The 57,045-nt window shown below is 64.6% G+C and carries 50 protein-coding genes and 3 pseudogenes (2 of these 53 only partly in view); 11 read left to right on the top strand and 42 right to left on the bottom strand.

The window, feature by feature from the left end; genetic code table 11:
• The 13 genes from HD883_RS18430 to HD883_RS18370 all read right to left on the bottom strand — a co-directional run.
• A protein-coding gene (locus tag HD883_RS18430) for a xanthine dehydrogenase family protein molybdopterin-binding subunit (RefSeq protein ID WP_179582793.1) crosses the window boundary here: on the bottom strand, positions 1-1,858 show its 5' portion. 542 nt of this gene lie to the left of the window's left edge; the window shows 1,858 of its 2,400 coding nt (coding positions 1-1,858); its start codon is at positions 1,856-1,858; its stop codon lies off the left edge, out of view.
• The gene (locus HD883_RS18425) at positions 1,855-2,847 is read right to left on the bottom strand and encodes an FAD binding domain-containing protein (protein ID WP_179582795.1); all 993 of its coding nucleotides are present in this window, start codon (positions 2,845-2,847) and stop codon (positions 1,855-1,857) included. Before HD883_RS18425 ends, HD883_RS18430 begins: the two co-directional genes overlap by 4 nt.
• A complete protein-coding gene (locus HD883_RS18420) occupies positions 2,844-3,335 on the bottom strand; it encodes a (2Fe-2S)-binding protein (protein ID WP_179582797.1) in 492 nt (163 codons plus the stop codon). Before HD883_RS18420 ends, HD883_RS18425 begins: the two co-directional genes overlap by 4 nt.
• A gap of 23 nt (positions 3,336-3,358) precedes the next feature.
• Positions 3,359-4,489 carry an NADH-dependent flavin oxidoreductase gene (locus HD883_RS18415; RefSeq protein WP_179582799.1) on the bottom strand — a complete coding sequence of 377 codons (1,131 nt, stop codon included), beginning with the start codon at positions 4,487-4,489 and terminating at the stop codon, positions 3,359-3,361.
• 130 nt (positions 4,490-4,619) lie between these two features.
• A complete protein-coding gene (locus HD883_RS18410) occupies positions 4,620-5,513 on the bottom strand; it encodes a LysR family transcriptional regulator (RefSeq protein ID WP_179582801.1) in 894 nt (297 codons plus the stop codon).
• 100 nt (positions 5,514-5,613) lie between these two features.
• A complete protein-coding gene (locus HD883_RS18405) occupies positions 5,614-6,330 on the bottom strand; it encodes an MgtC/SapB family protein (RefSeq protein ID WP_179582803.1) in 717 nt (238 codons plus the stop codon).
• A 63-nt stretch (positions 6,331-6,393) separates the two neighbouring features.
• Positions 6,394-7,731, bottom strand: a complete 1,338-nt coding sequence (locus HD883_RS18400; RefSeq protein WP_179582805.1) for a hypothetical protein — start codon at positions 7,729-7,731, stop codon at positions 6,394-6,396.
• A 167-nt stretch (positions 7,732-7,898) separates the two neighbouring features.
• The gene (locus HD883_RS18395; protein WP_179582807.1) at positions 7,899-8,951 is read right to left on the bottom strand and encodes a porin; all 1,053 of its coding nucleotides are present in this window, start codon (positions 8,949-8,951) and stop codon (positions 7,899-7,901) included.
• A 233-nt stretch (positions 8,952-9,184) separates the two neighbouring features.
• The gene (locus HD883_RS18390) at positions 9,185-9,874 is read right to left on the bottom strand and encodes a fumarate hydratase C-terminal domain-containing protein (protein ID WP_179582809.1); all 690 of its coding nucleotides are present in this window, start codon (positions 9,872-9,874) and stop codon (positions 9,185-9,187) included.
• Positions 9,875-9,884: 10 nt separating this feature from the next.
• Positions 9,885-10,754 (bottom strand): fumarate hydratase, encoded by an 870-nt coding sequence (locus HD883_RS18385; protein ID WP_179582811.1) that lies wholly within the window; start codon positions 10,752-10,754, stop codon positions 9,885-9,887.
• 39 nt (positions 10,755-10,793) lie between these two features.
• Complete coding sequence (locus tag HD883_RS18380; protein ID WP_179582813.1) at positions 10,794-11,762, bottom strand: Bug family tripartite tricarboxylate transporter substrate binding protein; 969 nt, start codon at positions 11,760-11,762, stop codon at positions 10,794-10,796.
• A 19-nt stretch (positions 11,763-11,781) separates the two neighbouring features.
• Positions 11,782-13,701, bottom strand: coding sequence for an aconitase family protein (locus HD883_RS18375; RefSeq protein WP_179582815.1), 1,920 nt, complete (start codon positions 13,699-13,701; stop codon positions 11,782-11,784).
• Positions 13,698-14,696 carry a phosphoglycerate dehydrogenase gene (locus HD883_RS18370; RefSeq protein ID WP_179582817.1) on the bottom strand — a complete coding sequence of 333 codons (999 nt, stop codon included), beginning with the start codon at positions 14,694-14,696 and terminating at the stop codon, positions 13,698-13,700. Before HD883_RS18370 ends, HD883_RS18375 begins: the two co-directional genes overlap by 4 nt.
• Before the next feature lie 94 nt (positions 14,697-14,790).
• Between HD883_RS18370 and HD883_RS18365 the strand changes: the two genes are divergently transcribed.
• Positions 14,791-15,294, top strand: a complete 504-nt coding sequence (locus tag HD883_RS18365) for a hypothetical protein (protein WP_179582819.1) — start codon at positions 14,791-14,793, stop codon at positions 15,292-15,294.
• Between the two features lie 16 nt (positions 15,295-15,310).
• On the opposite strand, the gene HD883_RS18360 is transcribed toward HD883_RS18365, so the two are convergent.
• The 5 genes from HD883_RS18360 to HD883_RS18340 form a co-directional block, all read right to left on the bottom strand.
• The gene (locus tag HD883_RS18360) at positions 15,311-16,303 is read right to left on the bottom strand and encodes a Bug family tripartite tricarboxylate transporter substrate binding protein (RefSeq protein WP_179582821.1); all 993 of its coding nucleotides are present in this window, start codon (positions 16,301-16,303) and stop codon (positions 15,311-15,313) included.
• Between the two features lie 39 nt (positions 16,304-16,342).
• Positions 16,343-16,870 (bottom strand): hypothetical protein, encoded by a 528-nt coding sequence (locus HD883_RS18355; protein WP_179582823.1) that lies wholly within the window; start codon positions 16,868-16,870, stop codon positions 16,343-16,345.
• The gene (locus HD883_RS18350) at positions 16,867-18,174 is read right to left on the bottom strand and encodes a 3-isopropylmalate dehydratase large subunit (protein WP_179582825.1); all 1,308 of its coding nucleotides are present in this window, start codon (positions 18,172-18,174) and stop codon (positions 16,867-16,869) included. The genes HD883_RS18355 and HD883_RS18350 overlap by 4 nt, the downstream gene beginning before the upstream one ends.
• 168 nt (positions 18,175-18,342) lie before the next feature.
• Complete coding sequence (locus HD883_RS18345; RefSeq protein ID WP_179582827.1) at positions 18,343-19,791, bottom strand: UbiD family decarboxylase; 1,449 nt, start codon at positions 19,789-19,791, stop codon at positions 18,343-18,345.
• Positions 19,792-19,840: 49 nt separating this feature from the next.
• Positions 19,841-20,830, bottom strand: a complete 990-nt coding sequence (locus HD883_RS18340) for a tripartite tricarboxylate transporter substrate binding protein (protein WP_257022286.1) — start codon at positions 20,828-20,830, stop codon at positions 19,841-19,843.
• A gap of 134 nt (positions 20,831-20,964) precedes the next feature.
• Between HD883_RS18340 and HD883_RS18335 the strand changes: the two genes are divergently transcribed.
• Positions 20,965-21,885: a LysR family transcriptional regulator gene (locus tag HD883_RS18335; RefSeq protein ID WP_179582829.1), complete on the top strand. Its 921-nt coding sequence runs from the start codon at positions 20,965-20,967 to the stop codon at positions 21,883-21,885.
• Here the strand turns inward: HD883_RS18335 and HD883_RS18330 are convergent.
• Entirely contained in the window at positions 21,870-22,643 is a 774-nt protein-coding gene (locus HD883_RS18330) for a hypothetical protein (RefSeq protein WP_179582831.1), read from the bottom strand. The genes HD883_RS18335 and HD883_RS18330 overlap by 16 nt on opposite strands.
• A 143-nt stretch (positions 22,644-22,786) precedes the next feature.
• Entirely contained in the window at positions 22,787-23,083 is a 297-nt protein-coding gene (locus HD883_RS18325; RefSeq protein WP_179582833.1) for an acylphosphatase, read from the bottom strand.
• A gap of 138 nt (positions 23,084-23,221) precedes the next feature.
• Here HD883_RS18325 and HD883_RS18320 point away from each other — a divergent pair, with 138 nt between their 5' ends.
• Both HD883_RS18320 and HD883_RS18315 read left to right on the top strand, forming a co-directional pair.
• Positions 23,222-24,121, top strand: a complete 900-nt coding sequence (locus HD883_RS18320) for a cysteine hydrolase (RefSeq protein ID WP_179582835.1) — start codon at positions 23,222-23,224, stop codon at positions 24,119-24,121.
• Positions 24,122-24,194: 73 nt separating this feature from the next.
• Entirely contained in the window at positions 24,195-25,256 is a 1,062-nt protein-coding gene (locus HD883_RS18315) for a bifunctional nicotinamide-nucleotide adenylyltransferase/Nudix hydroxylase (protein WP_179582837.1), read from the top strand.
• On the opposite strand, the gene HD883_RS18310 is transcribed toward HD883_RS18315, so the two are convergent.
• The 4 genes and pseudogenes from HD883_RS18310 to HD883_RS18295 all read right to left on the bottom strand — a co-directional run.
• Positions 25,241-26,278: an alpha/beta hydrolase gene (locus tag HD883_RS18310; RefSeq protein ID WP_179582839.1), complete on the bottom strand. Its 1,038-nt coding sequence runs from the start codon at positions 26,276-26,278 to the stop codon at positions 25,241-25,243. The genes HD883_RS18315 and HD883_RS18310 overlap by 16 nt on opposite strands.
• A 93-nt stretch (positions 26,279-26,371) precedes the next feature.
• The gene (locus HD883_RS18305) at positions 26,372-27,358 is read right to left on the bottom strand and encodes an alpha/beta hydrolase (RefSeq protein ID WP_179582841.1); all 987 of its coding nucleotides are present in this window, start codon (positions 27,356-27,358) and stop codon (positions 26,372-26,374) included.
• 113 nt (positions 27,359-27,471) lie between these two features.
• Complete coding sequence (locus tag HD883_RS18300) at positions 27,472-29,145, bottom strand: UdgX family uracil-DNA binding protein (protein WP_179582843.1); 1,674 nt, start codon at positions 29,143-29,145, stop codon at positions 27,472-27,474.
• A gap of 417 nt (positions 29,146-29,562) precedes the next feature.
• Positions 29,563-30,819, bottom strand: a pseudogene (locus HD883_RS18295) (putative DNA modification/repair radical SAM protein); the annotation flags it as partial.
• A gap of 255 nt (positions 30,820-31,074) precedes the next feature.
• Between HD883_RS18295 and HD883_RS18290 the strand changes: the two are divergent.
• Together HD883_RS18290 and HD883_RS18285 are read left to right on the top strand one after the other, a co-directional pair.
• Entirely contained in the window at positions 31,075-31,938 is an 864-nt protein-coding gene (locus tag HD883_RS18290) for a dioxygenase family protein (protein WP_179582847.1), read from the top strand.
• A 120-nt stretch (positions 31,939-32,058) separates the two neighbouring features.
• Positions 32,059-32,718: a bifunctional 4-hydroxy-2-oxoglutarate aldolase/2-dehydro-3-deoxy-phosphogluconate aldolase gene (locus tag HD883_RS18285; protein ID WP_179582849.1), complete on the top strand. Its 660-nt coding sequence runs from the start codon at positions 32,059-32,061 to the stop codon at positions 32,716-32,718.
• Between the two features lie 48 nt (positions 32,719-32,766).
• Here HD883_RS18285 and HD883_RS18280 read toward each other — a convergent pair whose 3' ends face one another.
• From HD883_RS18280 to HD883_RS18250, 7 genes are all read right to left on the bottom strand, one after another.
• A complete protein-coding gene (locus HD883_RS18280; protein WP_179582851.1) occupies positions 32,767-33,162 on the bottom strand; it encodes a tautomerase family protein in 396 nt (131 codons plus the stop codon).
• Positions 33,163-33,211: 49 nt separating this feature from the next.
• Positions 33,212-33,628 (bottom strand): MarR family winged helix-turn-helix transcriptional regulator, encoded by a 417-nt coding sequence (locus tag HD883_RS18275; RefSeq protein ID WP_179582859.1) that lies wholly within the window; start codon positions 33,626-33,628, stop codon positions 33,212-33,214.
• 49 nt (positions 33,629-33,677) lie between these two features.
• Positions 33,678-35,471, bottom strand: coding sequence for an ABCB family ABC transporter ATP-binding protein/permease (locus HD883_RS18270; RefSeq protein WP_257022558.1), 1,794 nt, complete (start codon positions 35,469-35,471; stop codon positions 33,678-33,680).
• A 124-nt stretch (positions 35,472-35,595) separates the two neighbouring features.
• The gene (locus tag HD883_RS18265) at positions 35,596-36,489 is read right to left on the bottom strand and encodes a LysR family transcriptional regulator (protein ID WP_179582863.1); all 894 of its coding nucleotides are present in this window, start codon (positions 36,487-36,489) and stop codon (positions 35,596-35,598) included.
• A gap of 6 nt (positions 36,490-36,495) precedes the next feature.
• Positions 36,496-36,897 (bottom strand): DoxX family protein, encoded by a 402-nt coding sequence (locus HD883_RS18260; RefSeq protein ID WP_179582865.1) that lies wholly within the window; start codon positions 36,895-36,897, stop codon positions 36,496-36,498.
• A gap of 169 nt (positions 36,898-37,066) precedes the next feature.
• Complete coding sequence (locus HD883_RS18255) at positions 37,067-37,876, bottom strand: DODA-type extradiol aromatic ring-opening family dioxygenase (RefSeq protein ID WP_179582867.1); 810 nt, start codon at positions 37,874-37,876, stop codon at positions 37,067-37,069.
• A gap of 115 nt (positions 37,877-37,991) precedes the next feature.
• Positions 37,992-38,783, bottom strand: a complete 792-nt coding sequence (locus tag HD883_RS18250) for an AraC family transcriptional regulator (protein ID WP_257022284.1) — start codon at positions 38,781-38,783, stop codon at positions 37,992-37,994.
• 141 nt (positions 38,784-38,924) lie between these two features.
• On the opposite strand from HD883_RS18250, the gene HD883_RS18245 reads away from it, so the two are divergent.
• Positions 38,925-40,217 (top strand): MFS transporter, encoded by a 1,293-nt coding sequence (locus tag HD883_RS18245; RefSeq protein WP_179582871.1) that lies wholly within the window; start codon positions 38,925-38,927, stop codon positions 40,215-40,217.
• Here the strand turns inward: HD883_RS18245 and HD883_RS18240 are convergent, their stop codons facing one another.
• The gene (locus HD883_RS18240) at positions 40,218-41,114 is read right to left on the bottom strand and encodes a LysR family transcriptional regulator (protein WP_179582873.1); all 897 of its coding nucleotides are present in this window, start codon (positions 41,112-41,114) and stop codon (positions 40,218-40,220) included.
• A gap of 222 nt (positions 41,115-41,336) precedes the next feature.
• Between HD883_RS18240 and HD883_RS18230 the strand changes: the two genes are divergently transcribed.
• Both HD883_RS18230 and queC read left to right on the top strand, forming a co-directional pair.
• Positions 41,337-43,145: an MFS transporter gene (locus HD883_RS18230; RefSeq protein ID WP_373563401.1), complete on the top strand. Its 1,809-nt coding sequence runs from the start codon at positions 41,337-41,339 to the stop codon at positions 43,143-43,145.
• Between the two features lie 164 nt (positions 43,146-43,309).
• The gene (queC, locus tag HD883_RS18225) at positions 43,310-44,008 is read left to right on the top strand and encodes a 7-cyano-7-deazaguanine synthase QueC (protein ID WP_179582887.1); all 699 of its coding nucleotides are present in this window, start codon (positions 43,310-43,312) and stop codon (positions 44,006-44,008) included.
• Between the two features lie 147 nt (positions 44,009-44,155).
• Here queC and HD883_RS18220 read toward each other — a convergent pair.
• From HD883_RS18220 to pcaB, 4 genes and pseudogenes are all read right to left on the bottom strand, one after another.
• Positions 44,156-45,412: pseudogene (locus HD883_RS18220) on the bottom strand (malic enzyme-like NAD(P)-binding protein); the annotation flags it as partial.
• A 148-nt stretch (positions 45,413-45,560) separates the two neighbouring features.
• Positions 45,561-46,397, bottom strand: a complete 837-nt coding sequence (locus tag HD883_RS18215) for an MBL fold metallo-hydrolase (RefSeq protein ID WP_179582890.1) — start codon at positions 46,395-46,397, stop codon at positions 45,561-45,563.
• A gap of 51 nt (positions 46,398-46,448) precedes the next feature.
• Positions 46,449-47,639: a bifunctional 3-oxoadipate enol-lactonase/4-carboxymuconolactone decarboxylase PcaDC gene (gene pcaDC, locus HD883_RS18210; RefSeq protein ID WP_179582892.1), complete on the bottom strand. Its 1,191-nt coding sequence runs from the start codon at positions 47,637-47,639 to the stop codon at positions 46,449-46,451.
• 14 nt (positions 47,640-47,653) lie between these two features.
• Positions 47,654-49,012, bottom strand: coding sequence for a 3-carboxy-cis,cis-muconate cycloisomerase (pcaB, locus tag HD883_RS18205; protein ID WP_179582894.1), 1,359 nt, complete (start codon positions 49,010-49,012; stop codon positions 47,654-47,656).
• Between the two features lie 882 nt (positions 49,013-49,894).
• On the opposite strand from pcaB, the pseudogene HD883_RS18200 reads away from it, so the two are divergent.
• Together HD883_RS18200 and HD883_RS18195 are read left to right on the top strand one after the other, a co-directional pair.
• Positions 49,895-50,581: pseudogene (locus HD883_RS18200) on the top strand (response regulator transcription factor); the annotation flags it as partial.
• A 410-nt stretch (positions 50,582-50,991) separates the two neighbouring features.
• Entirely contained in the window at positions 50,992-51,645 is a 654-nt protein-coding gene (locus tag HD883_RS18195) for a response regulator transcription factor (protein ID WP_179582898.1), read from the top strand.
• 244 nt (positions 51,646-51,889) lie between these two features.
• Here the strand turns inward: HD883_RS18195 and HD883_RS18190 are convergent, their stop codons facing one another.
• The 6 genes in view from HD883_RS18190 to HD883_RS18165 are tightly spaced (at most 1 nt apart) and all read right to left on the bottom strand, a layout consistent with a single transcriptional unit that may run on beyond the window.
• Positions 51,890-53,143, bottom strand: a complete 1,254-nt coding sequence (locus tag HD883_RS18190) for a glycosyltransferase WbuB (protein ID WP_179582900.1) — start codon at positions 53,141-53,143, stop codon at positions 51,890-51,892.
• Complete coding sequence (locus tag HD883_RS18185) at positions 53,140-53,700, bottom strand: putative colanic acid biosynthesis acetyltransferase (RefSeq protein WP_179582901.1); 561 nt, start codon at positions 53,698-53,700, stop codon at positions 53,140-53,142. Before HD883_RS18185 ends, HD883_RS18190 begins: the two co-directional genes overlap by 4 nt.
• Positions 53,697-54,596, bottom strand: coding sequence for a glycosyltransferase family 2 protein (locus HD883_RS18180; protein ID WP_179582903.1), 900 nt, complete (start codon positions 54,594-54,596; stop codon positions 53,697-53,699). Before HD883_RS18180 ends, HD883_RS18185 begins: the two co-directional genes overlap by 4 nt.
• Before the next feature lies 1 nt (position 54,597).
• On the bottom strand, positions 54,598-55,743 hold the full coding sequence (locus HD883_RS18175) for a glycosyltransferase (protein WP_179582905.1): 1,146 nt from the start codon (positions 55,741-55,743) through the stop codon (positions 54,598-54,600).
• A complete protein-coding gene (locus tag HD883_RS18170; protein WP_179582907.1) occupies positions 55,736-57,001 on the bottom strand; it encodes an O-antigen ligase family protein in 1,266 nt (421 codons plus the stop codon). The genes HD883_RS18175 and HD883_RS18170 overlap by 8 nt, the downstream gene beginning before the upstream one ends.
• On the bottom strand, positions 56,998-57,045 hold the final stretch of the coding sequence (locus tag HD883_RS18165; RefSeq protein WP_179582912.1) for a glycosyltransferase family 2 protein. The gene runs 885 nt beyond the window's last position; 48 of the gene's 933 nt are visible here — the last part of the coding sequence; the start codon falls outside the window, past its right edge; its stop codon occupies positions 56,998-57,000. Before HD883_RS18165 ends, HD883_RS18170 begins: the two co-directional genes overlap by 4 nt.

The raw sequence follows: 57,045 nt of genomic DNA, 5'->3' as shown, positions 1-57,045 counted from the left end.
TGCGCTGGCCGACTGCCGTCAGCAACTGCGCGAGGGTGATGCGGCCGCGCGGACGGCGGGTCGTGCGGAGGGCGCCCCGGTCGAAGGACAGGTCGGCGGTTCGCGAACCGGCCAGCGGCGACTTGGGGTGTGTTGCCGCCAGGGTCAGGAAGGCGGCGCGCGCATTGGCTGCCGCCTGCATCACGGCGCCCGTCAGATTGTTGGCCTGTTGCGATCCGCCGGCGAGCGCGGACCGGGGCAGCACGGTGTCCCCAAGCCGAACCGTCACGGTTTCCACAGGCACGCCCAGGGCTTCGGCCGCGGTCTGCGCAAGGATCGTGTAGGTGCCCGTGCCGATGTCGGTGCCCGCACTGAGAACCTCGATCTGGCCCGTGGCATGAAAGACCAACCTGGCTTCGCTTGCGGTGCGGATCATCGGATAGGCGCCGGCCGCCATGCCGTAGCCGATCAGTTCCCGGCCCTCGCGCATCGATCGCGGGCGCGGATTGCGCTTGCCCCAGCCGATGGCATCGGCGCCCGCCGCATAGGCTTCGCGCAATTGCCGTGTGGTCCATGGCAGTTTGCTGCTGGGGTCGATGTCGGCCCAGTTGGCCAGGCGCAGGGCAATCGGGTCCATGTCCAGCGCGTAGGCCAGTTCGTCCATGGCGCTTTCGAGAGCATAGGCGCTGGGGTTTTCGCCCGGCCCGCGTTTCCATCCCGGCTGGACGGCATGCACAGGCACCACGTTGAGACGCGACGCCAGATTAGGAGTGGCGTACATGATCTTCGTCACGTTGTTGCAGGCTTCGACATGCATGTCGTCGATGGCGGTTTCGTTCCAGCTTTCGTGGACGATGGAAACGATCTTGCCTTCCCTGGTGGCGCCGATCGCCAGGTTCTGCCGGGTGGCGGGGCGGCCGCCCAGCCCGGTGAAGGTCTGTGGCCTCGTGAGTGCTACCTTGACGGGGCGGCCCAGCTGTCGCGACGCGGCGCACGCCAGTCCGACATGCGGATGCGCGCCGATCTTTGATCCGAATCCCCCGCCAACATAGGGCGAGATGACGCGCACCTTGTCGATGTCGATGCCTAGCCATTCGGCAATGACGCTGCGTGCACCGCCAACCCACTGGCTGGGTTCCCACACCGTGATTCCGCCGTCGCTCCACGATGCGATCGTTGCGTGGGGCTCCAGCGGCACGTTGTACTCGCGTGCGGTGGAGTAGGTGGCCTGGACCTTCACCTCTGCGCCGGCCAGCGCGGCCGCGGCATCGCCCCAGTTCGCCGCCATGGCGTCGATGGCCATCGGCGACGCCGCCGGGTCATCCATGTCCAGAATGGCCTTGTCGTCCTGGTACGTGACCTTGAGCAGGCTGGCGGCTTCCGTTGCCTGTTCGAAGGTCTCTGCCACCACCAGCGCCAGATGCATGCCGTTGAACCGGACGATGTCGTCCTGAAGCGGCGTGAACGCTTCGGTGGCGCCGCCGCCCTTGGCGTAAACGGTGGGTGTGTTGAGCTTGAGCGGGTGGTGCAGGGTGTAGACGTCGATGACACCGGGCAGCGCTTTGGCGGCTGACGTATCAATGGCAAGGATGCGTCCCGCGGGGCGTGTCGATTGGACGGTGACCCCATAGGCCAGGTTGGCAAGCTTCTGTTCGATGGCGTAGCGTGCCTGTCCGGTGACCTTCAACGGGCCTTCGGCACGTGGCAGGCGAGCCCCCAACGCAGGGGATGGCGGTGCGGCGGCGTCTGTTGCCATCGCAGGGTGCGCAGTCAACCCCAGGCCCGCCAGGCTGATCCCTGCGCTGCCTGCGACCGTCGCGCCAGCGCCAAGCTTCAGCATCGTGCGGCGGTCCGCGTCGAAATCGGGATGGTCGGTCATGCGATGTCTCCTGCTGTCATCAAGGCGCGGGCCACCACCTTGGGGGCCAGCTGAACTTTGAAAGCGTTGTGCCGGCCCGGCGCGGCGCCGTGCATGGCTTGCGCCGCGGCCGTCCGCAGCGTGGTTTCGTCCAGTGTCTTGCCGATCAGGGCGGCCTCGACCGCGCGCAGTCGCCAGGGTTTGGTCGCGACGCCGCCCACGGCGATGCGGACGTCTCGCAGGGTCTTGCCATCCGCTTCCAGTTCGATGCCCACTGCCGCGCTTGCCGCAGCGAATTCGTACGACGCGCGATCCCGCACCTTGAGGTAGTGCGAGCGCATCAACGCCCCTGACCGCGGAAGCTCGATGGCCACGATCATTTCGCCGGCAGCCAGGGGATGCTCCAGATGCGGCGTCTGGCCGGGGAGCAAAAAGAATTCGTCCACCGGAATGACGCGTTCAACGTCGCCCCTGATGATGACCTTGGCATCGAAGGCGACAAGCGCCACGGCGAAGTCGCCGGGATAGGCGGCAGTGCAAGCGTCACTGGTTCCAAGCACCGCATGGTTGCGATGGAACCCTTCCAGGGCCGCGCATCCCGAACCGGGGGTGCGCTTGTTGCAGTTGGCGTAAGCGCCCGGGTCTCGAAAGTAGGTGCACCGGGTGCGCTGCATCAGATTGCCGCCGATTGACGCCATGTTGCGCAGTTGTGCCGACGCGGCGCGCCACAGGCTTTCGGACAACACCGGTGCAGCCGCCTGGATGTCCGCGTGGTCGGCCACCTTGCTCATTCTGGCCAGGGCGCCGATACGAATGCGATTCGCCGACACGGTAATCGCGTCCAGCCCGGGCACGCGGGTGATGTCGATCAGCCGGGCAGGGCGTTCCACGTTCAGCTTCATGAGGTCGACGAGGGTCGTACCGCCTGCCAGAAAACAGGTGCCGGCCTGGCGCCCTTCGGCCACTGCCGTGGCCAGGTCTTGCGGGCGAAGGTAGTCGAACGCTCTCATCGCGAAACTCCTTGTGCAAGCCGCCTGGCGGCTTCGCGCACAGCCGCGACGATGTGCGGATAGGCGCCGCAGCGGCACAGGTTGCCGCTCATGTATTCACGAATCTCGGCATCGGTGCGTGCGTGGCCTTCCCGGATGCAGGCCACGGCCGACATGATCTGGCCTGGCGTGCAATAGCCGCACTGAAACGCGTCGTGGTCAATAAAGGCGCGTTGAACGGCGTGCAGCACGCCATCGCCGGTCTTCAATCCTTCGATGGTCATGACGGGCTGGCCTTCGACTTGCATCGCCAGCGTCAGGCAGCTGAGCATCCGTTCTCCGGCGACGTGCACGGTGCAAGCGCCGCATTGACCGTGGTCGCAGCCTTTCTTGGTGCCAGGCAGATCGGCATGTTCACGCAAGGCGTCGAGCAGAGTGGTGCGGGGGTCGAGGACGAGCGGAATGCGCTTGCCATTGATGTCGAGCGTGATGGAACGGGGGGTAGACATGTCGTTTCCTGAAGATGACCGGGTCAGCCGGAGTGCCGGACGTTGAACCACCCCGTGGTGGCAGCGATGACGTCCCACAGCCTGGTTGGAATCGCAAGACGTGAGCGGTCGGACGCCGCGATGTCGAGGGCGACGGCGTGCGGCGCCTTGCCTTGCGCAATCCGGACCCAGTCCGGATTCATGACCAGGCCCTGTCCCACCGCGACCAGCGACACCCCGGCAGCCAGGGCAGCCTCGGCCTGTTCCGGGGTGCGCACTTGCCCGGCGGCGATCAAGGGAATGCGCCCTGCAAGATAGTCCCGCAAGATGTCGGTGATCCGTTGATCATCAGGCGCATCGACCGGCCGGGCTTCAAGCACGTCATTCAACGAGACATGCAGATAGTCGATGCCGTGGTCGATCAATCGATCAACCAGGGCCAGCGAATCCGCGATCCGCAGGCCGTCTGCATGCGGCTCATCGACCGTGATGCGGTAGCCGAGCACGAACGGCGCACAGGCGTGGGTAGCGATCGCTTCGCGCACCGCGTCGACCACGGCCAGCGGAAAACGCATGCGCTTGTCCAGCGACCCGCCCCATTGATCCGTGCGCTGATTGAAGTGCGGCGAGAAGAAATTCTGAAGTAGAAAGCCATGCGCCCCATGCAGTTCGACGCCGTCGAACCCGGCCTGGATGGCACGGCGTGTGGCTTCGCCGAATGCATGGACGACGTCGCCCACCTCGGCATCGGTCAGTGCGCGCGGCATGACGGCAGAGGCGTACGGGCCCGCATCCCCCCGAACAGCGCTCGCCGCGACGATGTCCGACACCAGCTCGGCCTGGGTCTTCACCCCGGCGTGGAACAGCTGGAGGATCGCCGGCGCGCCACCACTTTTTGCGGCATCGGCCAAGCGCGTCAGGCTGGGAATGAAGCTGTCGTCCCAGGCGGCAAATTCACCGGTGAACCCCTTGCCATTTTCCTGGACATGGGTGCAGCCGGTAATGACCAGGCCGACGTCTTTCACGCGCAGCCGGTAGTAGGCCTCTTCGCCGGCAGAGACCGTGCCGTCATCGTTGCCGGCCCAGGTGGTCATTGGCGCCATGACCACGCGGTTGCGCAGGGTGAATCCTTCGGCCAGCGAAAAAGGCGCAAGAAGAGGGGATGGCGAGGTCATGGAATGCTTCCTTCTGGACATGCGTGAATGAACCGTCAGTCACGATAGGCCCGCAGGCATTCAGTGACTAGACAGCTGATTTCGTATGGGCTTAGAAGGAAGTTTGATGAATGGCGCCGGGCTGATTCGGTCAGCGACGGTAGCGAAGTGCTTCCAGCACCAGTGCAAAGGCAGGCGACTGCTGACGCCGGCTTGGGTAATAGAGGTGATAGGCGGGCCGCGGCGGGCACCAGTCCGCAAGCACCTGGATCAAGCTCCCGTCCTGCAACGAGGCGTCCACCATGTCCTTGGGAAGGTACGCCAGCCCCATCCCGTCCTGGGCGGCCTGCAACATCTGGCTCAAGGAACTGAAAGCCGCTCGCCCATCGATCCGCACTTTGACTTCACGCTTCAGCTTGGCAAATTCCCAGGTGTAGAAACCTCCATGGGTAGGCAAGTGGAGGCGCAGGCAGCTATGCGCGGTCAGATCGTTGGGCGTGGCGGGCGGCTTGTGCGTTCGGAAATAGGCGGGCGCCCCGACAACGGCAAACCGAAAGGCAGGCGCGATCGGAACCGCGATCATGTCCTTGTCGACCTGTTCGCCGAGCCGCACGCCCGCATCGTAGCGATCGGCAACGATGTCTCGCAGCGTGTATTCGCTGATGATCTCGACGTTGATGTCAGGATAGTCGCGAAGCAGGGGGACCAGCTTGGGCCACAGAATCGTTTCGGCCGCATGTTCGACGGTCGTGATCCGGACCGTGCCCGCCGGTTTGTCGCGCATGCCGCTCAGTGCCACGACCTCGCTTTCGATCGCGTCAAAGTGCGGGGCGATGCGGTCCAGCAGGCGCTCGCCCGCATCGGTTACCGACACGCTTCGCGTCGTGCGAGTCAGGAGCCGCAATCCGAGCCGGGCTTCCAGTGTGCGAACGGTGTAGCTCAGCGCGGATTGGGAGACGCCCAACTGCGCGGCGGCTTTGGTGAAGCTCTTGTTCCTGGCGACCGCAATGAAAGCCAGGTAGTCGTTCACGTTCTCTCGGCGCATTCAGGAATCCACTGGGCTGTGCAAGGGTGACGGCCGCGACACATGCCGTTCCATCCGCAGGATAACAAGACGCACAACACGCCGCGTCTGCCGGCGGTCGTCAATCCGTCGTGCTCGGACTCCAGAACGCCTGCCGCACCGCGGGCATGGCCGCCAGTTGCTTCACCAGGGAATCGAGCTGATCGCCATCGATCGACGTGGCCGCCAGGGTCGCTTCGATCTCCACCTCGTCGTGGCCGAAGGCGCGCAGGTTCACATTGCGGGCGGGAAGGCTTGCGCGTTCCAGCGCTTCTTCCAGCCGGGCCATCACCTGCTTCTGATGGTTGCTGTCCGCAATCACATGGACCGTATTCGTGACTTCGGCCGAATCTACGTCCATGGGTTTGCGGTCGATGGCGTTGACGATGGGGCGCAGCAAGGTGTTGGCCGACAGCACGAAGAGTGTGCCCAGCACAGCTTCCACGATCAGGTCCGCCCCCGCCGCCGCGCCGATGGCGGCCGAGCCCCACAAGGTGGCTGCGGTATTCAGCCCGCGCACATTGCCTTCTTCGCGCATGATCACGCCGGCGCCCAGAAAGCCGATGCCCGACACCACGTAGCTCATGACCTGCACCGCGCCGCCCGACCCCTGCAACCGGTTGGCGGTGTCAACGAACAGCGCGGCGCCGACCGCGACCAATACGTTGGTGCGCAGCCCCGCGGTGCGTTGGCGGTACTGGCGCTCGAAGCCGATCAGGCCACCGAGCAGGAACGCGGTGGCCAGGCTGATCAGCGTGTCGAGCAGCGACGTAAGGTTGATGTTCTGGAGTGCTGCCATACCGGGTCCTTGATAGGTGCGCACGTATCCTACCGCAGGCGGCGTGACGGTATGGCGACCGTATTACTTGTCGAAGTACCCCTGCTGAATGGCTCGCAGCCACACCGGGCCAATCACGCGCACCTGGCGATCGACAATGCTGTGGTTGAACCCTTCGATCCGGGTCAACACGTGCTTGCCGATGTACGGCGCCATCATGGTTCGGGCGGCTTCCATCGACTTGACGGGATATACCTCGTCCAGCGTGCCGTTCATGTCCCACACCGGCAGGCCTTTCAAGGCCGGCCCCGGCATGCTCGTTGCCAGGATGTCATTGAGCATCTTGTTGAAGCCGAGCGCCTTGGTTTCCGCCGGCACGAAGCTGGCCTTGTACAGACGCATCGCCAGTTCGGACAGCGCCCCGACGTTGTAGAACATGATGGGATCTTCCACGCCCTTGAAGCGAGGCTCTTTCAGGTTGCGTGCCCACCGCGCTTCCTTCTGGTCAGGATCCGCGCGCTTGTTGTAGAACTCGAAATCCGCGCGGCCTCGGCCGCGTACACGCAGCGCAGACTTCTCGTAAGGCCAGTCCCAGCGCCCGCCTTCGACTGACCCGTAGTAGTACGCGACACCCGGAGGCGAGGAGCCCCAATTCAGGTAGCCGTCCGGCCGCACCCGTTCGGCAAGTGGCCACATCAACGCGCCACCGGTCGAGAAGCCCCAATACAGCACCAGGGACTTCTTGCGTTCCGCCATGGGCAGCGCATGACGCAGGCCAGCTTCCAGGCCATCGACCATGGCGACTGGCGTCGCGGCGACCATCTCGTTGAATAGCTGCGTGCCTTCGTTGGGAAAGCGCACGTATTCGCTACCGCTTGAACTTGCCGTAGTGCCTGCCGGCTTGACCGTATAGTCGGATTTGGCCCAGTACGCTTTCTGATGCTGCGAGAAAATCGGCATGCGATCGTCCAGCGGAATGGTTTCCCACGAGCCGCTCTTGTCGGGCGCAAAGAAATTCCATCGGCCCACGCGTGTCAGCGCGACGAAGGTCACGCCGCGCTTGGCCAGGTACACGCCGATGCCTTCCTTACCTTCGTCGGTCTCGATGAATCCGTTGGCGCTCGAGCTGCCTTCTTCTGTCGCGATCAGGACCACTTTGCGGCCCTTGTGCATCAGGGGCTTGGCCGGCTCCAGGCGCATGACGACCTGCGTGAACTGCATGCCATTGGCGGTGAAGTCGACATAGTCGACCGTCTTTTTGAAAGAGGTCGACTCAGGAAAGTCCTTGCCCTGCAAGATCTCGTTCACCTCGGCCTCGGGCAGCGTGCCCTTGTCGGCAGGCAAGGTCCAGGCGCCTGCGACGCTCAGGTACACAGTGGAAAGCACGGCAACGAGTGCGCCGGCAACAACCTTCGATCTCATGAATTTCGTCCCTTGTTTATGTCTGTCATTCCTGGAGGGGAAAAACTTTACACATAAACAAAGGGGTGAAAGGCATGATCCCAATTCTGGGTTTTGAGATCCCGCATCCGGTGCATGAATTGCACCAGCGTCGTGCAGGATTGCGGCGCCGGTACAACGCTGAGGTGTCAGAACAGGTGGCGTATGCCCAGATCGAAGCCGAACTGGCCATAAGCCGGCGTAGTCGCGCTGATCATCTGGAACTGGGCGCCGTTGCGGTTGTTGATCTTCGCAACTGTCGTGTACAGGTTGGTGCGCTTCGATATCTGGTAGGTGTAGCCCAGGGCGTAGTGCGTGGCCTTGGCGTCGGCGTTGGCAATCTTGCGCTGGTCATCCGCATAGTTCACGGCGCCGTAGACCATGTGATTGCCAAAGGGCAGCTTGGCGCCCACGCTGTACACGTTCATGTCGGTGTCCTGCTTCGTGGCGCCCGGCACGCCATTCAGATCCGAGCGCAGGCGCTGCATCCCACCAAACATGATGACGGGCCCCAGGTCGTAGCTGCCGGTCAGCATGGTGCCGTAACTGGACGTCGTGCCGGTGGCATTGTTCGTGTCGTAGTGCGCCAGCGAGGCCTTCAAAGGACCATTCTGGTAAAGCAAGGCCGCCACGTAAGACCGGCCTGCCGACGTGCTCAACGTCGATTCTCCGGCGGCGTACATGATGGAACCCGTCAGGCCGGCAAACGTCGGCGTCTTGTACACCGCGCTGTTATTCAGCCGGGAAAACCCGTTCTGCAGGTTGAGCCCAGCGCCAACCGTGCCCGCACCGAAGGGGTCGCCCGTCAGCACCGTGGTGATGTAGAACGGGGTGTACTGACGACCCAGGCTGAGCGAGCCCAGCCGCGCGCTTTCAAGCCCCACGAATGCCTGGCGGCCGAACAGTGCACCCAGCGTCGACGTGCCATCATCGGCATTGATCCCCATTTCCAAGGTAAAGAACGCCTTGTTGCCGCCGCCCAGGTCTTCGGCCCCGCGCAAGCCCAACCGGGAGCCCGCCTGCCCGCCACCGGTAATGCTTTTCTTGCTGCCACTGCCGGTGATGGGATCCGACTGGTAGATGAAGCCGGAATCCACGAGCCCGTATACGGTGACGTTGGATTGGGCATATGCGCTGGTGAAAGCGCTGCTGGCAAGGGTGGCGCAGGCGAGCGAAAGCGTCGCAGTAACGCGATGGGTCATGGTGTCTCCGTCTACAACGATGGGTGTGGCGCGGCAAAGCTGCCGTGCGGGTTTCGAACGACGTGCGTTCAGGTGTCGTGAGGCAAACCGCTTGTGGCGGAACTACGCGCTGTCTTTGGTTGGATGAATTGATCGACAGCGACGTGATCACGAACGCCTGTACTGTAAGAAGTCTTGTCGCTGCCGCCTATGATGGCAGCGACAAAGCTGAAAGACTGCCTAATTGAAGCGTGTCATTTTCCAGGATCAACCGATAGGGAGGCTAGCCGGGCAGCCTCGCGATCGGCGGCTTGCCGCCGTTCTTGCGCCAGGCTTTCCAGGATGTCTGGAAGCCGGTTCGACACCGAGTCCATGACGTCGGCATAGCAGCTGTTGCCATGCGCATCGATCGCAACCGTGACGGGCCCAAGGGCTTCCACCTTCAGCCGCACGACGCGATAGTGGGTCAGCATGTCGCGCCATCCGACTTCCAGGACCTCTTTGACTGCCTCCGACAGCAAGGTGCAGCCGCCCCCCAGAAAAGACAGATAGACGCACCCGGTTTCCTTCATGGCCGCCACCGATGCGGCGTCCAGGCCCCCCTTGCCGCCCACTGCGTGCAGACCCAGTTCGCGGATCAAGGTGGGCATGTACGGATTGAAGCGTGTGCTGGTCGTGGGGTTGATGTAGCGCACGATGAAGCTGCCGTCGGGCGCTTCTTCGCTGTAGCTGCCGATGTGGAACAGGCAGCCTTCGTGCAGTTCGAGCGGCAGCGGTTCGGTGCCCTTGAGCGCTTCGAGCAGCCGTTGATGCGTGGGCAGTCCTGCCGTCACTACGATCTCGCCATCTATCAGCAACAGATCACCGGCGTTCAAGCTGCGCGCGTCTTCCAGCGACAAGGGAAACGTCATGCGCCGGGTAGTCGGGCTCACGGTGCTTGTCATGGTCATGCTCCTATTCGACGAAGACGACAGTGTTGTCGTTGTAGATCCTGGCGCGAGTGCGCCGGTTGATCCAACAATTGAAAGACACCGCCACCGGCGTGAACCCATGGCCCGAGCAGTATTCGACGTTCACGGTCATGGCCGTGCTGTCGCCGCCCGTGCCCATGGGACCGAAGCCCGTCTTGTTGATCGCGTTGGCCAGGCGCAACTCCATGTCGGCAACCATGGGTTCGGCGTGCCGGATCCCGATGGGACGCAGCGTGGCTTCCTTTGCCATCTTGGCTGCGTAATCGAACGTGCCCCCGACGCCAACCCCGATGACGACAGGCGGGCAGGGTTGCGATCCCGCTTTGATCACGGTGTCGATCACGAAGCGTTCAATCGTTTCCATGTTGGGAAAGCTGAATATTTCCAGCGCCGCCCAACGACCCGAGCCGAGTGCCTTCGGGCTGCAGGTGATGTCCAGGTAGTCGCTTCCGTCGACCAGGTCGAACGTGGTGATGGGCATGCCTTTGCCGGCGTGGCCCCGTTCAAGCGTCAGTGGATGCGTGATGTGCGGCAACAGGGGTGGCTGGATCGTCGCAACGAGTTCCGCGAAGCCGTCGGTAATCGCTTGCCGGACATCGCCTTCGAATTGCGCTTGCGTGCCCACCCGTGCGAAGTAGACGGGGACGCCCGCATCGGAACAGACGAAGTGATTGTTGCGCGCCGCGGCATCCGCGCTGTCGACCATGATGCGCAAGGTGTTCTTTGCGATCGGACTGGAATCGGTGCGTTCGGCGGCAACGAGCGCCGCGCGGGTGTCGGCGGGAATGCCCCGCAACGACCGGTTATACAGGTCGGCGGTAACGCGGCTGATGGTGCTGGAAGAGATGGCCATGATGGGTCCCGATGAAATCGTTGCGAAGGCAAGTGCCGCTTATTCGGCGGTAATGCCGCGTTCCTTGACGAAGGCGCCCCACTGCCGCGCGCCGCTGACGATCGCGTCGCGGTACTGCGCGGACGTCGTGTCGAGCGTCGCGGCGCCATAGGTGGAGTAGCTGGTCCGGACGGCTTCCGACGCCAGGGTCTTCGACATGGCGGCCTTCAACTTTGCCAGGATCTCAGGCGGCACGCCGGCAGGTGCGATGGCGCCGTACTCCGATTCGTAGGTGGCTTTTGCATAGCCGGATTCAGCCAGGGTCGGCACATTGGGCAGGGCCGGCAGACGGTCCTTGCTGGTAATGGCCAACGCGGTCAGCTGACCGGCCTTGATCAGGGTCCAGACCGACGACAGATCCGCCACCAGGATGTCGGTGTCGCCGCTCATCAGGCCCTGCACGGCAGGCGCTGCGCCGCGATAGGGCACCGGCGCCAGCTTGATGCCTGCCGTGGCCGAGAACAGTTCGCCCACAAGGTGCACCAGCGTGCCCTGGCCTGCATGCGCGTAGGTGACCGCGCCGGGCTTGGCCTTGGCCCGTTCGACCAGTTGGGCGACGGTCTTGATGTCCGACTTTTGTGTCACGACCAGAACGGCCGGGACCCTTGCAATGCCGGACACATACGAGAAGTCCTTGGCGGTGTCGTAGGGCGTTTTGGTCAACGACGGCGACACCATCAGCGCGCCGGGCGAGCCCAGGCCGATCGTATAGCCATCGGGCGCGGCCTTTGCCACGGCGTCGGCACCAATGGCGCCGCCCGCGCCGGCCTTGTATTCGACGACCACGGTCTGTCCGAGTTCATCGCGCAACTGCGGAAGCAGGGCGCGCACGAAGGCATCGGTTGATCCGCCTGCCGGGAACGGCACGATAAAACGAATGGGCCGGTCAGGCCACGACGCCGCGAAAGCGCTGGACGCCACCATGACGCACATGCCGCCAAAAACCAACTTGCCTATTTTTTTCAACATGATGTCTCCTTGATTCTTTCTATGCTTGATCGAGGCGGGCTGCAGCCGCGCCTTCCAACGATGCGATGAGGCTTCCCGCACGCAGGATGTCCACCATGCCGGGTGAAAACGGCTTGGTGGTAAAGGTCTTGCCCGACGACGTGGTGACCACGCCGCGCGACGGGTCCACATGAAGGGTGTCGCCGTCCTGCACGGCGCCGGTGATACCCGGCGCGACAAGAACAGCGAGACCCTGGCTCAGCGCCCGCCGCACAAGCGCGGATTCGCAGGACTCCGCCACCACCGCGGACACGCCCGACAGCCTGATGGCGGCGCTGACCTCGACGTGGTTCTGGTGCGCGAAATTCTTGCCTGCGACAACGATGTCGCCCGCTTGCACCGATGCCGGGAATTCCGGCCGATACCGCTTGAAGCACATGGACTTGAGCGTGGCTTCATCGAAGGGCTCGCCAAAGCCTTTTGCAACCGCCGAAAAATCGATGATCCCGTCATCGCCGCAGATGTCGTCACCGAACTTCCAGACGCGGCCTTCGAGTTCGAATGGCGCTGCGTCGGTCGCACTGCCCGAGCCCGGCAGGGCCTGCACCGCGGATGTAGCGGATACGCGGTCGACCACCTGGAATGCCGGTGCGTCTGCAGAGGGCGAGGGTTGCAGGCCGGCTGCCTCGGGCGCACAGGCGATTTCACCTGCCACGGCCGACGCCGCGACCACGGCCGCCGACGACAGGTAGATCGCGGCGTCGCGACTGCCATTGCGGCCTTGATAGTTGAATTGATGGGTCGAGATCGACACCTCGTCGCCGGTCAGCACGCCGTGGTAGCCCCAGCAGGTATTGCATCCTGGCGGCAAGACGGTTGCGCCCGCGCTGGCAAAGATCTCGAGCAGGCCTTCACGCGCCGACTGCGCGTAGACCTCTGCGCTGCCGGGCGAGATGTACATGGTGACGTGGTCGGCGATATGCCTGTCCTTGAGCACGGCCGCGCCGGCCCGCATGTCTTCGAGCCGGTTGCCCGCGCACGAACCTATCGTTGCCTGGTCGATCTTTTTGCCGGCCAGTTCGGACACCGGCCGGACGGCGTCGATGCGAGGCGGCACCGTAATCATGGGTTCGATACGCGACAGGTCACAGGTGATCTCCATCGCAAGCGGGGCGTCGGCGTCGCCAGCCAGAAGATGCATCTCGCGCCCGTCAGCACGTGCGTTGACATAGTCGAGCGCGATCGCATCAACGTCCATCAGGGCAGTGTCCGCACCGGTGTGATAGACGCAGGCCAGGATGGTCTGGCGCTCGTCCATATTGAGCGTGGCAAGGCCTGGCCCGCCGAACTCCAGGCAGCAGTCGGCGAATTTGCCCGAGCTGCTGAAGTCACGGATCAGGGTCTGGGCAACATCGCGCGCGGTCACGCCGTTGCGCAGCGCGCCTGTCAGCGTGATCTTGACCGTGGCCGGCACCGATACCCAATTCCTGCCTGTGGCCAGGACGGCAACGATGTCCGTGGTCATGGGAATGCTGACCGCGCCAACGGCGCCGATCGACGCGATATTGCCTTCGTCCGAAAACACCAGCAGGCCGGGTCGGGCAAAGCCCTTTTCGACCATCAGCAGGTGCCGCAAGCCCGTGCCTGGACCGAAGAAGTTGGTGATGTCGTACTGCTTGGCCATGTCCTTGAGCAGACGATGCGTGGCTGGATGCTTGGAGCCCATCGTGGCAGACGTCGTGTGATCCACGACCAGCACGAACTTGTCGGGCCGCTGCAGCCGCTCGATACCCAGGCGGTCCAGGTTCCGCTTGTGCACCGGCCAGACCAGCTCCTGGTTCACCAGATAGTCCGGCGTGCAATCGACGTAGTCGCCCACGCCGACCCAGGCCTTGCCCGCCGCGCGCGCGATGATCTTCTGCACGGTAGTCATGGGCAGCATCGTGGCTTGCGAAGTCATGATGCTTTTCCTGCGGCGTCCCAAGCTTGTGGATTGACCGTATGTTCCGGCATGCGACCTTCCAGTGCCGTGACGACGCTGCGGGCCACCGACATGGCGACGCGTTCGATCGACTCGCGCGAGAACGTCGCCATGTGCGGCGTGACGATGATGCCGGGCACGCCGATCAGCGGGCTGGTGCTGCCTGCGCCCTGCTTGCAGAGCACGTCGACCGCGGCGCCACCCAGCCGGCCGCTTTTGACGGCGTCGGCCAGGGCCGCCTCGTCGATCAGGCCGCCGCGCGATGTGTTGATGATGAACGCACCCGGCTTCATCCGGCTGATCGATTCCGCATTCACCATGTTGGCCGTGGCGTCGGTCAGGGGCGCATGCAAGGACAGGATGTCCGCCTGGGCAAGGGCCTCGTCCAGGCTCACGAACGATACGTTTTCAAAGCCGGGCGCAAGCTCGGGTTTGCTGCGCGACACCACCAGCACTTTCATGTCGAAGCCCCGGGCGCGCTTGACGACCGCCTGGCCGATCCGGCCAAAGCCCACGACAGCCAGCGTCTTGGACCAGAGTTCAGTGCCGATGGTCCGTTGCCAACCGCCGCCCCGCACATTGTTCGCCGCGTCGGTCAGGCCGCGCATCGCTTGCAGCATCAGGCCGAACGTAAAGTCGGCGACGCTTTCATGATTGGTGCCTGCCGCGACCGTGACGATCACGCCGCGTTCGGTTGCCGCGTCGATGTCGACCGAGTCGAAGCCGACGCCGGGCCGTGCAATCACGCGCAGCCGCTGTGCGGCTTCCAGCGCGTTGCGGTTCACCGGTTCCATGGCGAACACCAATGCGTCGATATCCTTGACCTGCTCATTGATCCAGGCCTGATCGCTGGATGGCGGCGTGGTCGTTACGATGACCTCGTGGCCAGCCGCACGCATGGCTTCCAAGGCCCGTGGCGAGTTGGCGACGGAACCCGCGGTTACCAGCACTTTGCCTTTTTGTATCGCCCTCATGTCATTCTCCTGACGGTATCATCGGCCGACTCGTGGGCCGGCGACATTGCTTGATTGATTCGGCGCCCTGCACCCCGACTTCCAAGGAGCGACATTGCCCAAGACCCTGACCCAATTCATTGCCGACGTCCGCAGCGCCCTGTCGGATCCGGAATCGCCTGCCGATCAACGCCAGGCCGGCACGGTGATGGCGGCCTATCTTGCCGACCCGGCATTCCTTCAGGAAATTTTTGCGCAGTGCGATGGGCCCAGAACGCTGCTGCATGAAGATTCCCTTCGGCACTTCTGTGTCGTCACCCATCGGTTCGAAGGCGCCAAGACAGGCGAGCCGCATGACCATGGCGCCACCTGGTCGATCTACGGCCAGGTGTCGGGTGTGACGCACATGGTCGATTACGACGTGCGGCAGGCGCCCGGCCCCGATGCCGACGGCCTGGTGACACCGCGCCGCGAATACGCCATGCATCCGGGCGACGTGCACCTTTACCTGCTGGGCGACGTCCATCGGCCCAGCCGCACGGCCACCACGCAACTGCTGCGATTGGAGGGCGTCAACATGGTTCGCATGCCTCGCCCCAAATACCGCATTGCCGACTGACACGGGCGGTCTTGCATCACTGCATCTGCAGGTTCAATTTCTTGATCAGCGGCAGAAGACGCTGTTCTTCAGCCGCTACATACGTGGCAAATTCCGCTGCCGGCAGGGGGCGGACTTCGACCCCGTTCGCGGCCAGCTTGGCCCGCAGGTCGGCATTTTTGGCGGCCTTCAGCATGGACGCTTCCAGCTTGCTTCGAACGTCCGCGGGCGTGCCAGCCGGTACCGACAGCCCAAACCATGATTCGGAAATGTAGCCCGGCAGGCCCGCTTCGGCCGCGGTGGGAACGTCCGGAAGCTGCGTGGATCGCGCCGCCATCGATACCGCGAGTGGCCGGATCTTGCCGGACTTGACGTGAGGCACCTGCGGCGGGATGTTGACGAATGACACCTGCACGTCGCCGCTGACCAAGGCGAGCGTGGCCCCCGCGGCACCCTTGTACGGCACATGCGTAATGTCGGCGCCGGTCATCTGCTTGAACAGCTCGGCCCCCAGGTGCGGACCCGTTCCGGCACCCGGACTGGAATAGAACAGTTTGCCTGGATTCTTCTTGGAGTACGCGACCAGTTCGGCAACGGTCTTGACCGGTACCGCCGAGTTCACGCTGATCATGTTCCCGACCACGGCCCACAGGCCGATCAATGCAAAGTCTTTGTTCGGGTCGTAAGGCACCTTGGGCTGGATGGCCGGCATGATGACATTGGTCGCGGGGCCATTGATCAGGATCGTGTAGCCGTCGGCGGGTTGCCGCGCCACGTAGGTGGCGCCAATGACGGTGCCGCCACCCGGTTTGTTCTCGGTCACGAACGCAACCTTCAGATCGTCCCGCATCGCTTCGCCAAGTTCGCGGGTCAACAGATCGCCCGCGCCGCCGGCCTCATAGGGAAAGATCAAATGGATCGGCTTGGTCGGCCAATCGGCGGCTTGGGCGATTGTCCAGGTAACCGGGGTCAAGGCGAGCAGCGTGCTGGCGATGAAGCGGCGCCGGTGCAGCGCAGGACGAATGGGCATGCGTGTCTCCAAAACAGGGTAGCCGTGATCGGCGTTCTTTTAACGTGCGAATTCTTGTTTGAGGCTTGCGACGAGACCCCCCGCCTTCCAGATCGACACCATGCGATCGGAAAACGGCTTGGCGTGCACGTGGCTGCCGTCGGCCAGGATGATCTGTCCGGTTGCCGGGTTGACGCTGATCTGATCACCGTCCTGAACCAACTTGGTAATACCCGGCATCAGCACGACCGGAAGCCCCTGGCTGAGCGCCCGGCGAATGAAACCCGTTTCGGACGACTCGACAAGGACGACAGCAATGCCGGACAGCTTGATTGCCGCGCTGACTTCGATGTGATTGTGGTGGGCAAAGTTGACGCCACCGACGACGATGTCGCCCGGCTTTACCTGTGCGGGAAACAAGGGGTTCAAGCGGCGAAAGCACATCTCGGTCAACAGCTTCTGATCGAAGCCTTTGCCGAACCCGTCGCGAACGGCCGAGAAGTCGATGATCCCGTCATCGCCCGACACCTGGTCGCCAAACTTCCAGACCCGGCCACGGCACTCGAATTCGTTGGAAGGCGATGTCATGCGTCACCTCCGGCGAGGGGCGCGCGGGCATCTTCCAGATAGATGCGGGGATCGCAGATCATTCCGCGCAGCGCCGATGCGGCCACTGTGAGCGGCGACGCCAGGTACACATGCGACTCTTCGCTGCCGTTGCGGCCCTGGTAGTTGAATTGATGGGTGCTGATGGATACTTCACCGGCATTCAGGACGCCCAGGTATCCCCAACAGGTATTGCACCCCGGCGACAACACCGTCGCGCCGGCATTGGCGAACACTTCGAGCAAGCCTTCGCGCGCCGCTTCGGCATAGACATTCTGGCTTCCGGGCGACACGTACATGGTCACGGTCTTGGCGATCTGCCGTCCGCGCAGAAGACTTGCCGCGTCGCGCAGGTCCTGCAGCCGGTTGCCCGCGCAGGATCCAATGTTGGCTTGATGAATAGGCTGACCCGCAACGGATTGCACCGGCCAGACATTGGTCTGCAGCGGCGGCACCGTCACCATGGGCGTGATGGCGGACAAATCGATATCGATGACCTGGTCGTACTCGGCATCGGGGTCGCTCTTGAGGACCTCGTAGGGCCTGCCGTTGGCGCGTTGCGCGACATACTCCAGGGCGATGTCATCGACATCCATGATCGCGGTGTCCGACATGGCATGGAAGGTCGAGGCAAGAATCGTCTGCCTGTCGTCCATGCTGAGACTGGCCAGGCCGGGCCCCCCGTATTCGACACAGCACTGCAGGAATTCACCCTGGCCGTAATCGCGCAGAATGCCCTGGATGACATCGCGGGCCGACGCGCCAGGCGTGAGCTTGCCGTGGAAATTGACCCGCACGGTTTTCGGCACCGTGACCCAGTTCTCGTCCTTGAGCAATGCGACCAGAATGTCGGACGACATGGCGATATTCAACGCGCCGACCGCGCCGATGCTGGCGATATTGCCTTCGTCGGAAAACACGAGCGATCCCGGCCGGGCGAAGCCCCGCTCGACCATGACCAGATGCCGCAGCCCCGTGTTGGGCCCGAAGAAATTGTCGATCCCCAGCTTGGCTGTCAGATCCTTGAGCAGGCGATGCGTGGCCGCATGCCTGGATCCGGTTGCTGCCGATGGCGTATGGTCGATGACGATCACCGCCTTGTCGGGGCGAGCCACCGTGTCCATGCCAATGGCATCGAGATTGGCTTTATGGGTGGGCCAGTAGAGTTCCTGCGTGACAACGTGATCCGGGGAGCAGGTCACGTGCTCCCCGACCTCGACGCGGTCCTTGCCGGCATGCCGGGCAAGAATTTTCTGGGCGATCGTCTGCCCCTGTAGTGCGGTCATTGGATCTGTCTCCGTTCGTCTTTTTTTCTGCTCGACGATCAGGATAGGGAAATCGCAATGATGTGCCAGAGGGCGAATCTGCAAAGCAGTATTGCGCGCCTTGTTTTGCGGGCGCAGTGACGGGTTTACCCTGGCATGCTGGCGGCCAGCAGGTCAATGCGGTGCGCTTTATAAAAAATCCACGCGACCCGCGGGGTCGATTTCGGCATTGAGATCGATGTCGTCTTCGCCAGGCACACGCACCTTGGTAAAGACGTGTTCGTGGTAAGCCACCGGCCGGGTCGCATCGAGCCCCATCTTGGCGCTGACGCCTTGCAGATGGGCAGGCGGCGCGCCATCGCTGAAGTCGAGCCCGACGGTGGTGGACGGATCCAGCACCGACCCTTGCGCGCCGGCAATCACGACCAGGTCGCGATCCGCCTGGAACCGCGTGGCGACTGCCCATTCGACCTGCAGCGGTTCATGCACCTCGACATCGTCATCGACGACGATCACTTGTTTGATGTCGTAGTGCGCGCCGAACGCCGCGCAGATCACATTCTTGGGCTGCCCTTCGTGGGTCTTGCGGATCTTGACGTGCAGGTGATAACGGCCGACGCCGCCGATCGCCAGGTGGACGTCGAGCACATTCGAAAAGCTGCGCTGCAGATGCGCGAGCAGGGTGGCTTCGCGGGGAATGGAGCCGAGCAGCAAGTGCTCCATTTCGGCCGGGATGATGGTGTGGAAAAGCGGTGCCGCGCGATGGGTGATGGCATCGACCTGAATCACTTCGCGGGATTCGCGCGCGCTGTAGTACTTGGGAAATTCGCCGAAAGGGCCTTCTGCTGCGCGCTCGGTCGGCAGGATGCGCCCTTCGATGACGATCTCGCCCTGGGCCGGCACGCGCACCTCGTTGGTCACGCACTTGACGACGTCCAGCGGCGCGCCATGCAGCGCGCCGGCGATCTCCAATTCATCGGTATCAATCGGTGCGATGGCCTGGGAGGCGAGCAGTGTCAGCGGGTCGACGCCGATGACGACGGCGACATCCAGCGCCTGCCCGCGTGCTTCGGCCGCCTGGTAGAAGGCAAGCAGATGGCGCGGCAGCATCAGGATCGCCATGCGTTGCCGGTCGTGGACCTGGATGCGATTGATGGACACGTTCTGCACGCCCGTTACGGGGTTGCGTGCGATGACCAGGCCGGCCGTGATGTAGGGGCCGCTATCGTGCTCGCTGTGCGTGGGGACCGGAAGCGCTTTGAGGACGTCGACATCGCGATGCACGATCTGCTGGCAGGGCGCGGCGTGGCCCGGGACTTCGTTGCAGGGAAGGGGATGGTCGGCCGCGTCGCGGAAATGGGCGAGCAGTCCGGACTCGGGCACGCCGATGGCTTCGGCGATCCAGGCGCGCCTGGCCATGAAGCCTGACACGACCGGGATGGCGTGGCCGCCTGGCCGGGGGAAGCAGGCGGCTTTCTGGCCGTCGAGCCGTTTGGCGATGGCGGCCAAGGTGTGTTGCAAGGGCACGCCTTCGCGCATGACGGCCACACGGCCGGTCGCATCCAGGTGGGCCAGCCACTGACGCAGATCGGTATAGGGGGCACGGCGCGTGCCGAGGGAGGCGGGGGTGTCGGTCATCAGGGCTGGGCCAAGAAAAGAGGGAAATGCGTCATGGCGTGACGGCGCGTCATTCAGCAGTAATGGCCGCGTCGTGGACCACCTTCTTCCAGAGCGCCATCTGGCCATCGATGAACTGCTGGAAGTGCGCAGGCGTGCCGCCGTCGGGAACGACGCCTTGCTGCGCGAAGGTCTTCTTGACGTCGTCCATGGCAAAGATGGTGTTGAGTTCCCGATTGAGCTTGTCAACGATTGCGGGTGGCGTGCCTGCCGGGACCACCAGGCCGTGCCACGACGTGACTTCATAGGACGGGATGCCGGCCTCGCGGGTGGTGGGCAGATCGGGCATCAGGGTGGACCGCTGCGTGCCGGCGATCGCCAGCGGACGCAGCCGGCCGGACTGGATGAACGGCAAGGCGTGGGGCAGCAAGTCGATGGCAAGGTCCACCTGGCCGCCTGCCAGGTCGGTCAGCAAGGGCGTGCTGCCTTTGTAGGGGACTTGCGTCATGCGGGTGCCCGACACGCTTTCGAACAGCGCCATGGCCAGATGATTCGACGAGCCCGCGCCGGACGACCCATAGTTCAATGCCCCCGGCCGGGCTTTCGCTTGCGCCAGCAGGTCTTGCATCGAGCGCAGCGGACTACTGCTGGGCACCACGAACAACATGGGCGAGCGCCCCGCCAGCACTACTGGCGCGAATGCCTTGGCGCTGTCATAGGGCAGGGATTTGTACAGCCACGGGTTGGCCGCGAAGGGGAATTGCACGACCAGCACGGTGTAGCCGTCGGCCGGTGACTGGGCCACGGCCTGTGTCCCGATCACCGTACCGCCGCCAGGCTTGTTTTCAACGATCACGGTTTGCTTCCATGCGGTCGACAGCTTGGCGGCAACGATGCGTCCAAGGGTGTCATTGAAGCCGCCCGTGGGATACGGCACGACGATACGAATGGGCTTGCTGGGGTAGTCGGTCTGGGCGTGTGCGGCAGCGGCACACAGCCCCATCACCGCCGCCGCGCAGGTGGCGGCCACGACAAAGGAACGTGCGAAAGCGACGGGCATGATGCGTCTCCTGGAGCGGCTCTGATCGGCCACATGCAGGGCAGTCTAGGAATGCGCTTATATCAGGTCAATTAATATAAAGTGATAAACCACATCACCAAATCTGATTGAGTTGCGCCGAGCACGGAGGCCGCATGGAGTTCAGGCAGATCCAATATTTTGTGTGTCTGTACGAAGAAGGGTCGGTGACCCGCGCGGCGCGGCGGCTCAATATCGTGCAGCCCGCGCTGAGCATGCAGATTGCCAAACTCGAAGAAGAAATCGGCAAAGCCCTGTTCGTGCGCAACCCGAAAGGCATGGAGCCGACCAGCGAAGCGCGGCGCATGTATCGGCTCTTTCTGCCGGTGCTGGGCGACTATGCACGCGCACGCGAGCAGGTCCTGCAGACCACCAGCGAACTGTCGGGGCAGGTGCGGATCGGCATGATCGAAAGCCTGGCGCAGGGTGTGCTGGTTGACGCGCTGCTCGAATTTTCCGACAGGCATCCGAAGGTGGAACTGTCGTTGACCGACGGCTTCAGCGGGACGCTGACGGATGCCGTGTCGGTCGGGCAGCTTGACGCGGCCATCATCAACAAACCGCGACGCTCGCTTGCCTTGATGACCGAGCCGATTGCCGAAGAAGATCTGCTGCTGGTGACGGGTCCGAACTTCGCGCCCATGCCCGACAGCGTTCCCTTCAAACAGCTTGCCGATATCAAGCTGGTACTGCCCAGCCGTCGCCATGGCCTGCGCGGCATCCTTGAAAGCTTTGCGGAAGCGGAAGACGTCATGCTGCAACCGTCGGTCGAACTCGACTCGATCAGCGCCATCCTTATCCTGGTGGGTCGCAGCGACTTTGGCACCGTGTTGCCACGGGTTGCCGTGCGTGGACCGCTGCAACGTGGGGAAGTCCAGGGCTATCTGCTGAAAGCCCCACGGGTGTCGCGGCAGCTGATTTGCGTCACCCATCCCAGGCGGCCCCTGTCGCCCGCGGCCCTGGCGTTTGTCAGTACGCTGATCAAGCACATCCGCGCCATCAACGACGCGCGGATGAATTCTCAGCCCAACGACTGAGTCAATCTCCGGATCCGTTCACGCGTGCGCCGGATGGTGGTGCCCAGCACCTCTCGCAGCCAGTCGCGGTTCACCTCCACCTGATGCAGGCGCGGTTCGCCGTCGGGTGACACGGCCTGGCCTTCGTATTCGTCGAAGTCGATGTAGTGGATGACGACAACGTTGCCGGTCGCAACCGTTTTTTCGCCGAAGACCGCGCTGGGTGCCGCGTCCACACCCGCGGCATCGGCGGCGGCAGCGGGCAGGGACCAGGTCACGGGCGCGTCGGTCACCGGCGCATCCAGGTAGTCCAGCACGCGTTGCAGTTCGTCGAAGCTCAATGCCATCAGCGGGATTTCGCGCGCGCCGTCTTCGGCGTCGTCGTCGGCCACCAGCAGCGCGATGTCCCACGCTTCGAGGTTTTCTCGGCAGCGTTCGCGGGCCGCGGCGGACAAGGATTGCGCGGCGTCGTGCAGGGTGGCCAGATACTCCGTGAACTGCGCTTCGCCCGCAGGAGTGTCGAAGTAGCCGGTCAGAACAGACGTGCGTTCTTCGTAGCCAAAGCGGCTTTCGGTGCGCGCGGTGTAGACGACGGCCGATTCGGGCAGGGCGGGCATGGCCAGGGGCCGGGTGCTATTGAGCAGCTTGAGCCACTTGCGGCGGGGCAGGGACGGCAGAAGGCCGATCTCTGCGCTCAGCGCGACGCCATCGCCTACCTGTGCGTAGTGCGGAAAGGGGGAATCCTCGTCTTTGAGGGGAGAAAAAAACGGGTTGGACATGGTCACCGGAAGCTAGGACAAGACGGGCCGTCGAACGCACCCATGCGCTCGACAGCCCGCTTTACCTTACCGCGATCCGAATGCCGATCCGGCCCGCCGGCCCATGCCGAGTTGTTACCCGGCGTGTCGCGCAGGCAAAAGGTTTAGTTCTGTTCGAACTTTTCGTAGCGGCGGTCGGAAAACTGGGTTTCGGTGGTGAGGTCGATGACCCGTGCGCCGGGTGGCCCCTGGCGCAGCCATTCAAGCATCTGGTCGACCTGGTCGGGCGTGCCCTGGACGAGGGCTTCCACCGAGCCGTCGTCGTTGTTGCGGACCCAGCCGCGGGCGCCGATCAGGTGGGCGCGGCGGACGGTGGCCAGGCGGTAGCCGACGCCCTGGACGCGGCCGGTGACATGGACTTTGAGGGTTTCGACAGGAGTGTGGGGATCAATCTTTTTCATGGTGGCGGAGCGGGTCGGTGGCTGCGCCGGGTGGACAGAAGTGTCCGGCCCGAAGCGGCCGACCCGGTGTCGTCTGCAAGGAAGTCGTGTAGTGTACCCAGCACGTCCCTGACTTTTACGCCTTGATTGCCTGCCGCCATGTCCGCTACCGCTTCTTCCTTTGACGTCCGCCTGCTGATCATCGATCCGCAGAACGATTTCTGCGATCTGCCCGCCGATGCCGTTCCTTCGGGTGTGGCGCCCAGCTTGCCGGTGCCCGGTGCGCATGCCGACATGCTGCGGCTGGCCGGCGTGATCGACACGATGGGCACGACGCTGACCGACATCGGCGTCACGCTCGACAGTCATCATCGGCTGGACATTGCGCATCCGACCTTCTGGCAACACGGCGACGGCAGCGACGTGGCGCCATTTACCGAAGTGACGGCGGCCGAGGTTCGTGCCGGCAGCGTGGTGCCCCGGGACGCCGCGTCGCTGCCGCGCGCGTTGACCTATCTGGATGAGTTGGAACGACGCGGCCGCTACCGCCTGATGGTCTGGCCGGTGCATTGCGAGATGGGAACCTGGGGGCATCAGGTCCACGCGGCCGTGGGTACGGCGGCAGGTGCCTGGGAAGCTGCAACGGGGCGTTCCAGGCAAACCTGGCGCAAGGGCATGAACGCCTGGACGGAACACTACAGCGCGGTACTGGCCGAAGTGCCTGACGATACCGACCCCGGCACGCAGGTGAACCAGGGGCTGGTGGACTGGGCGGCCGCGGCCGATGTGCTGGTGGTGGCGGGGGAAGCGGGCAGCCATTGCGTCAAGGCCACCACGGAACATCTGCTGGACTACCTGCCCGCCGACCGTGCCCGGCGCATGGTGCTGCTGACGGATTGCATGAGCCCGGTCGGGCAGTTCGACGCGGCGCAGGCGTCATTTCTGTCGGCCATGCGGGAACGCGGCGTGCATCTCGCGGACAGCCATGGCGTGGCGCGGGTGCTGGACGCCATGACGGCCGGAGCGGCGGGCGATGCACCCGGTGCGGCCCGTGCGTGACGCCGCCCATGGGCCCGCGCACGGCGAACCCTGCAACCAGACGATCACGTCTTGAAGAATCATCGAGGACAGCATGGCGTATGAACATGACCTGACGGTCTATATCGGGCGTTTCCAGCCCTTCCATCTCGGACACCTGGCGCTGCTGCAGCAGGGCCTGCAACGCGGCGAACAATGCGTGGTGGTGCTTGGGTCCTGCCATCAGGCGCGCACGCCGCGCAACCCGTTCACGCGCGACGAACGGATCGCAATGATCAATCTGAACCTGACGCCTGAAGAGCAGGCGCGAATGGTGTTCGTGTCGATGCGCGACTACTACGACGATGCGCGATGGGTGGCCGCGGTGCGCCGCGAGGTCGGCAAGATTGCCGCCCAGGGCGCGCGGATCGGGCTGATCGGTCACTTCAAGGATGCGACCAGCGATTATCTGCGGCGCTTTCCGGGCTGGAACCTGATGCCGCAGGACAGGATGGGCGCCATTGATGCCGTCCATCTGCGCGATGCGCTGTTCCAGGGCAAGGACGATCCTGAGGCCGCCTTGGCCGTGGTGGCGCCGCACGTGCCGGCGGGCACGCTGAGTTTCCTTCGCGCGTGGCTGGCCTTGCCGTTCCTGCTGCCCTTGTCGGAAGAGTGGCGCACGCTACGCGCCTACAAGGCCGAGTGGGCCATGGCGCCGTATCCACCGGTCTTCACCACGGTAGACGCCGTGCTTCGTTGCAAGGACCACGTGTTGCTGATCCAGCGGGGACAGGCGCCAGGCAAGGGTCTGTTTGCCGTGCCGGGCGGCTTTCTGGAAGCACGCGAAACGGTCTACCAGTCGGCCGTACGCGAGCTGCGTGAAGAAACGCACCTGGGCCTGCTGGAAAGCGACCTGGCCCAGGCGCTGCGCAATGTGGCGGTGTTCGATCACCCCGATCGCAGTCAGCGCGGCCGCATCATCACCCATGCGCATTACTTTGAACTGGACAGCGACGAGCTGCCCGAGGTGCGGGGCGGAGACGACGCCGCGTCAGCGCAGTGGGTGACGATCGCCGATCTGGCGGCCATGGAAGACCGCTTTCACGATGACCACTTTCACATGCTGGACCACTTTCTTGGCATCACCGATGCCGGCGCGGGTTACCTGACGACGTAGCCCGCCGCGGGCGCCGTATCGGGCACGCCCAGGGCGGCCTTGAGCTTGGCGGCCACCATGGCCTGGGCATGCCTGGCGGCTTGCACCACGGTCGCCATGGCAAAGAACTCGTGGGTGGCGCCTTCGTAGTTCTGGTGTTCGACCGGCACGCCGGCTTCTCGCAGGCGCTCCACCAGCTTTTCCCCATCGGTACGCAGCGGATCGATGCCGGCCGTGATCACTGTCGTGGCCGGCAGGCCTTTCAGGTCCGCGCCCAGCACATTGATCAGTGTGCTGTTCTTGTCCTCAGGCGTGCGGACGACCTGTTCGATGAACCACAGCATCATGTCCTTGCTGAGGGGGCGGGCGTTGGAATTTTCGTGATACGACGCCGTGCCGGTATCGTTGCCGGCGACCGGGTAGACCAGTACCTGGTGGGCCGGCGGCAGCAGGTCGTAGTCGCGCGCGTAGATGGCGACGTTGATTGCAAGATTTGCACCGGCGCTTTCACCCATGACGGCAACGCGGTGGCCATCTCCCCCCAGTGACGCGGCGTTGGCCAGCAGCCAGTCGTAGGCGGCGTTGGCGTCAGCATGCGCGGCCGGAAACTTCTGTTCCGGCGCCTGCCGGTAGTGGGCCGACACGACGATGCAGCGGGTCAGTGTGGCGATCGCTCGGGGCGTGGCATCGTAGGTATCGATGTCACCGATCACCCAGCCGCCACCGTGAAAGTACAGGATGACGGGGAAGGGGCCGATGCCTTCCGGCCGATACACCCGCGCGGCATTGTTGCCGCCCGGGCCAGGGATGGTGATGTCTTGCGTGATGACATCGCTGAGCGGCGGCGAGATGCCCTGCTCCAGCATGACCTTGCGCACGGCGTCGGCCGGACCGGGCTGGCGGCGCGCTTCAGGCGCTTCCAGGTCTTGCAGGGGCTTGGGCTCCAGGCGCTTGAGCGCATCCAGGACGGTCAGCATGTCCGGGTCGGCATGCTTGGTGGGATCCATGCCGACGACAGACTTCAAGGTGTCGACCAGACTCATGTGATGCTCCAGGAAAAGGGTAGGCCGCACGTGCGGCCGTACGCCCGCACTCAGCAGATATTGTTCCCGCAAGCATAGGGGATATTCGTCACGTCAAGGCAGTGCCGAAAAGCGGGTCGCCATCGGCATGACGGCGAACGGCGTGGTCATGTGGTCCTGATCGCGGATCTCGACATAACGCAAGGCTTCGCCAGGCAAGCCGGCCTTCAGCAGCACATCGCGCACGGCGCGCGCGCCGTCCAGCATTTCGGTCGACCCCACGGGCCATCCGGGCCATTCGTCTTGCGCCATGGTCAGCATCACCTTGGCGTTGCCGAACCTGGCGCTGGCAAGGTCGGTCAGGATGCGGCTGTCGTCCCACCACACGGCGGGACTGATCGCGACATACCGTTGAAATGCATCGGGCCGTTCCGCCAGCACCTGCAGCACGTAGGATGCGCCCAGCGAATGCCCGGCCAGCGTCTGGCGCTTGGCATTGACAGGAAATCGCGCCGCGATGGCGGTGCGCAGTTCTTCCGTCAGGAAGGTTGTGAACGCATCGGCGCCGCCGGGCTGGGGACCGCGCAGCCGTTCCAGCGACGCCGGGTTGCGCGCGGGCTGCAGGAAGTCCCGGGTGCGGCGGACGCCATTGATTACCTGGCCCTTGGGGTAACCCACGCCGACCACCAGCGTGGGCGCGGTTTCGACCAGCTTGCCGCCCTCGGGCACCAACGGGAATTGCCGGATCAGTTCCATGGCGTTGGCTGCCGTGCCGAAGTAGGCATTGGCATCGAGCACGACCATCACGCCATAGCCCGAAGGGGGCGGTTCGTCCGCCGGGGCGGAAATGGAAATCTGGTAGTCCTGCCCGTCGCGGGACGTCATGACAAATTCCTGGATCCGGGGCTGGTTCGATGTCGTGGGAAGCTGGCTTGACGGGGGAGCCGCAAGGTTGCCCGTTTGCGGGGCTGGCACGGCGTCGGACGCGCTTGCGGCCTGGAACGACAGGCAGGCTGCAAGGAGGGTCAGCTTGCTCAAGTGCAACAGGTGCGACGGCGAGAGGGCGTTGAACATCGAAGGCTTCTTGGAAAGGAATGACATGGCTGGCGGATCGGACCGGCGCTGCAGGGCGAAGAATGCAGATTCGGCACTGCCCTGGCTACCCTGGACGCCCCAGGCGACGCCGGCCGCAGCCGTCATTCTGAACCAATGCCTCAAGGAACGAGTTCGGCGTCGCCCGGGCTCATCGCGTAGGGCGTGGCAGCGGCAAGATCGTCCAGCCACTGGCGGAAGGCCGCGTCCTTGTCACCGTCCTGCATGCGCAGCAGGGCCGACGGGTGCAGCGTGATCAATACCGGCCGGGTATCGGCGCGTTGCAGCCACTGGCCGCGTTCCCGCGTCACGGCGACCGGGTGCCGCATCAGCGACCGCGCGGCGGTGGCGCCCAGCGCAATGATGGCCTGCGGCTTGACCAGGTCGATCTCGCTTTCCAGCCACTGCAGGCATGCATCGGCTTCGGCCTGCGCCGGCGTCTTGTGGATCCGGCGCTTGCCGCGCAGTTCGAACTTGAAGTGCTTGACGGCATTGGTGACGTACAGCGCGTCGCGCGACCATCCCAGTTGCGTCAGGGCGCGTTCGAACAGCTGGCCCGAGGGCCCGACAAAAGGCCGGCCTTGCAGGTCTTCATAGTCGCCGGGCTGCTCGCCCACGACCATGAGCCGCGCCGGCGTGCGGCCTTCGCCAAACACGACCTGCGTGGCGGAATGGCCGATCGGGCAGGCGCGGCAGCGCTGGGCGGCATTGTGCAGTTCCGGCAATGACATGCCGCGGCTGGGCATCGCGGCGCCGTCGCGCGGCGCATGCGTCATCGTCACCACGGGGCGCGGCTTGCGGGGCGCGGTCGGCGCTTGCGCGATCATGCCGGCACTGCGGCGGCTGGCCTCGGCCACAAGGGGTTCGATCAGCACCGCTTCGGGCAGGTTGTGCCAGTAACGGCGCGGCATTTCGTTCTTCATCGCCTGCACCTTGAGGCGCGACGGATTGAAGATGTTTTCGTAATAGGTCAGCCACAGCGCCTCGCCCGCATCGGCCGGAGGCGCCTGGTCGCGGCGCATGCCGGGCCCGAACGACAACGCCTTGCCGTCCCACTGCACCGACCGTTCCGGCGTCATGATGGCCCAGCGCATCTGCGCAAAGCGGCGCTGGAAGAACGGCGCTGTGGCTTCGACAATGTGATGGTCGGGTTCGAACCAGGCCACATGCAGCGGCTGGTCGGACGTGTCGTCGTGCACGGTGCGAAAGCGCACAAACGCCGTCATCTTGTGCTTGTCGCGCCGCACGACACGGGCCAGGTTTTCCAGGTAAACGCGATCGGGGTCCAACGTGTCGTGACGCAGATCGGGCTGGCGCACCAGGCGCCACAGCAGGCGATACAACACGCCAAAGCGTTGCGGCGCGCTGTGCAGGATGGCGGTCTTGCAGAGTGTCAGGAAGTCGGCGGGAACACGAATGTCGAGGGCCGGCGCGTCATTGGAGGCGGGCTGGCGGGTGTGCGGCGATACCGTTGCCGCACCGCTGACCGCGTTCACCGCCGCGCCGTCATCCTCAGGCATCACCTGCGTAAACAGGTCGGACGTGGCGACATCGCGCACCTGCCAGCTTACGGCTTCGGGGGGGATCTGCTCGCGGAGCAGTTCGCGCGCGTGGCGGCGAAAGCCTGCCAGGTCCACCTGGGAATCCAGGGTGATGACACGGGGGGTATTGGTATGCGCGCTGGCGCCGTGATCGCTCGCAGCGGTCGCGGTATGACCCGTGGCGCCAGGATCGGACGCGGCCTGCCCGGGGCCGGGCGGCGCGTCGAACAAGTCTCCGGAAAATCCGCCCGCCATGGATCAGCCGAACAGGTCGGCAGTGTGCTCGGCGGCTTCGTTGACGACAGCGGCCTTGCGGCGGCGCGTGGCGGCCGGTGCTGCCTTGGCTGGCGCCTTCGGCAGTGACTGAGAAGATGCCGCAGTCCCCGAAGCCGACCCGCCTGCACCCGACGCCGGCGGCGTCAACTGCCACGGTGCCGCCGAACCCGCACCCAGTTCCAGCGACGCATTCATCGCCAGGGCTTCACACGCTTCTTGCTGCAATGCCCGAGCCACTCGCGGGTCGCCCGACCGACCATCCGCCGCGTCGTCCATACCCCACGACGTCAGGCCAGCCAGATCCACCGCCGCGGCTGCCATGCCGGCAGGCAGCGCCGGCAACGCTGCCGCAGCCGCTGCCTGCGCCTCGTCCATCTCGACCCCCGCCGCCGCGTCGAACAGCGACGACTGGACCGGCGGCGGGCGCAGCCGCTGCGCCAGGTTGGCGGCATCCAGCGTCTTGCCCGGATGGTGATCGATCACCGACACAAAAGGCATGACCTTTTTGAGTGGCACGTGCAGCCGCAGCAGATCATCCATGCGCAGGCGTCGCACGCGGCGCGTCTGCAGCAGCCGCAGTACCGTCTTGACGCCCAGGCCAGGCACGCGCAGCAGCATTTCCTTGGGCGCCTTGTTCAGGTCCACCGGAAATTGCTCGCGATGCGCCAGCGCCCAGGCCAGCTTGGGATCGATATCGAGCGCCAGCATGCCGTCGCCAGTCGGCACGATTTCGTCGTGCGCAAATCCGTAGAAGCGCATGAGCCAGTCCGCCTGATACAGGCGGTGCTCGCGCACCATGGGCGGCGCTTTCAGGGGCAGGGCGTTGGACGAGTCCGGGATCGGGCTGAAGGCGGAGTAGTACACGCGCTTGAGCCGGTACGACCCGTACAGGGTGGCGCTGGTGTTCAGGATGGTGCGATCGTCGGCCGCATCGGCGCCCACGATCATCTGGGTGCTCTGGCCGCCGGGTGCAAAGCGCACGGGCTTGACGCGCGAGGGCGACACGCCGGCCATCGAGATGGGCCGGGTGGGCTTGGACGCCTCTTTGGCGTCATCGATATGGATGCGTAGCCGCGCCATGGACCGGCGAATGGCGGCGCTGTCTTTTTCCGGCGCCAGCGAATGCAGGGCGTCCACCGTGGGCAGTTCGATATTGATGCTGAGGCGGTCGGCATACTTGCCGGCCTTTTCGAGCAATTCGGGACTGGCGTCGGGAATGGTCTTGAGGTGGATGTACCCGCGGAAATCATGGTCTTCACGCAGGATCCGCGCCACTTCCACCACCTGTTCCATGGTGTAGTCGGGATTGCGGATGATGCCGGAGCTGAGGAACAGCCCTTCGATGCAGTTGCGCCGGTAGAAGTCCAGCGTCAGGTCCACCACTTCCTGGACATTGAACCGCGCGCGCGACACATTGCTGGTGACGCGGTTGACGCAGTACAGGCAGTCGTAGATGCAGTAATTGGTCAGCAGGATCTTGAGCAGCGAAATACAGCGCCCGTCGGGCGCATAGCTGTGGCAGATCCCGGCGCCTTCAGTCGAGCCGATGCCGCGGCCACCCACCGAATTGCGCTTTTCGGTGCCGCTGGAGGAGCAGGACGCGTCGTACTTTGCCGCGTCGGCCAGAATGGCCAGTTTCTTGATCGTTTCCACTGTACGAATATACAGTCCTTGAAGCGCCTGCGCCAATACACTTTGCAACCGGCGGCCGCGTCTGCAGGCTAGTGTCAGACGCCCGCAATAAGCGATAGTTCGGGGTTTTACATGCCCTCACGCCCCTGCTGCAGCGCCATCGGCATACCTTAAAGGTATGGAAGAGCACTCCATAAGTCTTGGACGAATCGGGGGGACGGGCAGACACTCGCGGATATTGTCCAGAACACTTCCAACAACCGCCAGGAGACCCGCATGGCTGAGTATTCCCCCAAAGACCTGCTTGCCACGCTCGAAGCCGCCCAGACCGGCGAGCGTGACCCCCGCACCTGTGAGATCGTGAACCGCATCGTTGCCGACCTGTTCCGCACGATCGAAGACCTGAATGTGCAGCCGGCGGAGTTCTGGGCCGCGGTCAAGTGGCTGAACGAACTGGGTTCTGCTCAACAGGTCGGCCTGGCCACGGCAGGGCTGGGGTTCGACCGCCTGCTGGACATCCTGGCCGATCAGGCCGACGAACGTGCGGGCCTTGCCACCGGCACCCCCCGAGCGATCGAGGGTCCCCTGTATGTGGCCAATGCGCCGCTGAGCGACTACGAAGCGCGCCTGGATGACGGCACCGACGTGGGCGAAACGCTGGTGATGGATGGCGTGGTGTACGGCGCCGACGGCAAGGCCCTGGCGAATGCCATCGTCGACGTCTGGCATGCCGATTCGAAGGGCGGCTATTCGCACTTCGACCCCACGCAATCCGAATTCAACCTGCGCCGCCGTCTGCGCACCGACGCCCAGGGCCGCTACCGTTTCCGCAGCCTGGTGCCTTCGGGCTACGGCGTGCCGCCGGGCAGCCCGACCGAACAGATCCTGGACCGCCTGGGCCGCCACGGTCAGCGTCCGGCGCACATCCACTTCCTGGTGACCGGCGAAGGCCAGCGTCCGCTGACCACGCAGATCAACATTCCGGGTGACGCCTATCTGCAGGACGACTTTGCCTTTGCCACGCGCGACGGCCTGATCGTGGAACTGGACCCGACCGATCGCACCGACGACGTCGCCTCGCTGGGCGTGACGGGCAAGCACACCCGCGTGCACTTCGACTTCCACCTGCAACCGGCCTGAGTGCCGAAGGCGGGTCAGCGGCCGGCCCCTGACGGAGCAGGCCGCTGATCAGCCAGTCCGCCAGTCCGGCGGCCACGGTGGGCTATGCTAGGTCCTTCCGTTCCCGCTGGAGATCCCGACATGCCGACCCATGCCACCCTGCCGCGCTGGGACCTGCTGCGCGCCGCCCGCGTGGTTCCGGTCCTGCGCTACCACGACAGCGCCACCGCCTTGTATGCCGCCCAGGTCGCCCTGCGCGCCGGCTGCCGCGCCATCGAATTGACGTGGACCATTCCCAATGTGCTGGACGTGCTGCAGGCCACCCGGGCCGACAGCCGCCTGTCTGGCCGTGACGACGTGCTGATTGGCGTGGGCACGGTGCTGGATGCCGACCAGGCGCGCCTGGCGCTGGAAGCCGGTGCGGACTTTCTGGTTGCGCCGGGTGTGGTGCCCGACGTGGCGGAACTGGCGGCCGCGGCGGGCGCGATCAGCATGCTGGGCGCGTTCACGGCGACCGAGGTGATTGCCGCGCGCGCGGCCGGCGCCGATGTGGTCAAGATCTTTCCGGCCAGTTCGGGCGGGCCGGGTCACCTGTCGGCATTGAAGGCCGTGTTTGGCGATACCTTCTTCTGCCCCACGGGCGGCGTGTCGCGCGAGAACATGGCCCAGTACTTTGCGGCGGGCGCCGACATTGTCGGCATCGGCAGCAACCTGTACGACAAGGATGCGCTGGCGCAGCAGGATACCGATGCGCTGGTTGCGCAGGTCCGGCAGGTGCTAGCTGAAGCGGGCGTGAAGTAAGGCCTGCCGCGCGGGCGGCACGCCCAACAACCCGTCACGCCCGGCCCTTCACGCAGGATGCTGATACCGGTATTCCTGCGTCTTGCCGCCATAGCCGTATGACGCGGCCCGCACGTCTTCGACGTAGATGTAGCTCTCGTCATGCACCGGCCCCAGAATGCGGCCGAATCCCTCGAATACCGCCTTCAGGTAGCGCGCCTTCTCGTCCTTGGTGTTGGTTTCGTCCGTCACCTTGATGTCGAGGTAGAAGCTCGCCAGCCCTTGCTCGCTCAGTGGCCGGCCGCCAATGATCCAGTCCTGGGGATCGATGAACTGAAGGGTGATTGCCGTCACGTTGCGCTTTTTCCCCAGGATGGCGGACGTGTGTTCCAGCAGCATGTCCGCCACTTGCGAGACGACATCGGGCCGGCGCGGGCCGGAAATCTTGACGTTCAGGATGGGCATGGTTGGCTCCAGGTGATTCGCTATACAACTATTTGGACAAAAAAAACGGTCAGGCCAATTTGGCCTTGACCGTCTTGACGCCGGCGACCGTGCGGTCGAACACCCGCTCGCCCAACCGTTCTTTCATGCGTTCGGTAACCTTGCCGCTGGCGGCGTTGAGCGCGGTGCCCATCCGTTGGGCTGCCGCCGTCGGATGAATGCCGAGCTCGCGGCCATCGTTGCCGGTGGGCCGCCGTTCGATCAGGCCGAGCCGCTGCAGCCCGTCCAGCGTGCGGGTGGCCGTGGACCGCGAAATTGCCAAGCCGTCCGCCAGTTCGCTCTGCAGCAGGCCGGGCTGGGCGACCACCATCCGCAGCATGAAGCCCTGCGGCGGCGTGACGCCGAAGTCGCGGAACGCCGCGGTCCATTCCCGTTCCAGGGCGCGGGCCAGGGCAGTCGTATTGAAGTAGAGGCAGTGATCGAACATGACCGCATCATACGCCGATTGATTCGCTATGCAACTTCTTTCGTTGCCGTCACGCTCCCGGCGATGCTCCTTCCAGTTCGCGCTTCGGCGCAGCGTACGCCGCTTCCTGCTGCCGCCGCCACATGGTCGCGTAACGGCCGCCCGCGGCCAGCAGTTCGTGGTGACGGCCGCGTTCGATGACGGTGCCCGCGTCCAGAACAATGATCTCGTCACTGTCGATGATCGTCGACAGGCGGTGCGCGATCGTCAGCGTCGTACGGCCACGGCTGACTTCTCGCAGATTGTTCTGGATCTCGCGTTCGGTATGGGTGTCGAGGGCGCTGGTGGCCTCGTCGAACAGCAAAATGGCCGGCTGCTTCAGAATGGTCCGCGCAATGGCCACGCGTTGCTTTTCGCCGCCCGACAGCTTGAGCCCGCGTTCGCCCACCACGGTCTTGTAGCCATCGGGCATGGCCAGGATGAAGTCATGGATGTGCGCCAGGCGCGCAGCGTTTTCCACTTCTTCGACCGACGCGCCCGGACGGCCGTAGGCGATGTTGTAGAGGATGGTGTCGTTGAACAGCACGGTGTCTTGCGGCACGATGCCGATGGCGCCGCGCAGGCTGCCCTGGGTCACGTCGCGAATGTCCTGGCCATCGATCAGGATCGCGCCACTGTCCACGTCGTAGAAGCGGAACAGCAGGCGGCTCAGGGTCGATTTGCCCGCGCCCGACGAACCCACCACCGCGGTCGTCTTGCCCGCCATCACCGTGAACGACACGCCTTTCAGGATCTCGCGGCGCGGGTCGTAGCCAAAGTGCACGTCGCGAAATTCCAGCGTCGCGCCCGTCACCGCCAGGGCGGGTGCGCCCGGCTTGTCGGCCACTTCGTAGTCCACCGCCATCAGTTCGAACATGCGGTCCATGTCGATCAGCGACTGCTTGATCTCGCGGTACACGAAGCCAAAGAAGTTTAGCGGCTGATACAGCTGCAGCAGATAGGTGTTGACCAGCACGAAGTCGCCGATGGTCAGCCGGCCCGCGGCAATACCGCGGGCGGCCATGTACATGATGACCGTCAGCCCGACCGAAATGATCGCGGCCTGGCCCACGTTGAGCAGCGACAGACTGGTCTGGCTCTTGACGGCCGCGCGTTCGTAGCTCTGCAACGCGCCATCGTACCGGCGGGCTTCATGGGCTTCGTTGCCGAAGTATTTGACCGTCTCGTAATTGAGCAGGCTGTCCACCGCCTTCGTATTGGCTTCCGAGTCCGTCTCGTTCATCTGCTTGCGGAACTTGGTGCGCCATTCGGTCACCAGCAGCGTGTACGCGATGTAGAGCGTAACGGTGACCAGGGTGGCCAACGCGAACCAGCCATCGAACATGCGCCACAGAATGATGGTGACCAGCGCGATTTCGAACAGCGTCGGCAGCACGTTGAACAGCATGTACGACAGCAGTGTCTCGATACCTTTCGTGCCGCGTTCGATGGACCGCGTCAGGCCGCCGGTCTGGCGCGCCAGGTGGAAACGCAAGGACAGCGCATGCAGGTGCCGGAACACTTTCAGGCCGACCGCGCGGATCGAATGTTGCGCGACTTTCGAGAAAACGGCGTCGCGCAGTTCCGAGAACATCAGCGTCAGCACGCGCGCGCCGCCATAGGCCAGGATGGCGCCCAGCGGCACGACGATCAACGCCGCGTCCTTGGCGCCCAGCGCATCCACGGCCGCCTTGTAGAACATCGGAATGTAGATGTTGGCGACCTTGGCGGCGATCAGCAGCAAGACCGCGACAACGATGCGGACGCGCAACGAGGGCGCGTCTTTGGGCCAGAGATAGGGGGCCAGGGTGCGTAATGTGGCCAGTCCGCCTTTGGGGCGGGCGGGGGCGACGGGCGGGGTTTCCGCCGCGCGGTCCGTCTTTGTTGCAGGTGAAGTCAAACCAGTCTTCCAGGGATCAATAGTGCGCACGATACGCCTGTTGGCAGGCTCATGCAGGCGGGCGGCCGAACGCCTCACTGAAAAAATCGATGAAGGTACGGACCTTGGGCGACAGGAATTTGCGGCTGGTATAGGCCGCATACAGCGTGACCGACACGGCGGAATACGCAGGCAGCACGCGTTGCAACGCACCCGTGGCCAAGTCGTCGGCGATCTGCCATTCCGGCAGGTAACCAATGCCAATGCCCGCCAGGATGCTTTGATGTGTCAGGGTCGAATCATCGGACTTCATCGCCGCCTTCAGCTGGACCGTGGTCGTGCCCTCGGGCCCGGCCAGGGTCATGCGCTGCGCCGACGGCAGGTAGGAAGGCAGCACCGAGTCATGGGCGGTCAGGTCGGACGGCGTCGTGATCCGCGCGTGCCGGGCCAGGTAATCCGGGCTCGCCACCAGAAAGAAGTGCAGCTGGCACAGCGGCCGCACGATCAATGACGGCAGGTCCTGATTGGTGGCGCGCAGGGCGACATCAAAGCCGCCTTCGGCCAGATCAATCTTGTGATTGGTCAGCCGCAAGTCCATCACCACCCGCGGATAGCGTTGCCGGTACCGCGCCAGCATGGCGGCAAACCGCGCATTGGCGCACCACACCGGCGCCGTGATCTTGAGCGTGCCCGACGGCTCGGCCCCGCTGCGGCCCAGCGTGGATTCGGCTTCGTCCAGGCGGTCCAGCGCGTCGGCACAGTGGTCAAGATAGACCGCGCCGGCCTCGGTCAGGCTGACGTGACGGCTGCTGCGGTTGAGCAGCCGCGACCCCAGGTGCCGTTCCAGATGCGCCACATGCTTGCTCGCCATCGCGGCGGACAGGCCCATCCGCCGCGCGGCATCCGCAAAGCTTCCGCCTTCCGCCACCTGGCGAAAGACGCGCATGCTGAGCAGGGTATCCATGCGGTGTCAGGCCTTGCGGCGAGCGGCGTCCACGCTGAACGCGCCCGCACCGGCCGCGGCAAAGAACAGGAACAGGAAACAGTAGACGACGGCCAATTCGCCCTTGTTGAGCAGCGGGCTGAACCCTTGCGGCGCATGCGCAATGAAGTACGCAAACGCCATCTGGCCCGACAGAATAAAGGCCACTGGCCGCGTGAACAGCCCGATCAGCAGCAGCACGCCGCCGACCAGTTCAAGCATGCCCGCAATGCCGTACATGGACAGCAAGGGCGCGCCGCTCATGCCCATGGCCGGAAAATCGAACAGCTTGGCGCTGCCGTGCTGCAGGAACAAGAAGGCGGCAATGATGCGCAGCAGGCCTTGAGCGCGAGGTGTCCAGACGGACAGGGAATCTTGGGTCGGAGTCATGGTGGGTGTCTGAAAAAAGGGGGGGTCTGAAAAACAAAGAGGTCGAAGGAAAAAAGGAAAGCGATCGAAGGATTGCGGACGGGAAAGGTTCCGTTCGGGAAAATTCCGGCAACGGCAACAACGGACCCGCCGCGACCTGAGCCGTAGCGGGTCGTACCCGACGGCGCCTTCAGCCGAAGCGGCTGGCCGACACGACGACGTTCATCACCTCGTCTTCGAACACTTTTTGCCCAGGGTCATTGCCCGCCGCGCCCGCCGCCACCATCAGCGGCAACAGGTGATCGGGATGCGGCTGGGTGGCGCGCGCATCGGGCGCGGCTTCCCAATGAACGAGGGCATCGCGGCGCTGCGCGGGCGGCAGGGCCACCGCCGTGGCAAGCCAGTCGTCGAAACGGCGCGACGCGGCGTGGAACGCAGGCGTGTAGCCGCGCATGTTGTGAAAGCTCATGCCGCTGCCGATGATCAGCACGCCTTCGTCGCGCAAGGCTTGCAGTGCTTCGCCGGCACGCAGGTGATCGTCGGGGTCCAGGCCGTTTTTCATGGACAACTGAACCACGGGAATGTCGGCATCGGGGTAGATCAGCTTGAAGGGCACGAACACGCCATGGTCGAAGCCGCGCTGCGTATCCACGCCCGTGGGCAGGCCCGCAGCGGCCAACAGTTCCTGCACCCGCCGCGCTACCGCAGGCGAGCCCGGCGCCGGATAGGTCAGTTGATAGGTATGTTCCGGAAAGCCGTAGTAGTCGAACAGCAGGGGCGGCGCTTCGCCCGCGTTGACGGTAAAGGCGTCTTCCTGCCAGTGGCCGGAAATGACGAGTACGGCCTTGGGCCGCGTGCCGACCGAGTTGGCCAGGCCTTTCAGAAAATCGGCCATGCGGTCCCACATGTGCGGATTGCCGGGCCAGTCCATGAAGAAACAGGGGCCGCCGCCGTGCGGAATGAAAAAGGTGGGAAGCCGGGTTGAGGTTGCGTCAGGCATGGTGCATCTCCTTGATGCAGCCAATATAGGCGTCTACCCCCAGGCGATCAACGGTCCGGAAGGGAAGGTATCGTTTCCTGTCAGTTGATGATCGCAGGGCCCGGTCACCGTGCCATCAAGGCTGGCCGGCCATCGTCTCCACAAAGAACGCACTGGGCGCCACGCCAAACTGCCGCTTGAACATGGTGGCAAACGCACTGGGGCTGCCGTAGCCCAGCTCCAGGGCCACGTCCACGATCTTGGCTTGCGAGGCCAGCATTTCCAGCGCCGCCAGCAGCCGCGCCTGCTGGCGCCATTGCCCGAAGGTCATGCCCATTTCGCGCAGGAACAGGCGGTGGATGGTCTTGGGATCGACGCCCAGGCGCGCAGCCCATTCGGCGGCGGTGGTCCGGTCGTGCGGTTCGCGGGTCAGGGTCTGGCCAATCAGCCGCAGGCGGGGGTCGGTCGGATTCGGCAGATGCAGGGGCAGCGTGGGCACCAGCCGAAGCTCGTCCAGCAGCAGGCGCATCAGGCGGCCGTCGCGCGTATCGGGCGAGTAGGGCAGGGGCACGTTGATCGCCGCCAGGATCAGTTCGCGCAGCAGCGGCGAAATGCCGATCACCGAACATTGCGTCGGCAGGTGCGGGCTGGCGTCAGGCCGGATGAACGCCGCGCGCATCTTGACCTCGCCCACCATGCGCAGCTGGTGCGGCATGTCGGGCGGCATCCAGATCGCGCGCGTGGGCGGCACGACCCACAGGCCCTGTTCGGTGCTGACCACCATGACGCCATGCACGGCATGGATCAGCTGCGCATTCGGGTGACGGTGGTGACCCGTGTTGTGCCCATTCAGAAAATCGGTCGCCATGGCCGTGACGGGCAAGGCGCTGCGGTCGAACTGCGTGTACCGGGGAGGGGAGACGTCCATGTCCATTTCTCGAAGGGTTTCGCCAGAATCTCGCAAGACAGGCGGGAACTTGACGCGTAGGCTACGCGTATTCCCGGTACTCGACCAGTGCACGGGATGTCGACCGGCCCAACGCCGGCACCCGATCAGAACGAGACGCCCATGCAATCCAGCATCCCCACCTCCCCCACGACAACGCCGTTGCCGGCCGCGTCTTCCCTGGCCTCGCCCGCGGCATCCAGCACCGCGGCTGCCCCCGCCGCCGAGCGCACCGGCTTTCGGGTATTGAGCGCGATCAGTTTTGCGCACTTCCTGAACGACATGCTGCAGTCGCTGATCCTGGCGATCTACCCGCTGCTGAAAAGCGGGTTCAACCTCAGCTTTACGCAGATCGGCCTGATCACGCTCACGTATCAGATCACGGCGTCGCTGCTGCAGCCGCTGGTCGGCCTGTACACCGACAAGCATCCCAAGCCCTATTCGCTGGCGGTCGGCATGGGCTTCACCCTGTCGGGCCTGCTGGCCCTGGCGTTCGCGCCGAACTACAGCGTACTGATCGTTGCGGCCCTGCTGATGGGCATGGGGTCGTCGATCTTCCATCCGGAATCGTCGCGCGTGGCGCGGCTGGTGTCGGGCGGACGGCATGGCTTGGCGCAATCGATCTTCCAGGTCGGCGGCAACGCGGGCAGCGCCATGGGGCCGCTGCTGGCCGCCTGGTTCATCATCCCGCGCGGGCAGGACAGCGTCGCCTGGTTTGCCTTGGCCGCGCTGACCGGCATGCTTATCCTGTGGCAGGTGGGCGTCTGGTACAAGCACCAGCATCTGTCGGGCCGCAACAAGGCGCGCGCCCGGCCGGCGGTCGTGTCTCCCGTCAGCCGCAACGCGGTGATCGGGTCCATGGCCGTGCTGCTGACGCTGCTGTTCTCCAAGTACTTCTACATGGCCAGCTTCACCAGCTACTACACGTTCTACCTGATGCACCGCTTCAACGTCAGTGTCCAGAACGCGCAGATGCACCTGTTCCTGTTCCTGGCCGCCGTGGCGCTGGGCACCATCCTGGGCGGCCCCATCGGCGACAAGATCGGCCGCAAGCGCGTCATCTGGGGATCGATCCTGGGCGTCGCACCGTTTGCGCTGATCCTGCCGTACGCCGACCTGTTCTGGACGGGTGTTCTCAGCTTTGTGATCGGTCTGATCCTGGCCTCGGCCTTCTCGGCCATCCTGGTGTTTGCGCAGGAACTGATGCCGGGCAAGGTCGGCACGGTGTCGGGCCTGTTCTTCGGCTTTGCGTTCGGCATGGGCGGCCTTGGCGCCGCGGTGCTGGGCAAGGTGGCCGACAGCCAGGGCATCGAATTCGTGTACCACCTGTGCGCCTTCCTGCCCTTGCTCGGCATGCTGACGATTCTGCTGCCGGACGTGGGACGGGCCAAGGTGAAGGCGGCCGCGGCGCGGTAATTACGGCTTGTCCCCGCAGACCTCGCGCACGCAGGCACGCAGCCAGCGATGGGCGGGGTCGGCGTCCAGGCGCGGATGCCAGAACATCGAGATGGTCATGCCCGGCACCTTGAACGGGAGCGGAAAACTCGTCAGTGCACTGCGCATCGTGCTGGTGTGGCGTTCCGGAACACTGGCGATCAGGTCTGACCCGGCAGCCAGCGCCAGGGCCGCGCCGTAGCCCCCCACGGTCGTCACGATGTGACGCGTCTTGCCTTCGCGGTCGAGCGCGTCGTCGATCGGTCCGCGATCACGGCCCCGGCGAGACACCAGAATGTGCTGCCCGGCGGCGTACCGGGTCGGGGTGATGCGGCGTTCGGTCAGCGGGTGGCCGTTTCGGACCACGCCGATGAAGCGGTCGCCGAACAGCCGCTGCGCGCGCACTTCCGGTCCCATGTCCTGCCCGATCACGCCGGTTTCCAGGTCCACGTCGCCTTGACGCAGCGGCGTGCTGTCCTTGTCCAGCTTGGGCAGGAAACGCAGCCGCACGCCGGCGGCATCCCGCGCCACCCGGGCGATCAGCGCCGCCCCGAACGTTTCGACGAACCCTTCGCTGCACCGAAGCGTGAAGGTCGCCGCCAGCGTGTGCAGGTTCAATGCCGTGTCGGGCTGCAGCACCGCATGCGCATCGCGCAGGACGGGGCCGATGCGTGCGCGCAGTTCGATGGCGCGCGGCGTCGGCACCAGGCCCCGGCCGGCCCTGACCAGCAGCGGATCCCCGGTGGTGGCGCGCAGCCGGGCCAAGGCGCGGCTCATGGCGGACGGGCTGAGACCCAGGCGCTCGGCAGCGCGCGCGACGTTGCCTGTGTCCAGCAGGACGTCCAGGGTGATGAGCAGGTTGAGGTCGGGGCGGGGCATGCGCGCAAAGTAGCACGCAGGCGGCGTGTTTGGCTGCAAGTGACATGGCGTTGCATGCATGATTGACGTGCATGGCGTGCGTCTTCCGCCATGTTATGAACGGGCTTAGTCTTGGGAATCCTGCATCGGCGTCTGCGACTGCATCGGCATTCGATTCCGCATCGGCATTCGCTTCCGCATCTGCATTCGCTTCCGCACCTGCATCGCGGTTAGAAGGGTTTTATGCGCACGTTCCTGATCCCGCTGTTTTCCGCTCGGCAATCTGGTGGGCAGTCCCATGCACGGTTGCATCGGCAATCGGTCGAGCCATCGGCTAGGCCGGCCAGGCAACATTCCGCCGCCGGTCCCGTCATTCCGGTTGTCCAGGCATCGGTATCGGTTGCGCAGGCATTGGCGCCCGCAACCGCAACCGCAACCGCAACCGCATCTGCATCGGCATCGGCATCGGCATCCGCATCGGCATCGGCATCCGCATCCGCACCGATTCCGCCGGTCCACGTCAAGGCCGCGTTGGCGGGCCTGTCCTTGTCGATGCTGCTGGCATCGCTGGGCAGCAGCATTGCCAACGTCGGGCTGCCTGCCTTTGCACAGGCGTTTGGCGCGCCGTTCGGGCAGGCGCAGTGGATCGTGCTGGCGTACTTGCTGTCCACGACCACGCTGGTCGTGGTGGCGGGGCGCTTGGGTGATCAGTTTGGCCGGCGGCGTGTGCTGGTGGCGGGCGTCACGCTGTTCACGGCAGCGTCGGGACTGTGCGCGTTGGCGCCATCGCTCAGCATGCTGATCATTGCCCGGGCGTTGCAGGGGGCAGGCGCGGCGGCGATGATGGCCCTGACGTTGGCCTTTGTCGGCGACCTGATGCCCAAGGCATCGGCGGGCCGCGCCATGGGTCTGCTCGGCGCCATGTCGGCCACGGGAACGGCACTGGGCCCGGCGCTAGGCGGCCTGCTGCTGTCGGTATGGGGATGGCCCGCGCTGTTCGCGGTGATGCTGCCGCCAGGCGCGCTGGCGGCGTGGATCACGTGGAAGCACCTGCCCGCGTCCGCGTCCGCATTGGCACCTGCATCGGCACCCACGCCCACACCCACACCGGCACCTGCGTCCGCTTTCGCTTCCGCGCCAGTGTCGGTACGATCGCCTTCATCCGCACCCGCATCTACACCATCGCTGGTACCCACACCCAACGCATCGCCGCCGCGTGTCGCTCGCGCGTCCTCGGCCGCTGCGAGACTGGACGCCCAAGGCATGCTCCTGCTCGTGCTGACACTGGCCGCCTATGCACTCGCCATGACCTTGGGTCGTACGTCGGGCAGCGCGTGGACGATGCCGCTGCTGCTGGCTACCGCTGCCATCGGCGCCATCGGCTTCATCCGGGCAGAAGCGCGCGCCGCTTTCCCGTTGATTCGCCTTGACGTCCTCCAACGTCCCGACGTCGGTTCCGGATTCGCCTTCAGCGCCGCCGTCTCCACCGTCGCGATGGCGACCTTGGTCGTGAGTCCGTTCTATCTGTCAGCAGGCCTGGGGTTGCGGCCCGCGCAGGTCGGCCTGGTCATGTCCGTGGGCCCGATCGTGGCGGCGCTGCTGGGGGCGCCAGCGGGCCGCTGGGTCGACCGGCATGGCCAAGCCGCCATGACACGCAGTGGACTGATCGTCATGCTGGCCGGCTGCGTGCTGCTCGCCGCCATTCCGGTGTCCTTCGGCGTTGCGGGCTACCTGTTTGCCCTGGTGCCTTTGACCGCAGGCTATGCGGTGTTCCAGACGGCCAACAACACCGCGGTCATGGCGGCGGCAGGCCCGAATGAACGCGGCGTGATCGGCGGCGCGCTGGGCCTGTCGCGCAACCTGGGACTGATCAGCGGCGCATCGTTGATGGGCGCAATTTTCCTGGCCGGCGCGGCCACGACCGACCCGACGTCGGCGTCGCCGGCCGCCGTCGCCGCGGGCCTGCGCCTGACCTTTCTTGTGGCGGCAGCGCTGGTCGGCGCGTGCCTGGTGACCGGCCAAGTAATGCGCCGATCCCGCCAGCGCAGCTGACCTGCCGCTCGCGCAGCGGACCCTGCCTATAATTCCAGCTTGCCCACCGCACCCAGGCACGTCATTGCCTTCCGATGCGCGGCGTGGCCTCCTGACCAAGCCCCTTCACCAAGCCCCTTCACCAAGCCCCTTCACCAGCCCCTTCTTTACCGACACCCATCATCATGCGAAAAGCACTCGTCCTGTTTTCCGGAGGCCAGGACTCCACCACGTGCCTGGCCTGGGCTGCCGACCGGTATGAGGTCGTCGAGACCATCGGCTTCGACTACGGCCAGCGCCATCGTGTCGAACTCGATGCGCGCCAGCATGTGCTCGAGGCCATGCGCGCGCAGTTTCCGGACTGGGCGCCGCGCATCGGCGCCGACCACATGGTGGACCTGGGCGTGCTGGGCGCGATCAGCGACACGGCGTTGACCAGCGACACCGAAATCAGGATGGCCGCCAATGGCCTGCCCAACACCTTCGTGCCGGGCCGCAACCTGGTATTTTTGACGATGGCATCGGCCGTGGCCTACCGGCGCGGCCTGGACGTGATCGTGGGCGGGATGTGCGAGACGGATTTTTCGGGCTACCCCGACTGCCGCGACGACACCATCAAGGCCCTGCAAGTGGCCGTGTCCCTGGGCATGGGCCAGCGCTTCACGTTCGACACGCCCTTGATGTGGATCGACAAGGCCGAGACCTGGGCCCTGGCCGACGATCTGGGCGGCCAGGCCTTCGTCGACCTGGTGGTCGAACACACCCACACCTGCTACCACGGCGACCGCACCCAGCGCTTCGACTGGGGCTACGGCTGCGGCACCTGCCCGGCCTGCGAGTTGCGCAAGAACGGTTTCGAGAAGTGGCGCGCCGCGGCGGCGTAGGCCTGCACCCTATCCAATCGCGGCCCCAGCCCACCACCCATAAAAAAAGCGTCCGGCATGTACCGGACGCTTTTTTTCATTCTGGACACCGCACGCGCCGCAAGCAGCGCGTGCGGTCCAACCGGCTTACGCCGAGAAGTTCTTCAGCAGGGCTTCGCGATACGCTTCGATATCGGCGATGGGGCGGCGGGCGACGCCGGATTCCATGGCAGCCAGCGCGACGGCTGACGCGATTTCGCTGATGAGGCGGGGATCGAACGGAGTCGGGATGAAGTAGTCGGGACCGAAGGTCAGGGTCTTGCCCGGGTAGGCCTTGGCGACCTGCTCGGGGATTTCCTTCTGGGCCAGACCGGCCAGCGCGTTCACGCAGGCCAGCTTCATTTCGTCGGAGATGCGCATGGCATCGACGTCGAGTGCGCCGCGGAACAGGAACGGGAAGCACAGCACGTTGTTGACCTGGTTCGGGTAGTCCGAACGGCCCGTGGCGATCAGCACGTCGGAGCGCACGGCCTTGGCCAGTTCCGGCAGGATTTCCGGTTCGGGGTTGGCCAGCGCCAGGATCAGCGGACGCAGGCCCATGGACTTGACCATGTCTTGCGTCAGCAACTTGCCGGCCGAGCAACCCAGGAACACGTCGGCGTCCTGGCAGGCATCGGCGAGCGAACGCGCGGTGCTGGAGGTCGCGTAGCGCGCCTTGTTGAATTCCATCGACTGGTCGCGGCCTTCAAACACCACGCCCTTGGAGTCGACGAGCAGGACGTTTTCTTTCTTCAGGCCCAGGCGGACCAGCAGGTCCAGGCAGGCGATGGCGGCGGCGCCGGCGCCGGAGCAGACCAGGCGCACGCTGTCGAGCGTCTTGTCAGCCAGCTTCAGGCCGTTGACGATGGCCGCCGACGTCACGATGGCCGTGCCGTGCTGGTCGTCGTGGAACACGGGAATCGACATGCGTTCGCTGAGCTTGCGTTCGATGTAGAAGCACTCGGGCGCCTTGATGTCTTCAAGGTTGATGCCGCCGAAGGTCGGTTCCATCATCGCGATGGCGTCGATCAGCTTGTCGGGATCGGTTTCGGCGAGTTCGATGTCGAACACGTTAATGCCGGCAAACTTCTGGAACAGGCAGGCCTTGCCTTCCATGACCGGCTTGGCCGCGTACGGGCCGATGTTGCCGAGACCCAGCACGGCGGTGCCGTTCGAGATCACGCCGACCAGGTTCGAGCGCGAGGTGTACAGGCGCACGGACTGCTGGTCGTTGGCGATGGCTTCACACGCCGCGGCCACACCGGGCGAGTACGCCAGCGACAGGTCTTCCTGGTTCGCGAGCGGCTTGGTCGGGACCACGGCAATCTTGCCGGGGATGGGGAACTGGTGGTAGGCGAGGGCCTTATCCGAGAGCGTGGAGTCCATTGCTTATCTGTAGATCGCCGAAGGGCACAAGACCTGCATTGTATGCCGCCCGGCGCGTGCGCGTGCCGCAAACCATGTTGCAGCGCGGCATGACGGCGGGATTCCCCCGGCCGGTGCACGCGGTATCCCACATGCCGATAAAAACCGCTCAGGGACGACTATCCGGGCCGGCGGCTTGCACCGGATCGGTGCCGGAAGCGTTGCGTGCAGACGTCGCCTTGCCGGTCAGCCATCCTGTCCGATGACCGCCGCACAGATCGATCAGCTGCGGTGATTCCAGGTCTTCGTTGAACCAGACCGAGAGCGATTCGCGCAGTTCGCCGACGTACACGGGCGTGTCACCGTCCAGGCGCATGCTCAGGTCATGGCCAGGGACGAGCAGAGTGCCGGGCACCTTGCGCCACTCGGCCCAGATGCGGTCCAGGCTGCTGACGCTGGCGGCGTGGTCGTCGCTGTCGTGCACGTTCATCGACAGGAGTTCGGCGCGGTTCTTGGCGGCGTCGCCGGTGAACAGCACGGGCAGGTCCGACGCGCTCAGATAGAAGAGCAGATGACCGGGCGTGTGGCCGGGCGCGGCGATCGCGGTCAGGCCGGGCAGGATCGTGTCGCCGTCGCGCAGCAGGGTGACGCGGGATGAGGTCGACAGTTCCTTTACGTACAGCTCGGGCAGCGGGTTGAAGCCGGGCGGCTGGTCGGCGGCCCAGGCCAGTTCGTCGGCGCCGATCCAGACGGTGGCGTTCGGGAACAGCGTGAAGTTGATGGCGTGGTCGTAGTGCGCGTGGGTCAGCACGACGTCGGTGACGTCGCCGGGCGCAACGCCACAGGCGGTCAGCTGGCGCAGCAGGGGCTTGCGCACCCCGAATGCGCCCACGTCGATGAGCGCGGTGCGGCCGCCGCCGCGCAGCAGGGCCACGGTGCTCCAGCCGAGCCCGCCATGACAGACCGCGCGGCCAGGAAAGCCCTGGATCAGAACGTCGAGTTGCATGCTTGTCTCCTCCTGGTCTGCGGGGCGCCAGCCGGCGCCCCGGCCCGCTGCTTACTTTGCTGCCGCGTCCTTGCCGGCGTCTTCTTGCGCCTTGGCCAGGATCTTGCCGGCCAGCGCAAAGCCCGTGTTGGCCGCGGGCACGCCGCAGTACACGGCCGCCTGGACCAGCGCTTCTTCGATTGCCTGGGCTTCGACGCCGGCGCGCAGGGCGGCGCCTACGTGCAGTTCGAATTCTTCCCAGCGGCCCAGGGCAACCATCATCGACAGGACCATCATGCGGCGTTCGACATCCTGGAAACGGCTGGACGTCCACAGCTCGCCCCACGCGTAGCGGGTGATGAAGGCCTGGAAACGTTTGTTGAAGGGCGTGACGGACGCGACGCGCTGTTCCACGTATTCGCGACCCAGCACCTGCTTGCGGCGGTCCAGGCCGTAGGCGTAGCGGTCGGCTTCGGTTTCCACCGGCGGGTCGACCAGGAATTCCACGGCGGCGTCGCAGAACTGCACAGGCGTCTCGGTCGCGGCAATGTGCGCGGCGGGCAGGGCGACAACCACGGCGCCGTCGATCGCGGCGGCGATCTGCTGGCCGACCGCGGGCGGCGTGGACAGGTCGCGTTCACCGGTCAGCACCAGGGTCGGCACCTTGATGGCGGACAGGGATGACGTCAGGTCCAGATCGCGGATCGCAGCGCAGCAGCCGGCATAGCCGGGAGCCGACATCGACAGGAAGGTATTGCGGACGCGCTGGAATTCGATGCCGTTGCGGGCGACGAATTCGGGGGTGAAGAAGCGCGCCATGGCCATGTCGGCAATGCTGTCCATGCCCTTTTCCAGCACGGTCGCGATGCGGGTGCGCCAGATGGCCGGATCGAATTTGGGCGCGGTGTTGGCCAGGATCAGCCGGCGCAGGCGCGCGGGGCGATTGGCCGCGTACCACATGCCCACCATGCCGCCGAGCGACACGCCGCAGTAGTCGAAGCTGTCGAGCCCGGCCGCGATCGCGACGGCGTCCAGGTCGGCGCCCAATTGGGCGATGGTGTATTCGCCGGCTGGCGCGTCGGACGCGCCATGGCCGCGCGCGTCGTAACGCACCACATAGAAGTGGCGCATGAGGCGCGGCATGACCGGGTCCCAGGCGGCAAAGTCGGTACCGATGGAATTGCCGAGGATGAGCGGCGGCAGGCTGCGGTCGCCATCGGCGCGCCAATAGATGCGGGCGTCGCCGCTGAGTGCATGAGGCATGGGGTCTCCTGGTGTTATGGGTGGGCGAGTCGCCACTGGCGCAGCACGGCATCGCACATGGGCTGGCAGGCAGCGATCTGTGCGGCGGGGCTGGCAAGGCGGTCAAGGGTGGCGTCGTCAAGGACGGCCGTCACGTCGGGCATGGCCTTGAGCAGGTCGGCGACGGGCGTGCGCTGCTGGATGGCCTGTTCGCAGACCTGGCCGACGATGCGCGCGGCCGCGGCCGGGCCGAGCTTGCCGGACAAGGTCAGCGAGATGCCTTCGGAATAGACCACGCCATACAGGCGGTCGATGTTGGCCTGCATGGCCTCGGCATCGATACGCAGGCCTTCGCCGATATCAACCGCCGCCGACAGGCTGCTGCCGGCCAGGTCGAACAAGTCGGCCAGCACTGGCAACGCGTTGGGCCAGCTGCCCAGGCCGCGTTCATGTTCGGACGCCAGTTCGCCCGTCAGGATCGCGGCGACCATGGGTGCGCGGTTGGCGGCGTCGAGCAGATACATGCTGGATACCGGATTGCGTTTGTGCGGCATGGCGGACGATCCGCCGCGGCCTTCGCCGGTGGGCTCGAAAGCTTCCGCCACTTCGAACTGCATGAGTAAGGACACGTCGCGGCCGATCTTGCCGAGCGCGCCGCACAGAATGGCCAGTTCGCTGCCCAGCCGCGCGATGCGGTCGCGGGCGCCGTGCCAGGACATGGCGGGCGTGCGCAGGCCCAGCCGCTTGGCCAGGGCTTGCGTCACGGCGCCAGCCGCGTCGCCATGCATGGCCAGCGTGCCGTTGGCGCCGCCAAATTGCAGTGTGCACGCTTCATCGCCTGCGGCCTTCAAGGCTGCCGAACAGCGCGTGACGGCGTCCAGCCAGCCGGCCACTTTCCAGCCAAAGCTGACTGGCGCGGCCGGTTGCAGCAAGGTGCGGCCCAGCACGGGCGTGGTCCGGTACCGATCGACCTGGCTGGCCAGGGCATCGCCCAGCCGGCGCAGGTCGCGTTCCAGCACGTCCATCGACGCTCGAGCCTGGCACAGCAGCGCGGTATCGCTGATGTCCTGGCTGGTGGAACCGAAATGAACGCAGGCGACCGCGGCGGGGTCCACTTTCTGGACCGCCGCCTTGAGCGCTTTCATGAGAGGGATGGCAAGGGTGCCGGCGTTGCGGGCTTCAGCCGCCAGCTGGTGGGGATCGATGGTAAAGGTGCTGCAGGTCCGGGCGATGGCGTCGGCGGCGCTGGCGGGGATGACCCCGCATTCGGCCTGGGACGCGGCAAGCGCCGATTCGAACCTGATCATGGCGTCGATCACGGCGGCGTCGGTCCAGAGGGAACGTATGGCCGGTGTCGAGAAGAAGGAGTTCAGGGCATCCACGGTGTAGACCACTCGCAATTCGGGTAGGGGCTGAGGCGAGCCATGTAAGGCGGGTCGGGAATCGTGTGGACGATAGCACGCGTCCCGGGCGTGGCTGGGAGGAGAAAGGTGCAGTACGGAGTTGCCCGAGGATGATGGCCTGCTCAGCGGAAAACGGCCTGTCACCCGCGTGGCGCAAGCTGGGCAAAGGTTGAGGCACGTACTGCGGCGCAGCATGCGAAAAGGCTGAGCGTGCTCAACAGTCCCTCGTCTACCCGGGTGAATCCGACTCGCTAATCCTTGTCCTGCATTCGCTCTGTGGGAGGCGCGTTGGGTGCATGGTAGTTTGGAGGTGTGGCAAATCGTAAGCGTGAGATCGGGGTATCCGAACGGCGGGCTCATCAGTAAATGGATGCGATGCGGATTGATTCGACCCTTCGTTTTCGGTTGAAAAGTCAGCCCTGCGTCAGCTTGATTGCTTGTAGGCGCATTTCTGACTGCAACAGGAGAAATTAAATTGTTACGGCGCTGGGCTGAATACCATCGGATTGGAAGGTCCAATCCTGTTTTAGGCGCCGACAATGACGTGTTCATGCGAATTAATGCATCCCTTTTTCCATGCATTTGCATGCTCTCCCTAGCAAAATTAGGCAGCGAAAACCGGCCTCAGTCTTTTGATTGAGGACCGATGATGGGCCTGATGGCGTAGGTAAGCATTACGTCTGAGATGCATTGATTTAGAGGATTTCGCAAACTAGTATCTACTCGTCGATCCTCTTCAGGCTAATCACAACGACGGTTGAGTCAACCGCGAGCGGCCAGATGCCCCCTATACGAATCGGACTGATGAGGTGGGGCTTCATGAAAAAAATCAACACCTTCCCTACTCACGTTTAATCTCGCCTCGAGGGCAAAATGGCAAAAGTCTTGCTGGTAGAAAGCCAACCACTGTTGATGCACGGTCTGTGTCAGATCCTGACACGTGCCAACAGCGCGACCGAAGTGGTCGTCATCAATATGGCCCGTGCGGAACAGGATGCTGCGACGCATCAAAACGCCGATCTCGTCATCCTGAGCGTGCTGCCCGATGTGGCCGCAACCGATGCACTGCTGGAACGAGTGCGTACGCTGCTTGATCCCCAGAAGATGCTGCTGCTGTCGGATGACGAATCCTTCAAGCTGTCCGCCCTTCGTTCGTCGCAAAAGATCTTTGGTTGCGTTCGCAAGACCGAATCCCTGGAAGTGCTCGAAGCCGCGATTCGCCTGGTCATGGTCGGCGGCTACTGCTTCCCCGGCGAAACCGCTGCGCCTGCGCCGTTCAATGCGATGCAGCCGTTCCAGCTGGGCCACCCGACCCGTCAGCCTAGCGCCGATGGCCGTGCTGCCGTCGCCGGTGCCGAACTGCTGAACATCACGCCGCGTCAATACCAGGTGCTGGTGCTGCTGGCCCGTGGTTATCCGATCAAGACGGTCAGCCGCATGCTGAACATCTCGGTGGCCACCGCCAAGACGCACGCCTGCACGCTGTATCAGCGTCTGAACGTGAAGAACAAGAGCGAAGCCGTGTACGCCGCCCTGCAGCGTGGCGCGACGCTTGATTGGCAACCTGATCGCGTGACCGCGGATCTGAGCGCGGAGCCGCCTGTAAATTTTAAGCGTGCCGACGACCTCGGATGGCGCTCGCCATCCAGTTTTTCCAGTGTGGAGCTTCCCGGGACGGCGGGTGGCTTGGACATCCGTCGTCCGTTGGCCGCTAACTCTTGAGATTCACAGACCCGGGACTGCAACCGGATGCCGTGACCACAGGCATCCCCCATAAAAGTCCCGGCGTCCGTCAACCGTTGGTCATCCACATGCAGGAGATACACCGCCCCTACACGCTAGCTATGATCGGTCTCACTAACGCGATCATGGCCTCATGGTATCGGGATGTTTCCAACGATAGGTCGCGCAATGGTGTAGCAGCCCCCGGCTGTGCAGCCGCCGTCTAGCCCCATACCTGGATTTCCAGAATGAATGTTTTGCTGATCGAAGACCAGCCTGTTTTCCAGGCGGCCGTGCGCCGTGTACTGGAAACCATCCAGGGCGTAAATAACGTCTCACTGATGACGCCCGACAATGTTGCGGAGCAGGCCAGCTCTGGAACCGTCGAACTGCTGGTGTTCGGATGCACCTCGCGCAGCGATACCGATCTTCGGTTGCTGTCCGATGCCGTGCGCAAGTTCATGCCATACCGCAGTCTCGTGTTCTATGACACGCCGGACCCCAGTTTCATCTACGGCGCCGTGCTTTCCGGCGTATCGGGATACGTACCCAAATCGGCCACGCCGATGGCCGTGTGGGCCGCCATCAACCTGGTGCTCGCCGGGGGCTATTGTTATCCGCCGATGGCGGGTGGCATGGCGCCTGCGATGTCCAGCATGGGTGCGCTCAACCCGGCATCGGGTCCGATCGCGCTGCGCGCCGGACCGCGTTCCGAATTGACCAAACGACAGTACGAGCTGCTGCGCTTGCTGGCCTCAGGTGTGAACATGCGCATCATTGGCGAGCGCATGGGCATCTCGGTGGCGACAGTAAAGAGCCATGCTCGCAGTCTGTACTGGAAGCTGAGCGCCAGCAACCAGACAGAAGCGGTATTCAATGCCATCCAGCGCGGCCTGCTGTAAAGGCAGCGCCATGCGCAGGCAGGAGTAGAGACGCGGCTTAGGCCGCGTTTCTGTTATGGGGTGTCATGTGGGGCGCCGATGGCATGGCCGAAACTCAGTGCACTGAGCGATGCCCACGCGCCGCAGCCGCCACCCGCGCACAGCCACCCGCGCACAGCCACCCGCGCACAGCCACCCGCGCACAGCCAAAAAAAGCCCGGCCCCAAGATCATCTTGGGGCCGGGCTTTTTCTTGTTGTCGTCGTTCAGGGCTTGGACTGGTGCTGCGGTTCGCGGGGGTCCGGCAGCGTCTGCAGCAGCGCTTCTTCGAAGCGGCGGAAGATGGTTTCCGCATCGAGCCAGTTGCGGGCGTACGTGCGGCCGGCGGCGCCGAGCACCGTACGGCGAGCCGGGTCCCGCGCAAGCTTGAGCAGGGCATCCGCCATGGCGGTGGCGTCTTCGGGCGGCGTAAGCACCCCGCAGTTCGCGACCACGTTGGCCAGCTCCGTGCCTTCGGGCGACGCGCAGATCAGCGGCTTGCCGCTGGCCAGGATGCCCGTAAGCTTCGACGGCATGACCAGGTCGGCTGCGTCCTTGCGTTGCGGCAGCAGATGGATGTCGGCCGCGCCCAGCAATTCGGACAGGCGTTCGATCGGCTGCAGCGGCAGGAAGTGCACGTTGGGCAGGTCACGGCAGGCGGCCTGCAGGACCGGCTTGGTCGGGCCTTCGCCACAGAACACGAAACGGATGTCGGGTTGCGTGGCCAGCAGGCGGGCGACTTCGCCCAGGATCTCGAGACCTTGCTTGCCGCCCATGTTGCCGGAGTACAGCGCCACCACGGCGTGTTCAGGAATGCCGAGTTCAGCGCGGATCACGCTGGGCCGATCCAGAGGCTTGACGGCGTCCAGGTCGACGCCATTGGGGAACAGCACCACGCGATCGGACTCGACACCCTTGGCCAGCAGACGCTCGCGCATCTTGGACGAGATGGTCGACACGCGGGTAAAGCGGCGCATCAGGAAACGTTCGACGCCCAGCACGGCCTTGCGCAGCGTCTTGCCCGACAACATGCCGAGGTCGAACGCCGCATCCACTTCAAAGTCCTGCACGTGCAGCCAGCTGCGGCTGCCCACGAGCGCGGCGCCGAGCAGCGTGGCCGGCGCGCAGAACAGCGGCGGTTCCACCACCAGCACCGCGTCGGGCCGATGGGCCAGACGCCACCAGGCCACGGGCAGGCTGGTCGCAGCAAAACTGGCCAGGTGCAGAATGCGCTTGAGGCCCGACGGCCGCTTGGGCACCCACAAGGGCACGCGGTACACCGTCACGCCCTTCCAGATTTCCTTGCGGTAGCGTCCGGCCTTGTAGCCATCGTGCACCTGCCATTCGGGATAGTAGGGCGGCGCCGTGACGACGCTGACCTCGTGGCCGCGCGACGCGAGCCAGGCCGCGAGTTCACCGGTGTATTTGCCAATGCCGGTGAGCTCGGGCGAAAAATTGATGCCGTAGAGCAGGATCTTCATGGGGCCGAAACAGTGCGTTGCCGCACGACCTTGCAAGGGTTGCCGTGGTTGACGGTGCCGCCCGGAACGTCCTTGAACACCGAGCTGCGCGCGCCGACGATGGCGCCGTCACCAATGCTGACGCCCGGGCCGACGAACACGTCGGTGGCGACCCAGGCCTGCTTGCCGACGCGGATCGCGCGTGCACGGATAGGGAAATCGACCTGTGCCGCATCGTGGTCGCCGGCGCACAGATAGCTGCGCTGCGAGACCACCGCGTGATCGCCAATGGTGATCTCGCCCAGGTTGTAGAGCACCACGTCATCACCGACCCACGCGTAGTCCCCGATCGTCAGGTTCCACGGATAGGTGATGGTCGCGCTTGGGCGGATCACGACGTTCTTGCCAATCTTCGCGCCGAAGCAGCGAAGCAGGAAACGCCGGAAGCCGTAGGCGATCTGCGGGGACCCGCGAAACAGCGACGCCTGCGTCAACCACCACAATTGCACGGTCAACCCACCCCGCCGCCGGAAGCCGGCCGGCATGGTGAACAGGTCCAGTCGCTGAAAGTCGCTCATGTCGCCGATTCCTTCGTGGCGGGGCGTGCCGTCACGACGCCCGGGCGGACCAGCTTGGTCTGCTTGCGCGCGGCCAGCTCGTCCATCTTCAGGCCGATCTGCCAGTAGTACGTGGCGCGGGCCATGGCGTAGTGAAAGCCGGCGGCGCCGTCCAGGAAACCGAACTTCAGGATGTAGCTGTGCAGGAAGCTGATCAGCGGCTTGAAGGGCAGGTTGTCCAGCACCTTCTTCATCATCGAACGCAAGCCGAGGTTGGCCTCGCGCGGATCATTCATCAGGCCCTTGCTGCGCAGTTGCGCTTCCCAGTCCGAGTAGCGGTTGTGCTTGTCGAAATAGTGATAGAGCGAATCATGGTCGTCATGCAGCATGCGATGCTTGAGCGCGAAGGTGCGGCCCTTGATCGCAGGCTGGTAATGGCCTTCGACTTCCCACATGTTGGCGGCGTCCAGGTCGTCGTAGTCCAGGAATTCGGACGACGCCTGATGCACCAGCACCAGCTTGAAGACGCGGTGGCCATAGGCCAGCTTCTTGCCGGCGAACACATAGTCGAAGCCCACGAACGCGCCGCCGTAGCCTTGCGAGAACTTGGGCAGGCAGGCACGGATTTCCTCGGCCAGCTCGGGCGACATTTCTTCGTCGGCGTCGACGTACAGCAGAATCGGGTAGGTGCAGGGCAGCTCTTTCAGGCACCACTGCTTCTTTTTCGGATAGCGGCCGTTCCAGTCGAACTGGACGACCTTGGCGCCATACGATTCGGCGATCGCGCAGGTGTTGTCGGTACTGCGGGAGTCGACGACAAAGACCTCTGCGAAGTCGGTCAGGCCGGCCAGGCACTTCGCGATATTGGACTCTTCGTTCTTGGTCATCACGATGACCGAAACGGGGATGCGTTCCATCTCAAACTCCACGGGGTTGCTTGCGATCGGCGATCAACGTGCGGAACAGGTCGACCACGCGTTGCGCGTGTTGATTCAGGGAAAAGTCGTTGGCGCGCAAGGGGCCCAACGAACGGAGGCGTTTTGCGGGTTCGCGCTCGTACAGCAGCTTGCGGACCGCTTCGGCAATGGCGGCGGCGTTGCTGACCGGAACCAGCACGCCGAATTCGCCGTCGCTCAGGATCTCGGCAGGGCCGGACGGACAGTTGGTGGCCAGCACCGGCACGCCCAGGCTCAAGGCCTCGACCAGCACGATGCCAAAGCTTTCGTGTATCGACGTCAGCAAAAAGATGTCGGCGGCGGCCACGGCGGGAAACGGGTTGTCGAGGTGGCCCAGGAACTTCACGCGCGAACGCGACGGACGCGCTTCATTGAGCAGGCGCAGTTCTTCTTCCAGCGGGCCTTCGCCGATCACCAGGAACTGCACGTCCGGATCGTCCAGGATCTGGGCGGCGGCCACCAGGGTCTTGTAGTCTTTCGACGGCGCAAGACGGCCCACCGACACCACGCTGAACTTCGCGTCGTCGGCTTGCGGGGGCGGTGCTTCCTGGCTTTGCCGGCTGACTTCTTCGACCGGCAGGCCGTTGTAGATGTGGCTGCACTTGCCCTGCAGGTCCGGCACCAGCGTGACCAGGTCGTCCACCACGCCGCGCGACACACCGATCACCACGTCATGCCGCGGATACAGCGTGCGCAGCAGGAAGGTCTTGAGCCCCTTCATCGACGTGGTCGAATAGTGGCTGGACGGCGCGTTGTGTTCGAAGGCCACGCTGCGGAACGGCCGGCGCGACATCATGCGCATGACCGCGACCGCGGCGTTGCACAGCAGGCCGTGCGAGCAGACGATCTCGGGCTTCGTGCGCTGGATGGTGCGCCAGAGCCGGAACAGGGCAACGGGCAGCATCGCAGCAAACTTCAGCTTCGATTCGCCCACATGCATGCCGCGTTCGACTTCCGGGTTGTTGACCTCGTACTCGTGGTCAAGACCGCGCAGCAGGAACAGCGACGTGCCGAACCCGTGGTGCGGCACCTCGTCGACGATGAAGCTGACGCATCGTCCGACGCCGCCGCGGTGCAGGTCCGGTGCTACAAACAGCACGTCAGCCATGGTGGGGTACGCCTTCTGGAGTGTAGTAATGGACCGGTTGAGGCGTGGTTTCCCGGTTGGCATTGCGGATCAGCGACAGACAGTAGGTGAGCAGCACGCCGACAAACGCCGTCTTGGGTGCATACGCCAGGCCGCCCGACAGCGGGTCCACGATCAGGTAGATCGGCACGGTCGCCAGGATGTAGCGGCGGTGCAGTTCCAGTTGCGGATCGCGATAGCTTGGAAGCATCGACATCAGCAGCACGAACACGGCGGGCAGGAACACCAGCACGGTGCCGACAATGCCGAACTTCATCAGGTAGAACATCCAGGAGTTGTGCGCGAAGGTGCTCAGCTCGAAGCCGTTTTCACCCATCACCCAGCTCTTGAAGCCCGCGCCCTGACCCAGGATCGGCGCCTGCTGATACAGCTGCACCTGGCCTTCCAGTTCCTGGATCCGCGCGCCGTAGCTCGAATCGCTTTCCAGGTCATTGACCGAGATGATCCGGTCGATCAGCACGTCGGCATACCCGATCGCATAGAACAGGGCGAGCACACCGATCAGGGCCGGCACGAAGTACACGATGGACTTGCGCATGGCGCCGACCCGGCTGCCCAGCAACGCGGCGACGGCAACGGCCACCCCCAGCTGCAGGTACTGGCTTCGGTTGAGCGAGAACACCAGGGCGGCCAGCATGAACAGCGTCATCATGTAGGCGGTGCGTTTCTTGATGCCGAGCTGTTCCTGGAAGTACAGGACCGACACGATCGAGAACGGGATCACCCACACGCCGATCCGCAGGTTACGCACGGGGTTGGACGCGCTGAACACGAACAGCTGTTCGATCGCGATCCAGGCGGCGACCGCCATGCCGGACCAGATGAAGAAGCGCTGCAGCGTCATGTAGTTCATGTGCGACTGCAGGTCCTTGTAGCAAAGGAACGGTATGGACAGGAAGTAGATCAGCACGCGGAAGTCGCGCACCGCGTCTCCGGTTTCGATCGTGTTGGTATGACGGAACTGCATCATCACGACGAACAGGAGCGCGATCAGCTGCAGGGCAAGCAGAAAGCCGATGCGGGCGCTGGGCAAGGCATACGCGGTAGGTTCCGCCAGCCGGGCGAACTTCACGGCCACGATGGCCAGGAAGATCGCGTCCCACGGGCTGAGGTTGAACGAGCCGATCTTCAGGAACAGGGCGTCGTTGTTCATCACCAGGGCGGTGAACATGAACCACCCCAGCAACGGCAGCGTGGAGAACTGGCGGTAGTTGGTCATTTGGGCTCTCGCTGCCAATCATCGACACCGACCAGCTTGGTCAG

The sequence above is a fragment of the Pigmentiphaga litoralis genome, from assembly GCF_013408655.1.
Classification (GTDB): Bacteria; Pseudomonadota; Gammaproteobacteria; order Burkholderiales; family Burkholderiaceae_B; genus Pigmentiphaga; species Pigmentiphaga litoralis_A.
This window is presented reverse-complemented; position numbering and strand designations above follow the sequence as displayed.

Coding starts and splice junctions, on each gene's coding strand:
- HD883_RS18425 (WP_179582795.1), bottom strand. CDS start 2,847: ATGAGAGCGTTCGACTACCTTCGCCCGCAAGACCTGGCCACGGCAGTG.
- HD883_RS18420 (WP_179582797.1), bottom strand. CDS start 3,335: ATGTCTACCCCCCGTTCCATCACGCTCGACATCAATGGCAAGCGCATT.
- HD883_RS18415 (WP_179582799.1), bottom strand. CDS start 4,489: ATGACCTCGCCATCCCCTCTTCTTGCGCCTTTTTCGCTGGCCGAAGGA.
- HD883_RS18410 (WP_179582801.1), bottom strand. CDS start 5,513: ATGCGCCGAGAGAACGTGAACGACTACCTGGCTTTCATTGCGGTCGCC.
- HD883_RS18405 (WP_179582803.1), bottom strand. CDS start 6,330: ATGGCAGCACTCCAGAACATCAACCTTACGTCGCTGCTCGACACGCTG.
- HD883_RS18400 (WP_179582805.1), bottom strand. CDS start 7,731: ATGAGATCGAAGGTTGTTGCCGGCGCACTCGTTGCCGTGCTTTCCACT.
- HD883_RS18395 (WP_179582807.1), bottom strand. CDS start 8,951: ATGACCCATCGCGTTACTGCGACGCTTTCGCTCGCCTGCGCCACCCTT.
- HD883_RS18390 (WP_179582809.1), bottom strand. CDS start 9,874: ATGACAAGCACCGTGAGCCCGACTACCCGGCGCATGACGTTTCCCTTG.
- HD883_RS18385 (WP_179582811.1), bottom strand. CDS start 10,754: ATGGCCATCTCTTCCAGCACCATCAGCCGCGTTACCGCCGACCTGTAT.
- HD883_RS18380 (WP_179582813.1), bottom strand. CDS start 11,762: ATGTTGAAAAAAATAGGCAAGTTGGTTTTTGGCGGCATGTGCGTCATG.
- HD883_RS18375 (WP_179582815.1), bottom strand. CDS start 13,701: ATGACTTCGCAAGCCACGATGCTGCCCATGACTACCGTGCAGAAGATC.
- HD883_RS18370 (WP_179582817.1), bottom strand. CDS start 14,696: ATGAGGGCGATACAAAAAGGCAAAGTGCTGGTAACCGCGGGTTCCGTC.
- HD883_RS18360 (WP_179582821.1), bottom strand. CDS start 16,303: ATGCCCATTCGTCCTGCGCTGCACCGGCGCCGCTTCATCGCCAGCACG.
- HD883_RS18355 (WP_179582823.1), bottom strand. CDS start 16,870: ATGACATCGCCTTCCAACGAATTCGAGTGCCGTGGCCGGGTCTGGAAG.
- HD883_RS18350 (WP_179582825.1), bottom strand. CDS start 18,174: ATGACCGCACTACAGGGGCAGACGATCGCCCAGAAAATTCTTGCCCGG.
- HD883_RS18345 (WP_179582827.1), bottom strand. CDS start 19,791: ATGACCGACACCCCCGCCTCCCTCGGCACGCGCCGTGCCCCCTATACC.
- HD883_RS18340 (WP_257022286.1), bottom strand. CDS start 20,830: ATGCCCGTCGCTTTCGCACGTTCCTTTGTCGTGGCCGCCACCTGCGCG.
- HD883_RS18335 (WP_179582829.1), top strand. CDS start 20,965: ATGGAGTTCAGGCAGATCCAATATTTTGTGTGTCTGTACGAAGAAGGG.
- HD883_RS18330 (WP_179582831.1), bottom strand. CDS start 22,643: ATGTCCAACCCGTTTTTTTCTCCCCTCAAAGACGAGGATTCCCCCTTT.
- HD883_RS18325 (WP_179582833.1), bottom strand. CDS start 23,083: ATGAAAAAGATTGATCCCCACACTCCTGTCGAAACCCTCAAAGTCCAT.
- HD883_RS18320 (WP_179582835.1), top strand. CDS start 23,222: ATGTCCGCTACCGCTTCTTCCTTTGACGTCCGCCTGCTGATCATCGAT.
- HD883_RS18315 (WP_179582837.1), top strand. CDS start 24,195: ATGGCGTATGAACATGACCTGACGGTCTATATCGGGCGTTTCCAGCCC.
- HD883_RS18310 (WP_179582839.1), bottom strand. CDS start 26,278: ATGAGTCTGGTCGACACCTTGAAGTCTGTCGTCGGCATGGATCCCACC.
- HD883_RS18305 (WP_179582841.1), bottom strand. CDS start 27,358: ATGTCATTCCTTTCCAAGAAGCCTTCGATGTTCAACGCCCTCTCGCCG.
- HD883_RS18300 (WP_179582843.1), bottom strand. CDS start 29,145: ATGGCGGGCGGATTTTCCGGAGACTTGTTCGACGCGCCGCCCGGCCCC.
- HD883_RS18290 (WP_179582847.1), top strand. CDS start 31,075: ATGGCTGAGTATTCCCCCAAAGACCTGCTTGCCACGCTCGAAGCCGCC.
- HD883_RS18285 (WP_179582849.1), top strand. CDS start 32,059: ATGCCGACCCATGCCACCCTGCCGCGCTGGGACCTGCTGCGCGCCGCC.
- HD883_RS18280 (WP_179582851.1), bottom strand. CDS start 33,162: ATGCCCATCCTGAACGTCAAGATTTCCGGCCCGCGCCGGCCCGATGTC.
- HD883_RS18275 (WP_179582859.1), bottom strand. CDS start 33,628: ATGTTCGATCACTGCCTCTACTTCAATACGACTGCCCTGGCCCGCGCC.
- HD883_RS18265 (WP_179582863.1), bottom strand. CDS start 36,489: ATGGATACCCTGCTCAGCATGCGCGTCTTTCGCCAGGTGGCGGAAGGC.
- HD883_RS18260 (WP_179582865.1), bottom strand. CDS start 36,897: ATGACTCCGACCCAAGATTCCCTGTCCGTCTGGACACCTCGCGCTCAA.
- HD883_RS18255 (WP_179582867.1), bottom strand. CDS start 37,876: ATGCCTGACGCAACCTCAACCCGGCTTCCCACCTTTTTCATTCCGCAC.
- HD883_RS18250 (WP_257022284.1), bottom strand. CDS start 38,783: ATGGACGTCTCCCCTCCCCGGTACACGCAGTTCGACCGCAGCGCCTTG.
- HD883_RS18245 (WP_179582871.1), top strand. CDS start 38,925: ATGCAATCCAGCATCCCCACCTCCCCCACGACAACGCCGTTGCCGGCC.
- HD883_RS18240 (WP_179582873.1), bottom strand. CDS start 41,114: ATGCCCCGCCCCGACCTCAACCTGCTCATCACCCTGGACGTCCTGCTG.
- HD883_RS18230 (WP_373563401.1), top strand. CDS start 41,337: ATGCGCACGTTCCTGATCCCGCTGTTTTCCGCTCGGCAATCTGGTGGG.
- queC (WP_179582887.1), top strand. CDS start 43,310: ATGCGAAAAGCACTCGTCCTGTTTTCCGGAGGCCAGGACTCCACCACG.
- HD883_RS18215 (WP_179582890.1), bottom strand. CDS start 46,397: ATGCAACTCGACGTTCTGATCCAGGGCTTTCCTGGCCGCGCGGTCTGT.
- pcaDC (WP_179582892.1), bottom strand. CDS start 47,639: ATGCCTCATGCACTCAGCGGCGACGCCCGCATCTATTGGCGCGCCGAT.
- HD883_RS18195 (WP_179582898.1), top strand. CDS start 50,992: ATGAATGTTTTGCTGATCGAAGACCAGCCTGTTTTCCAGGCGGCCGTG.
- HD883_RS18190 (WP_179582900.1), bottom strand. CDS start 53,143: ATGAAGATCCTGCTCTACGGCATCAATTTTTCGCCCGAGCTCACCGGC.
- HD883_RS18185 (WP_179582901.1), bottom strand. CDS start 53,700: ATGAGCGACTTTCAGCGACTGGACCTGTTCACCATGCCGGCCGGCTTC.
- HD883_RS18180 (WP_179582903.1), bottom strand. CDS start 54,596: ATGGAACGCATCCCCGTTTCGGTCATCGTGATGACCAAGAACGAAGAG.
- HD883_RS18175 (WP_179582905.1), bottom strand. CDS start 55,743: ATGGCTGACGTGCTGTTTGTAGCACCGGACCTGCACCGCGGCGGCGTC.
- HD883_RS18170 (WP_179582907.1), bottom strand. CDS start 57,001: ATGACCAACTACCGCCAGTTCTCCACGCTGCCGTTGCTGGGGTGGTTC.